Genomic DNA, 56562 nt, shown 5'->3' with positions numbered 1-56562 from the left:
GCGCACCAACACCGAGCCCTCGCCGAGTACCGTCGAATCCAGAAAGCGCACGCCCGGTAGCCGCGGCACGATCTCGGCATGGCGGATCTTCAGCAGCTGGCGGTACAGCGCCAGCCACTGCGCATGGTCGGGTTCCTGTCGGGCAGTGAAGTCCGGTCGCGAATCTTCGAACGTGGAGAGGGCGTTGGGGTCGGGGATTCGCTCGCGGGTCGCTTCGTCGGCGAACTCGGCAAACTCGGCAAACTCGTTACGGCGGCCTTCGCGCACGGCATCGGCCAGTTCGCCGTGGTGGCTGGTAAAGAACAGGAAGGGTTGGCGTGCGCCCCATTCCTCGCCCATGAACAGCAGCGGCACCATGGGCGACAGCAGCAGGACCGCAGTCGCCGCCCTGAGCGCATCGGTATCGGCCAGGCTGACCAGGCGTTCGCCAAAGGCGCGGTTGCCGGTCTGGTCGTGGTTCTGCAGAAACAGCACGAAGGAGGTCGGCGACAGGTGGCCGCTGGGTTCGCCGCGCGCCTCGCCGCGGCGGTTGTTCTGGCCCTGGTAGATGAATCCCTCACCAAGAAAGCGCGCGAGTTTCGCCGTCGCGTTCTGGCAGTAGTCGGCGTAATAGCCCTGCTGCTCGGCGGTTAGCAGGGTGTGCAGCACGTTATGGCCGTCATCGTTCCACTGCGCGGTGAAGCCCTGATCAAGCAGGCTGGCGCGGTTGTCCTCATTCTCCAGCACCAGGTGGACATGGCGACCAGGCTCGACGGTCGTGTGCACACGCTCGGCCAGTTCCAGCAGGAAGCTGCGGTCGGTGATCGCATGCACGGCGTCGAAACGCAGCCCGTCGAAGCGATAGTCCATCAGCCACATCAAGGCGTTGTCGATGAAGAAGTCGCGCACCTCGCGGCGGCGGAAATCGATGGCGTCACCCCAGGGCGTCTGCTGATCGTGGCGAAAGAAATGCTTGGCGTAGTGACCAAGGTAGTTGCCGTCCGGGCCGAAGTGGTTGTAGACCACATCGAGAAACACCATCAGCCCCAGGCCGTGAGCGGTATCTATCAGATGCTTGAGCTCTTCCGGACTGCCGTAGGCAGCTTCCGGCGCGTAGGGCAGCACGCCGTCGTAGCCCCAGTTGCGGTCACCGGGAAACTCGGCGATCGGCATCAGTTCGATGGCCGTGACACCCAGCTCGGCAAGATCGGACAGGTGCTTTTCCATGGCCGCGAAGCCGCCGTAGAGGCCGACATGCATCTCATAGAGCACCGTTTCGTGCCAGGGCCGCCCCTGCCATTCGCCGTTGCGCCACAGATAGCCATTGCCGGTGTCGACCACCAAACTCGGTGACTGAATGTCACCGGCCTGTCCGCGCGAGGCCGGGTCCGGCACCTGGAGTTCATCGTCGATGAGAAAGCGGTAAAGGGTTCCGACGCCGTAAGGCGCATCGATGCTGTACCAGCCATCTTCGGAGGCGGTCATCGGCAGCGTTTGTGCGCCTACGACAATCAGGCTGACGCTTCGCGCGTCGGGCGCCCAGAGGCGGAAGCGGGTGGTCCCGCTATCCAGCAACTCCGGACCGTGATGCGCGATATAGGCACACTGCTTCTGCATTGATCACTCTCTTCAGATGGTTAGACGAACCTCGCGGCGCTCCGTGAGCAGCTGCCGGTAGAGCAGGTCATATGGCTCGATCGCATGACGCCAGAAGAAGCCGGCGGACATCGCCCGGCAGCGCATCGCGCCGAGCAGTTGCGGACGCTGATGGCAGGCCAGCGCCCGCTGGACCGCTTGGCGATAGCTCTCGGCGCTTGGTTCGTCGAACAGGAAGCCGGTGATGCCATCCTCGATGGAATCGGCCAGGCCGCCGGTGCGGCGAGCGATCGGCAGCGACGCATAACGTTGTGCGTACATCTGGCTCAGGCCGCACGGCTCGTAGCGCGACGGCATCAACAGGAAATCGCTGCCGGCGAACAGCCGACGGGCGTCGGTCTCGTTGAAGCCGACGTGCGCTGCGACCTGTCCGGGATACTGCTCGGCCAGCTGACGGACCTGCGCTTCGATCTGGCTCTCGCCCTGGCCGAGAATGGCCAGCTGACCGCCGCCTTCGACGATGGCATGGGCCACATCGAGGGTCAGGTCCACGCCTTTCTGATGCACCAGGCGCGAGACCACGGCGAACAGCGGAGCGTCGCGCATCTCCAGCCCGAACGCGTCCCGCACATAGGCGGCATTGGCCTGCTTGCCGGCCCAGTCACGGGCACTGAAGCCGCTGACGAGGTAAGGGTCGCTCTCCGGCTCCCAGCTTTCGTCGATGCCGTTGAGCAAGCCGCTGAGCAGGCCCTGGCGGGCCTTCATGCTGAGGAACCCTTCCATACCGCAGCCGAACTCCGGCGTGGTGATCTCCCTGGCGTAGGTCGAGCTCACGGTGGTGACGCGATTGGCATAGGCGATGCCGGCCTTAAGCAGCGACAGCTTGCCGTAGAACTCCATGCGCTCCGGGTCGCAGGCCTCGCCGGGAATGCCCAGCAGACGCCGCTGGGACATGTCGATATTGCCCTGATAGGCGAGGTTGTGGATGGTGAACACGCTGGGCGTCGACAGTCCGCGCCAGTGCATGTACGCCGGTGCCAGACCTGCCGGCCAGTCATGGGCGTGGACCAGCTCTGGCGCCCAGCTGATGCAGGCGGTGCCGGCGGCGATCTCGGCAGCGGCCAGGCCGAGGCGGGCGAAGCGGACCGGGTTGTCCAGCCAGTCGTTGCCGTGTCCGTCGACGTAGGGTGAACCATCGCGCTCGTAGAGTTCAGGGCTGATCAGCACGTAGATGATCAGGCCATCCGGCATGTCGATGCGGCCGATGCGGCAGCCGGGTACCTCGGCGTATCCGCTCAGCGAGCCGACAATGCGGATAGGGTGGCCGCTGTTGATCACTTGCGAATAACCGGGAATCAGCACACGCACATCGTGGCGTGCGCCAAGTGCTCGGGGCAGGGCGGCGGACACGTCGGCGAGCCCGCCGGTCTTGACCAGGTCGGTCAGCTCGGAGGTCACGAACAGGATTTTGCGTTTGTCATCGTGGCTACTGCGAATCTGCAGAGCAGGGCGAGTAACCGGGGGCACAGCGGGTTGGGCCTTCGGTAGTCCGAGAGGCCGGGCGTTCACAGCGGCAATACTCATCACGATCTCCCCAGAGCCCCGGCGTTCCAGGTGCCGGTGCCAGCTACGAGCATATTTCTCCCATGCAACGATCTGATGACCGCCACATACCATGAACACGACCAGGCAAAAACGATTGTTAGGAGCTGCCGCGAGGGCAGGTAGAGCTGCGCCGGCCCTACCAAAATCCAGACCCGATGTCGCGGTAGAAGTTCTTAAAAAACTAGAACAGACGACCGCGGTCGGAACTCGCGCCAGGCCAACCCGCTCCGAATTCAGAACACGAACCTGAAGGCCCATTTGTGGCGGAGCAAAAAACATGCAAGAGATCGAACGAGTCGTGGCATTCCTGCAGCGCGAGGAACTCAAGCTGACCACCGCGGAATCCTGTACCTGCGGTTTGATGGCCTCGCTGCTGGGAGACATCCCGGGTTGCGGCCAGGTGCTCGACAGCGGCTTCGTGGTCTATTCGCCGAAGGCGAAGAACCGTCTGCTGCGGGTTGAGTTCGAGACCATGGAGAGCTTTGGCCTCACCAGCGAAGAGGTCGCGCGGGAGATGGCGGTCGGCGCCCTGAACGCGAGCGGCGCAACCCTGGCGGTCGCCAATACCGGCGTTGCCGACGACGATCAGGAAGACGCCGGAGGCACCCAGTGCTATGCGTATGCACTGATGCGGGGCGAACGGCAGGTGGTAGTGAGCGAAACGGTGCAGTTCGACGGTGACCGGGTGGAGATCCGCAAGCAGGCTGCACGACACGGGCTCACCCAGCTGCCGGGCATGTACGCGCGCCTGCTGAAGAAGCTCGATGGGGAAAGCGGAGCGTAGCGCTATACCGGCGGCTGGCGTTCCGGCTCGACGTGCTCCGGCTGCGACATATCGACGCGCTGTTTGTGGCCTACGCTGAGGTCAGCGCGAAGCTGCGGCAGCGAGTGGGGATATTGGCGCTGGATGAACCCCAGCAGATTTTCACGGATATGGCAGCGCAGGTCCCAGTTGCGTGACGAGTCCGCCGAGCTGACCAATGCACGCAACTGGATGGATTTCTCGCTGGTGTCGGTCACCTGCAGTACGCAGACACGTCCATCCCAGAGCTCGGGAACGTCCTTGCACAGGCGGCGCAGCTCTTCGCGCAAGGGTTCGAGCGGCAACGAATAGTCGGTCCAGAGGAAGACCGTGCCGATCAGGCTGGAACCGCGGCGGGTCCAGTTCTGGAAAGGCTTTTCGATGAAGTACTGCAACGGAACCACCAGTCGCCGATCATCCCAGATCCGTACAACGACGTAGGTCCCGGTGATTTCCTCAATACGCCCCCATTCGTTCTCGACGATGACCACGTCATCCAGCCGGATCGGCTGGGTCATGGCGATCTGTACGCCGGCGATGAGGTTGGCCAGTACCGGCCGGGCAGCAAAGCCCACCGCCAGACCGGCAAGCCCGGCCGAAGCCAGCAGGCTGGCGCCGAACTGCCGCGCGCCGGGAAAGGTCATCAGCATTGCCGCAGCCCCGACCAGCAGCACGAAGAAGGCAAGGGTACGCAGCAGCACTCGCGACTGGGTCTGAATCTGGCGGGCTCGCAGGTTGTCGACCACATCTACCGGATTGCGCAGCTCGATGAAGTGCTGCAGGCCGCGCAGCGAGCGCATCACCAGCCAGGTCAGGGTGGCGATGATCAGGAGTGTGGTGACGTGGCGTGCGGCGTCGATCAACAGCAGATCGTTCGGGGCCGACGTCCATACGCCCTGCACGCCGATCAGCGGCAGCAACACCCGAATGGGCTTCTCCAGCTGTTCGGACAGCTCTCGGGTGAACAGAAAAGCCCGGGCCAGACGCAGCATCAATGCGGTCAGTAGCCGTCCAAACAGGCTCAGGACCAGCGCGACGAACAACGCTGCAACGATGGTACGCAACGCCGGCTGGCTGATGTGCTGGTCCCATTGCAGGAGGAAAGCTGGAAATTCGATGGTGGTGATCCCGTTGGCTATGTTCTGGCCCAGTGACAGACGCTGACCCGCGAAAGTTCAGGGCAGAGCAGACGGACCACCCCGGACGGATGGGCGGAACTCCTGTGCGCGTGGTGCCTCACAAATTTCAAGCGGGCTGCGAAGAAAGGCCCAGTATTCCCTGACCAGATTGGAGTGAGCCATGCAAAGTGCACAGACCGGCAACGACGTCCGTACAGAACGCCTCATCGAATGGCTGCGTGATGCGCATGCCATGGAAGCGCAGGCCGAGACCATGCTCAACAAGCAGGCCAGCCGTATCGAGCACTACCCAGAACTCAAGGCGCGAATCGAGCAGCACATCACCGAGACGCAAAACCAGGCCAAGCTGATCGAAGGCTGCCTGCAGCGTTACGACAAGTCCTATTCGGGGCTCAAGGACCTCGGCGGCAAGATGATGGCGATGGGGCAGGCCATGGGCGGGATGATGGTCAACGACGAAGTCGTCAAGGGCGCGCAGATGGGCTACGTCTTCGAAAACCTGGAGATCGCCTCGTACAAGATTCTGATTGCCGCGGCCGAGGCGGTAGGCGACGTGCAGACCAAGGAAGTCTGCGAACGCATCCTGGTCGAGGAGATTGCCATGGCTGACTGGCTGCGCGATCACCTCGCCGAACTGACCCAAGCCTATCTCACTCGCGCGGCAGAGCCGAAGGTCGAAGCCAAGCGCTGAGTTCCCACCCCGCAGGTCCGGCCGCCACAGGCCGGACCGACTCCCAACTCATTCACGGCATGCACAGCAGTCCATGCTGACGGTGGAAGCTGCCCATGAAACCACGCCCCCTGATCAAAACCCTGACCTTCGCCGTGCTGCACTTCGCCACGGCCTTCACCGTGGTCTATGCGCTGACCGGCAGCCTGGTGATAGGCGGGGCCGTCGCGCTGATCGAGCCGTTGTGCAATACCCTGGTGTTCTATCTGCACGAGCGGGCCTGGCAGCGCTTCGGTCGGCAGAAAGCGTCCCACTCCTACAGCTACGGCCATGATGTCTTCCTCCGGTACATGAGCCGTGGGCAGCGTGGCGCCAATCGTGCGGCGCGCTCATCGCGCTGATTGCCAACCGCTCACTTCACCGTCTCGAAGCGGCCGCCTTCGCTCGGTAGCGTGCTGCGGGTCGCGTGCATCTCTATGCGCAGCTCCTGAGCCAGGCGCACCAGATTGGCTGCGTCACGGCACTGGTCATAGGAAATACCGAGCACGGTCAGCTCTTCGTTCGGCGGTTCGTGAAAAAGGCGCACGCTGAGCGAGCTGTCGGTTTCATCGCGTACCTCGCAATGAAACGGGCGCAGGTAGGTGTGCAGAATGACTTCGATCTTGAACAGAGGAAGACGCGTATCCATAAATCCTCCCTAGCTAAGGAGGGTGACTGAAGCGCAGTACGGCGTTCGCTGCGCACCCCTGGTTTTGCGACGTCTCTCAACCGTAGCAGCCTGATCCCGGTTGTAAATGCGGCGATCTGTCCATCGATGGGATTAGCTCGCGCAGAGGCTCTAGCGCGCCGAATCTCACCACCACCGCTCATCGGAACTTCCCTCGTCGCGGCGCTTGTCGCTGGCTGAACTCATACCGGCAGAGGATGACCAAATTAAGTACGCAGCCTCGCCGGAGACCGAAATGAACAAACTACTGCTTGCGACATTACTCAGCGCATTGGTCGTGACACCAGCCGTCGCACAGTTTCCTGCCGGTACCCCGCGGGACGATACCGGGTCGCGTCCGAGCCCGATGGGCAACCCCACGCCGCAAGAAAAAGTCGAAACCCGCAAGGACCAGCAGGGAAGGACGGTCACCGAGGATGGTCGCCTGGTGGTGCCGCAGCCCGGCGAGGAGAAATCCACCGATCCCGCGCGTCATTCGGCCCCTGGTGGCCCCAATGACACGTCGACGGATGCCGGCAAGCTGGAATGACCCCTGCTTTCGACGCGGAGCTCAGCCATGGCGCTCGACGACTACCAACGCATGCGCGACTTCGCCGCCACGCCGGAACCCGCTGGCAAGGCGCGGCCGAAATCGCGCAAGAGCCAGACTCTGCAGTACTGCATCCAAAAGCATGACGCGACGCGCCTGCACTACGACTTTCGCCTGGAACTGGATGGCACGCTGAAGAGTTGGGCGATTCCCAAAGGGCCGAGCCTGGATCCGAGCGTGCGCAGGCTGGCGGTGCACGTGGAAGACCATCCGCTGGAGTACGCCACCTTCGAGGGGCATATCCCCGAAGGGCATTACGGCGCCGGCGATGTGATCGTCTGGGATCGGGGCGTGTGGAAACCGCAGGGCGATCCGCAGGAGGGTTACCGCAAGGGCAAGCTGAAGTTCAGTCTCGAGGGCGAAAAGCTCGCTGGCAGCTGGAACCTGGTCCGCACGCGGATGGACGGAAAAAAAGAACAGTGGTTCCTGATCAAGTCGCGTGACGAGGCGGCGCGCGAGGAGGGCGACTACGACATCGTCGCCGCCGAACCCGATAGCGTGCTCAGCGACCGAACCCTGGTGCCGCGCAAGCGTGGCGCAGCCAAGGCGCGGATCGCCGAAGCGCCGGCCAAGCCGGTCAAGGCACCGGCGAAGAAGCGTCGAACGGGGCAGCAGAAGGCGGCAGTCACTCTGGAAGGCGCGGTCCCGGCTGAGCTGCCGGAGAGTTTCAAGCCACAGCTGGCTACCCTGGTCGATTCGGTGCCCGCCGGCGACTGGCGCTACGAGATCAAGTTCGACGGCTACCGCATGCTCGCGCGCATCGATTCCGGTGAAGTCAGGCTGTTCACCCGCAACGGCCACGACTGGACGGCGAAAATGCCCCAGCAGGCCGCAGCACTGGCCGGACTGGGCCTGGAGTCGGGTTGGCTGGACGGTGAGGTGGTGGTGCCGAACGAGGAGGGCACCCCGGATTTTCAGGCGCTGCAGAACGCATTCGAAGCCGGCCGCAGCGGCAACATTCTCTACTATCTGTTCGACATGCCCTACCTGAACGGCATGGACCTGCGTCAGGTACCGCTGGAGCAGCGCCGGTCGGCACTGCATGAGGTTCTGCAAGGTAGTGACAGTGAGTTGCTGCGTTTTTCCGAGGACTTCACCGAGCAGCCCGACAGCATTCTGGAAAGCGCCTGCCAGATGAAGCTCGAAGGCCTGATCGGCAAGCGCGTCGGCAGCAGCTACACCTCCCGGCGCAGCAGCAGCTGGGTGAAGATCAAATGCAGCAACCGGCAGGAATTCATCATCGTCGGCTACACCCAGCCCAAGGGCACCCGCACCGGTTTCGGCGCGCTGCTGCTCGGTCTGCACGATGACAAGGGCGAGCTGCGTTACGCCGGCAAGGTCGGCACCGGCTTCACCCATGCAACCCTGCAGAGTCTGCACAAAAAGCTGCGGAAGCTGGAAAGCGATGAAAGCCCGCTGGCCAAGGCGCCGCCGGCCGCCGATGCGCGTGGCGCGCAGTGGCTGGAGCCGAAGCTGATGTGCGAGGTGGCGTTCGCCGAGATGACCCGCCAGGGCGTGGTGCGTCATTCGGTGTTTCATGGCTTGCGCTCTGACAAGCCGGCGAAAGCGATTACCCATGAGCGACCCAAGGCGGCCGCCAAGCCTGGAGCGGCCGGCACGCGCGGCAGGACTGATCCCATCGCCCGCGGGCGCATCAAGATCTCCAATCCCGACCGCGTCATCGACCCCAGCAGTGGGACCACCAAGATCGAGTTGGCCCGCTTCTACGCGCAGATCGCACCTTGGGCCCTGCCGCAACTCAAGGCCCGCCCGCTGGCTTTGGTGCGCGCACCGGAAGGGATCAGCGGTGAGCTGTTCTTCCAGAAACATGCCGACAAGCTGGCCATCCCGCATATCACGCAGCTCGACCCTGCACTCGACCCGAAGCATGGCGCGCTGCTGGTGATCGACAACGCCGAAGCACTGGTCGGTGCGGCGCAGATGGGCACCGTCGAACTGCACAGTTGGAATGCCGTGGCGCCAGACCTTGAGCACCCGGACCGTTTCGTCCTCGACCTCGACCCGGATCCCGCGCTGCCTTGGAAACGCATGATCGAAGCGACACAGCTGACGCAGACCCTGCTGGACGAGATCGGCCTGGTTTCGTTTCTAAAGACCAGCGGAGGGAAGGGCATGCACATCATCGTGCCCCTCGACCCCGTGCACGAGTGGAGTGAGGCCAAGCGCTTCAGCCAGGCCATCGCCCAGCACATGGCCAAACTGCTACCTGGGCACTTCTCGGCTGTCAGCGGACCGAAGAACCGGGTCGGCCGCATCTTCATCGATTACCTGCGCAACAGCCGCGGCGCCAGTACCGTCGCCCCATATTCGGTGCGTGCACGAGAAGACCTGCCGGTTTCCGTGCCCATCCATCGCGACGAGCTGGCGGACCTCAAGGGCGCCAACCTCTGGACCGTGCGCAATCTGCTGGAACGCCTGGAGCAACTGGGCGACGACGATCCCTGGGCAGAGATGCCGCGGACCAGGCAGACCATCACCGCGCAAATGCGCGAGCGTCTCGGCATGTCGACTTAAGCCGCCGTTGGTCTAAACGCCGGTTGCTCTACACCGACAGGGCGATACCCGGGTGACGCCACTGGGCGAACAATCTGCGCGTTCAGGGGAGCGGTAGCGGTGAGGGAGGCGCCAGACAAGGCCAGCATGATGTCGGCCAACACCAGTATTCGAAGGAGTGTCCTGCATGTTCGCGCATAAACCGCTTATCGCCTGCATTCTGCTCGGCTCGCTGCCGGGCCTGGCTTTGGCACAGGCTGAAACCATCCAGACCGGAAACGACAACGAAATCATCCTCGACCAGAGTGGCGTCTCGAATTCGGCTACCCAGTTACAGATGGGCACGCTGAACTGGTCCCGTGTCGTCCAGGACGGCGACAACAACCTCGCGTTAACCGACCAGCGCGGCTACGCGCTGCAGGCGCAGATCGTCCAGACCGGCAGCCAAAACCAGGCCAGCGTCTACCAGGCCAACCTGGATTACAGCAGCGTTGCGCAGATCGATCAGCTGGGCACGGCCAACCTCGTCGAACTGGTGCAGCAGGATGGCAATGGCAACTATGCCACGCTCCACCAGCGGGGCGCGGGCAACGTGCAGCAGGTTGACCAGACCTTCTATGTCAACTCCCTGGATGCCCGTTCAGAGGGCAACGACAATCTGATCGAGGTGGTGCAGAACGGTGGCGGAAGTGCGCAGCTGAGCCAGCTGGGAAATGGCAACCGTCTGGATATCCTCCAGGAATCGCCGGCCTACGGCTCTTCGGCCCGGGTAACCCAGGACGGCGATTTCAACCAGGCGGCGGTGACGCAGATCGGCGGGCGCTACTACACCGGCGAGGTGCGGTTGGTGCAGCGCGGCGACTCCAACAGTGCCGACGTGACGCAATGGGCGGGCTTCAGCACCGTGGAGTACACCCAGGAGGGTGCCGGCAACGAGCTTAACGCATGGCAGGGTACGCGCAGCGGCCTCATCAGCGGCAGCTCTGTGGGCAACGACAACCGCGTCAACATCAGCCAGGGTTACGATGGCCCAGTGCTCGAGATTGCGCAGACCGGTTCGGCCAACGAAATCGATGTGGTGCAGGATGCCGCCTATGGCACGGCTTCAATCAGCCAGACCGGCGATGCCAATGTCGCCGTGCTCAATCAGCTGACGGAATTCGCCGCGCCACCGAGCGCCGCCATCATCCAGAACGGCACTGGCAACAGCACGTCGATCACTCAGCGCTAGCAGGTAGTTTTGCAACGGCCTGATAGAGCGACGGCAAGCGCGACTATCAGATGGTCGCGCTGCGTTCATGGAACGCCGCGTACGGCTTGTGCTGCACAGCGACAGCAGGCGTCAGCGGCGAAGAGTTCGCCCGGGTGCACATTCAGAGCGACCTTGCTGCCAGCGGTTCGATGGCCGGGCCGTGTATGACCTCGCCGTCAGCCTGGAAGATCGAGCCATGGCACGGACAATCCCAGGTACGGTCGGCGTTGTTCCAGGTCACGTTGCAGCCCATGTGTGTGCATGCGGCGGATACGGCGTGCAGGATGCCAGCGTCGTCGCGCCATACCGCGAGCTTTTCGTCGCCGCGTGTGACCACACCGCCTTCGCCCGGCGCAATGGAATCCAGGTCGTCGACCAGTGAGTGACTGTCGCTGCTCTGGTTGAAGTCATCCGGGGAAGGCCGATTAGGATCGTAAAGATGCTTCCACGGACGGCGTCCGGTGATGATCTGCCGCGCGATGCCAAGCCCTGCGGCGGTGCCGTTGCTGATACCCCAGCCGTTGAAGCCGGTAGCGACGAACAGGCCGGGCGACTGCTCGCGATCCGGCTCACCGACATAGGCCATCCGGTCAGCGGTGTCGTAATCCTCATTGCACCAGCTCCACACCGCTTCGCCCACTGGCAGGTTGCGCTGTGCCCAGTGTTCAAGATCGACGAAGCGTTGGGCGACGTTGCCATCCTGGCCGGTCCTGAAGCGCGGGCCGAGGACAATGAAGAGCAGGCCTTCGTCATCTCGCGCCATGCGAACCGAGTGAGTCGGCTCGTCGACTCCGATGAACATGCCCTCCAGCCGCGCGCCGGCCTGCGGGCGAAAAGCCATGGCCACATGGCAGCGCGGCTGGGTCGGACTGACGAGGTCGACCGGTGTTTCGACCGGCATGTGCGTAGCGAGAATCACCTGGTCGGCTTCCACGCTCCCATTGTCGAAACCGACGCGCCAGCGTTCCTGGCGTTCGAAACTCTTCGCGCGGGTGTGCTGGTGGATTCGCCCACCGCGCGCCTGCAGCGTATTGGCAAGGCCGATCAGGTAGCGGGTCGGGTTGAACTGCGCCTGGTCGGGGAATTCCAGTGCGCCAGCGGTGGCGAAGGGCAGCGGCGGCTGGTCGACCACGCGCGCGGCAAAGCCCAGGCGGCGCGCCGCTTCGGCTTCCTCTTCGATGGCTGACCGCCAATCGGCGGAGCAGGCGTAAGCGAAGGCGGACTGCCTTTGGTAGTCGCAGTCGATGGAGTGGCTCGTGATCCAGTGGCGAATCCGCTCCACCGCCTCACGGTTGGCGTCCGCGTAGCACTGTGCCAACTCCTGGCCGAAGGTATCGATCAGGTAGCGGTAGATCAGCGCATGCTGGGTGGTGACCTTCGCGGTGGAGCGTCCGGTGACCTGGCCACCCACTTCACGCGCCTCGAGCACAACCACGGACTTGCCGGCTTCGCACAACGTCATGGCAGCGCTCAACCCGACAATGCCGGCGCCAATCACCACCACATCGCACTGACTGTCGCCGGTCAGAGGCGGAAAATTGCCTGGCGGCGCGCTGGCGCTCCAACAGCATTCAGGGATGGCGGATAGGGCAGGCATGGCAAGCTCCTTGTCGGCTGGGTCGATGGCTGTCCAGGTTCGCTACCGTTGCAGCAACGGTGGCGCGGCGCCCGGCACGGTGGCTGCCGGGCAGAGCGTGTGCGAAACATCAAGACCTAGGCAGTAGAACGACTCGCTCCGGTCAGGTTCCTGACCATCGGGCAGGGCATCAATGCGCAGCGGTTGGCTGCCGCGGATAGACCCGTGTTTCGTCAGCCGTTGTTCACGGGATGAGGGGGTCGCGACGCCGCGGTAGTATCGAAACAGACGTCTCAGCGGGTCATGGGTGTCGTCGTGCACCGCTGGTCAGCGAGTGCGCACACTAGCTGCGGGCGCGCTTCATGCACGCGAGATGCCGGTCATTGACCCGGTTGGCGAACCAGGCGGTGGTCAGATTGCGGGTGATCTTCGGGCTTTCCAGCCGGATTCCCGGCAGCACCGCCCGAGGCAAAGGCTTGCCGGCGCGCTTTTCGGCCAGTGCGAAAACCTTTTCATACAGGTCGGTTTCCTCGAAACCATGGCTGTCGCCGCGCTCCAGCGCGTTGCGAATCGCCGTCTCGCTCATGTCCAGCTTGCCGGCGAGCGCGCGAACCGCACGCTCGGTCTGACCGGCCTTGCTGCTGCCATGAATGATCAGATCGCCGTCGAGGGCCAGTTTGATGCCACTGGCACGGCTGACTGCGGCCTGAAACGCGGCGTTGCGGCTGGCGTACCAGCCGGCATTGAAGTCGGCGAAGCGGTACAGCGGTTCGCGATAGCTGGTCGGGTAGTCGAGCAGGTGGGCGATGCCGAAATACATGCCACCGCGGCGCGTGAAGACTTCGTCGCGAATCGAGCCTTGCCGTTCATAGGGGTAGGTCCATCGGCGGTCTTCGGCAAAGGCGATGCTGACCTGCATCGGGCCGCCGGTCTTGACCGGGTTGAGCGTGCCGAACAACTGCTTGCCGAGCGGCATGATGCCGAGGAAATCATCGAAGATTGCACTCAACTGCTCTTCGGTGCGCACCGCCGCAATACGCTGGCTATAGGTCTTGCCGTTGGGCGACTTCACGTCCAGCGCCGCATCCACCACGAACCGCGGGACGTGCAGGCGGCCGGCACGTCGGTAGATCTCCTCTCGCGCGATCTTCGCCAGGCCGGGCACCGGCGGGGTCGCCTGGAACGTCGATTCCTGCACCGTCACGGCCAATACCGAGCAGATGTTTTCATCGTTCGGCGGAATATCCAGCGCATCGAAGGCTGAGTAGATGTCCCGAGCCCAACCCTGACGATCGGGAATGTCGGCGGGGATCAGGCGAACGATCTTGGCGCGGACTTCTTCCGGCTTGGGCGCCGGCGTCTCCGGCTGCTGGGAGCCACAACCGGTAAGCCCGAGCAACGCCGCTGCGGCGATTGCCGACAGGAACGAGCGGGTGTTGCGAGGTACTGCTCGGGTAGCGGCAGGGCGGTACGCCGTGCGGCAGGTGGAGATCGGAATGGTCATGCGGTCCTGAATGTAATGAGCCCTGGGGCTCGGACAGTAAAACAGCCGAAACCGTTCTGCCTCATTCAGAAACCGCTTGCCGGACACGGGCGTGCACCTGGCCCGTCCATGAGCCAGCGCTACGACGCGCGGTTATTGGCGGATCGGATACGCCACAAGGACCTAGAAATCGTGGCAGTCCGGGCCCTGGCGCAGGTAGGTGGTTTCGTGGGTTTCACCCTTGGAATCCACATAGGTCATCCGGGCCGTCACGACCTCGCAGCCGCCGGCAGGCACGTCTATCGAAATCACCTCGGCGATGTCCAGTGTGTCGCCATATTTATAAGGCTTGGCTTCATCGGCGGCATACGCCAGCTGGGCACTGAGTGCCAGGCCGGCAATCCAGATCAGTTTGTTCACAGGTAACCTCCAGAGCGCTGCGAGCCCAGGTCGCTGTGACAGAGGCGAAGGCAGCTTCTTGCGTGCAGCACCTGCCGGATGGCAGACGCCGGGAAATAAACGAGGCTGCCACGAGGGAAGGCAGCCAAAGGTGGCAGGACGATCGATCGAAGGAGCGCTCGACCGACGAAGGAGCGGTCTGGCTTCTAACGTCCGTTGCCACCCGACAATGTTAGTGACCGACCAGCAGCGGAAAAACCGCACCAGCGGTGAAGCACCTTTATCCGCTGCGCAACAATCGATCAGGCCCAATGCGACGGGTCCTGCAGGATGCGGTGGTAGCCGGCTAATGCGCGCGGCAGCTCCAGCGCGAGAAAGTCGACCCAGGTCTTGATCTTCGCGTCGAGAAAACGCCGGGACGGGTAGAGCGCGTGGATCTGCTTTTCCTGCAGACGATAGCGGGGCAACAGGCGCAGCAGTGCGCCACGCTGCAGGGCCGGCGCCGCGACATAGTCGGGCAGCAGGCAGATGCCCATGCCGGCTTCTGCTGCGCTGGCCATGGCTTCAGCCACGTTGACCTTGAACGCTTCGCCTGGGCGAATCACATCTTCGGCACCGTCTGCGATGAAGCGCCATTCATCCGCGAAGACCGGGTCCGCCAGACGCAGACAGCGGTGCTGTTGCAGGTCGCGCGGTCGCTGCGGCACGCCATGCTGCTGGAGATAGCCGGGCGCCGCGCAGACAACATTGCCAACCTCGCCCAGTCTCTGGGCGATCAACTCGGAATCCGGCAGCTCGCGGGACAGCGTAATGATGACGTCGAGTCCGGCTTCCAGCAGATCGGGCTGGTGTTGCGAAAGTGTCAGGTCGAGGCTGACTTCGGGGTAGCGCTCAGCGTATCTCCCAGCCAGTCCGGCCAGTAGCTGGATGCCCAGCCCCGTTGTCGAGTGCACGCGCAGGCGCCCGCGCGGGGTCAGATGGGCCCCGCAGGCTTCCTCCTGTGCCTGGTCCAGCTGCGCCAGGATCTCGCGCGATCGTTCGAGAAAACGTGCGCCGACCTCGGTCAGCGCCAACCGCCGCGTGGTGCGGTTGAGCAGGCGCGCGTGGAGGTGGTTCTCCAGCTCCGCCACCAGGCGGGAAACCTGCGCGGTGGACGTGTCGGCCAGCTTCGCCGCGGCGGTGAAGCTGCCGGCGTCGACTACCCGGACGAATACCCGCATCGCTTGCAGCATGTCCATCGAGTAAGGCCTCTCTGTGGGTTATTGGCCAGGCACGCCCGGCGATGGATTTTCAGCGTGCGCCGATGCGGTTTGCGTGCCTTGCCAGCCGCCGCCCAGCGCGAGGAACAGGTTCACCTGATCCTGCGAAAGCTGGGCCTGGGATGCCGCCAGGGCGGCCTCGGCCGTTGCCAGGGTGCGCTCGGCGTCGAGGCTGTCGAGATAGGCCAGTCGGCCTTCCTGGTACAACCGGCGTGTGTGGTCCGCGGCGGCTCGCGCGGCATCGCGTGCTTCGCCCAGCGCCTGGTCACGATGCAGGTCGTGAGCGTAGTGCGTGAGCAGGGTCTGGGTTTCGCGCAACGCGTCGAGCACGACGCCATCGAAGCGGGCGAGGGCGGCAGCGGCTCCGGCCTCGGTGGCGCGAATGCGCGCGCGATCAACCCGGGTCGGAAAATGCCAGCTGATCGACGGGCCGAATTCCCAGCGACGGGTTACCGGATTACCGAGGTGTTCGAGCATTCCGGTGTAACCGGCCGCAGCGCCGAGACTGACCTGCGGATACATCATCGCCGTGGCGACGCCGATCTGTGCCGTAGCGGAGGCGAGTGCGCGCTCGGCCGCCCGGATGTCCGGGCGGCGCTTGAGCAGGGCTGTGCCATCACCCAACGGAATCGCCTGGCGCAGCTGAGGTGCGTGACTGCAGGCGGTAACCGTCTCGGGAAGGGCTCCGGGCGTGCGGCCGAGCAGGGCGGCGAGCTGATACAACGCGGCTGCCTTCTTCGCTTCGAATGGCGGCAACTCGGCACGCAGGGCCTCCAGCTGGGCGCGGGCGCGGGCCACATCGACTTCGTTGCCACGACCGCCCACGAACAGGCGCTCTGCGACATCCAGCTGTCGCTGCTGAATCGCCAGTGAATGCTCCGCTATCGTCAGCTCCTCACTGGCATGACAGGCCGTCATGTAGCTGCGTACCACCCCGGCCACGGCAGTTATGCGGGCCGTGTCGAGCAGCGCGGCACTGGCGTCGGCATCGGCTCCCGCTGCTTCCGCGGCGCGATGCAGCTGACCGAACAGATCGAGCTGGTAACCCACGCTGAGGCCGGCGTCGGCGAGGTTCATCACTGGAAGTTTTTCCTCCAGGGCCAGGGCTTCGCTGGACAGCTGGCCGCGTGCAACCGAGCCGTTGCCGCCGACCACGACCTCCTGCGCGTGGTGCGCCATCTGGAAGCCTTCATAGGCGCGACGCAGGTTGTGATACGCCTGGCGCACGTCGGCATTGCCAATCAGGGCTTCACTCACCAGCCGATCGAGCGTCGGGTCGTCATAGAGCTGCCACCAGTCGTCCGGCAGCGGCGCCTGTTCGACCCGCTCGTTGCCGGCCAGATCGAAGGGTTTCTGCGCAGCAGCCTGCAAGGCCACGGCTTGGTCTGGCACGCGGTAGTCCGGGCCCACCGCGCTGCATGCGGCGAGCAGCGCAGTAAGAGCGAACGGCAGTGCGTATGCCGCGCGGCTCATTGGCTGACCGTCGCCGATGTGTCGCGCGACCACGGCAGCACGGACAGCGTCGCCGTACGGCCAACCACCAAGCGGATGTCGCTCTGCTGGCCGTCGTCCAGCACAACGCGAACCGGAATTCGCTGCGCCAGGCGCACCCAGTTGAAGCTCGGGTCGATATTGGGCAGCAGCGAGTTGCCGCGCACACGGTCGCGATCCTCGATGCCTGCGGCGATGCTCTGCACATGGCCACGCAGATGCTGCGCTTCGCCCATGATGTGGATGTCCACCGGCTGCCCGATCTCGATGGCGTGCAGCTTGGTTTCTTCGAAGTAGCCTTCGACGCGCAGTGAATTCGTATCGACGATCGACAGTACCGGCGTACCGGTTTTCACGTAATCGCCCACGCGCATCGTCTGGTCGCCGAGATAGCCATCCACCGGGCTGAGCACGGTGGTGCGTTCGAGATCCAGACGCGCCACGCCGAGGGCGGCCTCAGCCGTGGCCAGGGCGGCAGCGGCGCGCTTGACCTGGGTGTCGCCGATTTCCACGGTTTCCGCAGCGATCAGGTCTTTCAGCACCCGATTGCGCTTGGCTTCGCGTTGCGCCTGGTCCAGCTGCGCGCGGCGCTCGAGCACTGTGGCGCGGGCTTCGTCGACCGCCAGTTCGAAGCGTGCCCGGTCGATCACGAACAGTACCTGGCCGCGGCTGACCTTCTGGTTGTCGCGCACGTGCAGTTCGGTCACCAGCCCGGAAACATCCGGTGCGACCTGAATGATGTCGGCGTGCACGTGGCCGTCGCGGGTCCAGGGTGCCTCCATGTAGTAGTCCCACAGGTGCAGGCTGACGACGACGGCGATGACGACCGCCAGCAGGGTCAGCAGCACCGAGCCGGCGGCGGGTATCCATTTCTTCACGATTCACATCCGGGGAAGGAGATTGAACAGAGCCCCGAGCACGATGATGTACAGGGCGAGGTTGAACAGCGGCGGATGCCAGACCCAGCGGTAGAAGCCTGTACGCTGCAGCACGGTGGCGAGCAGGCTCTTGATGCCATAGGCGGCCAGCATGGCAACCAGCAGGACCGGCACATAGACGCCGTACACATCGAGGTGACCGGTCATGCGTGCGCTCCAGCGGGGGAGAGGCCGGCTGCGGGTGGCGGGCCTCCCGGTGCGGCACGCACGCTGGCCGATGCGTCGGCGAAAAGCGCCAGCCGCAAGCCGTGCACCACCTGCGCCGCCTGGTGTGCGATAGGCGAAGCATCGCGCTGCAGATCCAGCAATGCGGCCTCAAGGGCGTCGTGTAAGGGCTCCGGTGCCGGCAGTTGGCTACGCGCGGTGGCGCAGGCAAGGAAATGCGCGCGGATCATGCCCAGCACCGGCTCCAGCTTCTGCTCGATGGCGGGCGCCGGCCGCAGTTCACGCAGTTCCAGCAGGCGAAAACCGACACGCAGCTCGCGCGTGGCGTCATTCAGCGCCAGGCGATCGTCATCCAGCTGAGCCAGGCGTGGCAGCAGCTGGGCGATACGGTCGATGAAACTCGAGGCATCATCGGCTTCGTTGCGCCAACGTCGCAGGTCTGCCAGCGCCGCCAGGCTCAGCCAGCCGTGGCGTACCAATCGCCGCGCAGCCCAGAGCGTACCGAACGGCCGGGTCAGGCGGGCCCAGACGAAGGCGAAGAGCACGCCCAGCGCAGTGGACAGCGCGATGTCGGCAAACAGCTGGAAATCGGCGCGGTAGCTGTCCTGAAGGGTGATGTTGGAGATCGTCTGCACCGCAATCACGATCACTGTCCCGGCGTGTTGCGGTCGACCGGCGAGGGTGCCGAGCAACAGCAGCGGCAAGGCGAGCAGGATGGCCAGGCTGCCGAAATCGTGCACGTTGGGCATCAACGCGAAGAGGTAGACGCCGGCAGCCGTGGAGGAAATGAGCGTGGCGACCAGAAACGACTTGATGAACGGCGCCGGATTGTCCTGACTGGCGAAGAAACAGCCTGCCACCGCGGCGATGAACACGCCGCTATAGCCGTGCTCCCAACCGGAAACGAACCACAGCATACTCAGGCAGAAAACCGACAGCGCTACCGAAGCCGCGGTGAATGCCAGTAGGCCGTAGTCATAGTGGCGTGGCCAGCCGACCAGCTGCTGTACGTGATAGCGCAGCGCCGGTGCCGCCTCGGGATGGCCCTCATGGAACTGCTGGTAGAGGTCGAGGCAGTCCTGCCACAGGTCGATCAACGCGCCTAGCTGGCGCAGGCCGCTGTCGATCGCCAGGGCATGCGCCGGATGGCTGTCGCCCAGCCAGGCTGCTAGCTGCAGGCTGCGCTCGCGCAGATGCTCGCCGTGCCCAGCCTCGGCATCGGACTGAATCCAGCGATCCACCTCCTGCAGGTAATCCACCAGTTCCGGCAGCAAGCCCTGTAGCTCAGCCTGAAGCCGGTGCAGCGAGTCCGCGGTGGAGATCAGCTGCGGCATCAACATCGCCATGCGCGCGCGAAATTCGCGAGCATGGACGGTGGAGAGATGACTGCTGCTGTCGTGGCTCAGATGGCTGATCATTGCGTCCAACCCCATCACATCCACCAGCAGCGCATTCAGCGCACGCTGGTCGGCTTCGCCCAGGTGCTGGGTGTTGAGCATCCGGCTGACGGCACCACGCCCATCGCGCAACAGCAGGTGCATCTTCGCCGCGAGGGTCGGCGCGATGCGGCTGGGAAACAGCACGGCGTTCACCACGCTGGCGCAGACGATACCGAGCAGAATCTCCTCGGAACGCGCCAGGGCGACATCGAAGATGGTCGCTGGGTGATTGACCTCGGCGAGGCTGATCAGCGGCACCGTATAGGCGGCGAGTAGAAAAATGTAGCTGCGTGGCGAGCGGTCCAGCAATGAGAGAAAGAGCAGGGCGCCGATCCACAGCGAGATCGCCAGGCTCAGCATCACCGGTTGCTGAGCGAACGTCGGCAGAAGCACGACCGATGCGGCTGCCCCGAGCAATGTGCCCAGCGCGCGATAGATCGCTTTCGAACGTGTCGCCCCGGACAGCGGATGCGACACGACGTAAACCGAGGCCATGGCCCAGTAAGGGTTTTCCAGCGGCATCGCCAGTGCGATGTACAGCGCAAGCAAGGCGGCAATCAGCGCCTTGGCCGAAAACAGCCATTCGCGCCAGTTCGGCATATTCATAGAGTTCGTTTTTTGGGGCGTGAGCCAGAGGCGGGAGAGGGCGCGGCCGTCACGCTGCAACACAGATGGTTACATTTAACGTCAAAGGCGTATGACAGACTGAACAAGCACTAGGACGATTAGTGCATTTTTCCGCGCCGGATACCGGCACCACGGCAGGAATTCATGAGTAAACGCATTCCCAACTATGCCTTGTACGGTCAGGCTGCATTGCCCGCATGGCAGGACCTGCTGCACCTGGAGTGGATCAACGAACGCGGCGACATGCATCAGCGCGAAATCAAGCCGCATCAGCATGACTCGCTGCTGCAGATCGTCTATGTGCGAAGTGGCGAGGGCGAAGTTTCGCTGGAGAACAGCCGCATGGGCTTCCGTGCGCCGTGTCTGATCCTGCTGCCGCAGCGCACCGTGCATGCCTTTCGCTACAGTCCCGAAACCGACGGGCCGGTCATCACGGCAGCACAACGCCCGCTGGAGTCGATGGCGCGGATTTTGTCCAGTGACCTGCTGGCCCTGATGCAACGTCCGGCCGTGGTGCCGCTGCCGTGGGATGCAGACGGCGAAGAGCCGATATGGCCGCTGATCCAGCTGATCCAGACTGAAGCGCAGAGCCAGGAACGCGGCAATGTCGCCGCCGGACACGCATTGTTGCTCGCGCTACTCGTACATGTCGTTCGACTGGAACAGCCGGTGCCGAACCATCGACCAGCCAATGGCAGGCGTTCCCAGCTGCTGAGCCAATTTCGCGAGTTGGTCGACACGCATTTCAAACAGCATTGGCCGCTTGGCCTGTACGCCGAAGCGCTGGGAATCACTCCAGTCACGCTGGGCCGAGCCACTCGCGAAAGTCTGGGTGAATCACCGACCGCGATCATCAGCGAGCGAGTCGTTCGCGAAGCACAACGTCAGCTGGCGTATACCGCGCTCTACATTCAGCAGATTGCCCGCGATCTGGGGTTCGACGACGCCGCATACTTCAGCCGTTTCTTTCGCAAGCAGACCGGCCTCAAACCCAGCGAATTCCGCTCGGCGTTTCGAAATGCGGAAACTGGTCAGCCGAACAGGCAGCATACTCAGGCAAAGGATTCACCTGAGAGCTGAAGCGCTTTGGACATATTGAGGCGAAAGCTGGAGATGATCAGGTGGTGGGTAACGCCTAAGGCGCAAGGTCGTATTTCGCATAATCTATATTATGTTAAATTGCGTTTGTGGTAATGGCCGTGCGTTGCCATCGCCACCTTCTGGTCCTTTCCCTCTCTGGTATTCGTTTAGCCACGATCAGCACGCGCTCTCTGCCGCGGGATGCTTATACTCGCCACAATTCTGCCAGGAAGTTGAACATGAGCAGCATCGAAGAACTCAATGCGCAATCGCTCAAGGGGCACTCAGGTCTCAAGCGAATCCTGAGAGCGCTGGGATACTCCATTGCAGGTATCCGTGCTGCGATTGCCGGCGAAGCTGCCTTCAGACAGCTGCTGCTGCTCAACGCTGTCCTGATACCACTGGCGTTCACGCTCGACGTCAGCCGAATCGAACGCTTGTTATTGGTGATCGTGCCGTTGTTGACACTGGTGGTCGAACTCGTCAATTCGGCGATAGAGGCAGCAATCGACCGAATCTCGCTCGAACTGCACCCGCTTTCCAAGAACGCCAAGGACATGGGCAGCGCGGCGCAACTGCTGTCGCTGGTGATGGTGGCGGTCACCTGGCTGATGATTCTCTATTGAGCCTGACGCTGTAACCTCACGCTCACGTTCGCCCGATCTGCCCATCCGCTCGCTGTGTCAGACAGCTCGCGGATAGGCAGTCACCGCCCTGGAACTCAGTCCTTCCTGACGTTCTGATAGAGCATCAGGCGCGATGCCTCGTGCAGTCCCCGTGTCAGGGCGACAAGTCGCTGGAATTCCTCGGGATACCGGTCGGCTACGTCGACCAGAGGCTCCGGTGATGCAATTTCGTGCAGGGTCGGCTGGCTGCCGTCGTGCTGCATCTGCAGAAGAAAGTCCTTGGTCACGCCACCAATCAGCGGGAACGTGCCTTCGCGGAGCACGAGTGGAACCACGCGCTCTCCCTCAGGAGCCGGCTGCTGGATGTCGCGTCCCATTGCACCGTTGCGAAACTCCATGCCGGCCATGCCCAGTACGGTCGGTAGCAGATCGGCCAGACCCACGGCCTCCTCGATCACTCGTGGCTTCAGCAGCTTGGGCGCATGGATCAACAACGGAACGTTATTGCTCTCGAGCCCCAGCTTTTCGTATGCCGGCAGCATGTGCGGAATCTGGGCGATGCGCGTGTTGTGGTCGCCAAACATGACGAAGATGGTGTTGTCGTACCAGCCGCCTTCCTTCGCAATCTCCATCAGGCGGCCGATGTTGAAATCCAGGAGGCGGACCGCGTTGTACTGCGCCACGCTGCGGGAACCGGCGCCCTGCACCTTTTCCAAAGGCAGATCGAGGGCTTCGAAGCCGTCGTTCTGCTTGGGTATGGTGAACGGACGATGGTTGCCTGCCGTCTGGATATAGGCAAAGAAGGGCTTGCCCTCCCCCTGCTCTCGCAGCAGCCGGTCACTTTCCTTGAACAGGTCCAGATCGGAGATTCCCCACACATCCACCATCGGAGAGTTCCAGTGGCGCTCTTCATATAGCTGGATGTCGTCGATGCTCTGGCGGATCAGGGCATTCATATTGGCCCAACCGGAATTGCCGCCAATCATGTAGTACTTGTCGTAGCCCTGCAGCGCGTTGACGAGGCTGTGTTGCCGAGTGATCAGCGGATTGCGCGTCGCGGTTTCCTGACGGGAAACGTCTGGTACGCCGGATATGCTCGCCCACACGGTCTTCGCGGTGCCGGTCACGGGAACGTAGAAGTTCTTGAAGAGCCAGCTCTGCTTGGCCAGCCGGTCGATATTGGGAGTCGGATTGAGCGGATTGCCATAGGCGCCCACTGCGGTGGTGCCCAGGGATTCGAGCATGACGAAGACGACATTCGGCCGCTTTCCATCAATCGCATAGGGTTGAACGCCCTGCTCCCGACTGAAATTCAGCGTTTTCGCATCAGGCTGGTCGACGCCCAGGTAATGGCTAACGACATCGTAATGGGCTTCGACCTGTTCTCGGTCGTAAGGCTGATTGGGGACCTTCAGCGTGTCATAAAGGAAGATCACCGGATTCAGACCAAGGGCTGCGATCTGGTTGTCGCCCGAGAAGAACGCATCGCTCCAGCGCAGCGGCACCGGGTTTTCCAGATTGATATTGTCGACGCGCCCGAGGATGGCGACGAAGACAGCCACCACCATCAGCGCACTACCCCAGATCAGCGAAAGCCGGCTGATTCGCTTTGCCGGACGATCCAGCGTGACCCGCTCGAAGCGCAGCAGCAGCCACCACATCAGAGCGGTTGCCGCCGCCCAGCCAAGGGTGATCCAGACCACGGGGTAGGTTTGCCAGACCATATCGGTGGAAATCTGCGCGTCCTCCAGAAAGCGCAACACGGTGGCATTGATGCGCACCCCGAGATAGGCGTAGTGGCCAAAATCGATGATGTAGACCAGCAGCACTGCACCAAGCGCCAGTGCCAGATAGAGCCGCGCTACCCAGCGAAGGACGCGGGAGCGGGTCAGGTTCCAGACCGGCAGCCACGCCAACAGCGCGATCGGCAACATCAACAGGATCGCCAGGCGAAGGTCGAAGCGCAGGCCGATCCCGAGCGTTTCGGGTACGGCATCGACCGTGCCGAGCGCGCTGGGCTCCAGCCCGGAGAAACCGACGAAGAAAATCCCGCGCAATGCTGCGAGCGCAATGAACAGAATCCCGACTGCACCGAACCAGTAATGCAGGCGCCGCGACTGAAGCCAACCCATTGTCCCAACCTCGAATCTATCGAATCGTCAAATAGCGCAGCCGGGCCATCACAGGTCGACTGGAGTAATTTTCGTCACGCGGGCATTGGCTTGCGCACGAGTGCCTTGCAGGCATAGACGAGCAACGCCCCGCAGCTGAACAAGGCGATGAAGGGGTCTAGCAAATAGTCCCAGTAATTGGGCGACGGCTTGATCCCCAGGCTGAACGCCAAGGTGGCAAGGCCGAGCATGGAAGCCCCCAACCAGTTCCTGAGCAGCAGCAATCCCAGGGCAAGCACGCCCACCACCGCGATCAGCGGGCGGGGGGCGTAACCGAGTTGATAGGGGTCCAGATAGGACAGGCCCATCGTTGCCGGGTAGAGAAAAAGCGCCAGTCCCGCCATCACGATCAACAATTGCACGCGCGCGTTCTGCGGCGGCATCGCCATCAGTCCCAAGCGCACTGCCGCGAGAAATGCCAGCGCCACCAGCGTCGTGATGGCCACGTCATCAGTGAAGCTGCGCATGTAGGCGGCCAGTGACAGACCGTCCACGGAAATGAAGCTGATCCCTAGCAGGAGGAGAAGGCGAAGCCCTTGAAACCCTCGGCCGAGGCCAAATCCAGGCGTGACGATGAAAGCGAGTAACCCGAAGGTCAGATGCGCTTGCCAGAGTTCAGGCATCAGAGCTGCTCCAGTAGCCAGGCATCATTGAAGCTGACGTGTTTGATGAATGTATTGTTCCAGGAATAGACCAGGTGGTAGAGACCGTCGGCGCTCCTGATGAAGTAGGGATACTCGTACTCGAAATCGCAGCCATGGGCCTTGCAGACGCGCTTATCCAGGTTTGTCAGAAACTCGTCCACCAGCGATAGCCGCCGCGGCCCGCTGGAAAGGCGAAACTTGTCGCCGATGATTTCCCGATATACCTCCGGAGTGAACGGGTTGCCCTCCGGGTCAGGCGATTCGTCCAGGTCAATCACCGGCTTCCAGAGGTCGAGGCTGGAGTCGGTCTCCATCAGGCGAAGACGGAAACGTCCGTCCTCCAGATCATTCAGGGCAACCAGCAGGCCATGATTGGGCGTGGCCACCGCCGCGAGCGCGGAATTGGGGTTGGCCGGGTCGATCGGATAAGGCTTGCTCCAGGTTCTGCCGGCATCCGCGGTGCGGCTTGCAAGCACGCGATGATGGCTGGCACCTGCATAGCGCAGCATGGCAACGGCATGTTGCTCGTCCATCGGCACCACTGTTGGTTGCAGTGAATCGTTGCCTTTGCTGATTCGACTTTTACCGGTCACCTCGCCGTTCGGGCTGATGTACAAATACTCGGCGAACTTGCCGAGGAACTCGTGGTAGACGGGCAGCCCTATGGTGCCGTCCTGATGGAATACCGGGGCATTACGCACCAGTGTGCTGATGTTCAAGAAAGGGGTGGTGATCAGCTGTCTGGGAGTCGACCAGGTTTCTCCCAGATCATCCGAATACATGGCGTTGATGGCGCTGCCAGCCCAGCCACCGATCGATACCGACACATAGAACAGCCACAGCCTGTTGTCGGGAGCCAGCGCAATGACCGGATTGCCGAGCTTGCGTATGTGCTTCTGGGTCGCCTTCTGGGTCGACTCGCGAGTCGCCAGGACCAGTTCCTCGCCCCACTCCGCCGCAATCGCGTCGAATCGCGCGCCGCGCACCTGAACGTCCGCAGCCCCTTCGCGCGAACCGGCAAACCATACGGCCATCAGGCCACCATCCGGTAAGGAGGTCACCGACGAGGCATGGACAAATTCGTCGAGATCGGAGGATGCGAAGCGGGTGCTGTAAAACGGCCCCTTGCTGGCGAGCGGCAGAGCATGAGAATTGGCTACAGCGAAACCGGCAACCGCTCGCTCAGGATGAAGCCACCAGGCGGTAGTGAAAATAGCTGCAAAGGCGATGACAGACAGGCAGGTGGGAAGAAATCCGAACTTTCCAGAACTCATATAAATCATGTCCGTATAAACACATGACGCGTCCTGCGCTTTGCAAGAAACGGCAAGCTCGTATGCCCCAAAAACCGTCGGGGCGTGAAAAAGAAAGTGTATTGGTCGGTTTGCCCCGACTTCTGATGGCCGGGAGTACCGAGCTTGTCTGAGCGGCCGCCGATCATGGCCGAGCACCAGGGTCGGAGCAATCACTTGGTGCAGGAAGCCGATCAGCCGCGCTTGATAAACGCTTCGTTCAGAAAAACCAGGTGCTACAGAAATCCTCGACGGCTGCAAGTGCAGGCGTCGCAATATAGTGTCACAAACATGCCTGTGGCAAATTGCTGCACCCTCCTCTCCATCGCGCGGCACGCAGGCCATGGCCGACCGATAAGTCGACTACCCAGAAGTACCGATGCAGGGCCAGCGGCGTAATATGGCGCATCTCAACAGAACGGGAGTTCTCTCATGCTGCTTCGCTTACTGGCCGCTGGTACTTTTGCGGCACTCTGCTTGCCTGCCCTTGCGCAGGAGCACCACAACGACCATCAGGTTTCGACTCAAGCGGCCACGGGTGAGCTGGCTGTCAGCCAGGCGTGGTCGCGGGCGATGCCGCCCAGCGCTCCGACTGGCGCGGTGTACTTCATACTGGAAAATCGTGGTCAGCAGCCACAGCGCCTGATCGGGGCGCAGACCTCACGGGCCGAAAAGACCGAGCTGCATACCCATGTCCATCAGGGCGACATGATGAAGATGCAGCAGATTCCGTCGGTCGAGGTGCAGGCCGCGGGCAAGGTGGAATTCAAGCCCGGTGGCAACCATGTGATGCTGTTTGGGCTCAAGCAACCGCTGGTGGCCGGCGAGAGCTTCCCGATCACACTGCAGTTCGAAAACGGCAGCGAGCTCACCGCCGAGGTCAGCATCGAGGAAGACGCCCCGGTCAGTGGCGGCTCGGCATCAGGTCATCACCACTGAGCGTCGGCCAAGGGCATGCGACTGACATGCCCTTGGCCCGCTTCAGACAGCGGCAGGCGTACGCATGGTGACGAATTCTTCCGCTGCGGTCGGGTGGATGCCCATTGTGTCATCGAACACCTGCTTGGTGGCGCCGGCCTTCAGCGCCACGGCCAACCCCTGCATGATCTCCCCAGCCTCCGGCCCGGCCATGTGGCAGCCAAGCACGCGGTCGGTTTCGGCGTCCACCACCAGCTTCATCAGGCTTCTTTCCAGGCTGTCGGTCATGGTCAGCTTCATCGGTCTGAAGCGGCTTTCGAAGATGGTGACCTTGTAGCCCTGCTCACGAGCTTCTTCCTCGGTCAGCCCTACGGTTGCCATGTTCGGCAGGCTGAACACGGCCGTCGGGATGGTGGAGTAATCGACCTTGCGGTACTGCTCGGGCTTGAATAGTCGACGGGCGACCGCCATGCCTTCGGCAAGCGCAACCGGGGTCAGCTGTACGCGACCGATCACGTCGCCGATCGCCAGGATCGAAGACACCGAGGTGCGGTACTCGTCATCCACTGCGATGAAGCCGCGCGCATCCAGCGCCACGCCGGCTGCTTCGAGGCCCAGGCCTTCGGTCATCGGGCGGCGGCCGGTGGCGTAGAAGATGCAGTCCGCTTCCAGGGTACGGCCGTCTTCCAGGGTGGCACGCACGCTGCCATCGGCCAGCTTGTCGATATGGACGATGTCGGCGTTGAACTGCAGGTCCACGCCCTTCTTGATCATCTCGTCTTTCAGATGGTCGCGTAGCGAGCCATCGAAGCCGCGCAGGAACAGCTCCCCACGGTAGAGCAGCTTGGTGTCGGCGCCACAGCCGTGGAAGATCGAGGCGAACTCGACCGCGATATAGCCGCCGCCCACCACCAGTACACGACGCGGCAAGGCATCCAGATAGAAGGCCTCGTTGGAGGTGATGGCGTGCTCACGACCCGGGATCTCCGGTACATGCGGCCAGCCGCCGGTGGCGATCAGGATGTGCTCGGCGCTGTAGCGCTTGCCGTCGACTTCGACGGTATGCGCATCGACCAGCCGCGCATGCGCCTGCAGCAGGGTCACGCCGCTGTCCACCAGGATGCTGCGATAGATGCCGTTCAGGCGCTGAATCTCGCGATCCTTGTTGGCGATCAGGGTTTTCCAGTCGAAGGTTGCGCCGTCGATGGTCCAGCCATAGCCCTGTGCCTGGCCGAAGTCCTCGGCATAATGCGCGCCGTAGACCAGCAGTTTCTTCGGCACGCAGCCGACATTGACACAGGTACCGCCCAGATAACGGCTCTCGGCAACCGCTACTCTTGCACCGAAACCAGCCGCGAAGCGCGCCGCCCGAACGCCACCGGAACCTGCGCCGATGACGAATAGATCGAAGTCGTAAGCCATGTAGAGTTGTCTCCTTGTCTAGCGAACAGCATAACCCAGGCTTCTGACCCGAATCACCGAAGGAGTGCCGCATGCGCCCTACCCTGACTCACCTGGCTCTGCATGTGCCCGATCTGGACGCTTGCATTGCGTTCTACGCACGCTTTTGTGGCATGCGGGTGTTCCACGAGCGGCCCGGCAAAGGGTCGCGCATCGTCTGGATGGCGGAGCCCGGCAAGGAGCGCGAGTTCATCTTCGTGATCATGCCTGGCGGCGCGGATCGCGCGTTGGCTGCGAACGACTACAGCCATTTCGGCTTCGCGATGGCCAGTCGAGAGGAGGTCGATGCGGTCGCCGAGCTGGCGCGCGAGGACGGTTGCCTGATCTGGGAACCGCGCGACGAGCCGTACCCGGTGGGTTACTACTGCGGCGTGCGCGACCCCGCGGGCAACTATGTCGAATTCAGCTATGGGCAGCCGCTCGGGCTGGGTGCCGAAGCGTTGCCGGCACCCTGAAACGAACGGGCCACCCTGAGGTGGCCCGATGGGTTCAGAACGCCTTACCGGTCAGGTAGAAGTTCTGGTAGCAGAAGTTGGTCGCCTCGATGTATCCCTCGGCGCTACCGCAGTCGAAACGCTGACCCTTGAATTTGTAGGCCAACACGCAACCATCCTGCGCCTGCTTCATCAGCGCATCGGTGATCTGGATCTCGCCGCCCTTGCCCGGTTCGGTCTGTTCGATCAGGTCGAAGATGTCCGGCGTCAGGATGTAGCGACCAATGATCGCCAGGTTCGACGGAGCGTCCTCCGGCTTGGGCTTCTCCACCATGTGGCTGACGCGGAAGATATCGTCGCGGATCATTTCACCGGCGATCACGCCGTACTTGCTGGTTTCCTCCGGCGGCACTTCCTGGATCGCGACGATGGAACAGCGGAACTGGTTGTACAGCTTGACCATCTGTGCCAGTACCGGATCGCCGTCCAGGTTGATGCACAGGTCGTCCGCCAGCACCACGGCGAACGGCTCGTCACCGATCAGCGGGCGGCCGCTGAGGATGGCATGGCCCAGGCCTTTCATTTCCACCTGACGGGTATAGGAAAAGCTGCATTCGTCGATCAGGCGCCGAATGCCGACCAGGTATTTTTCCTTGTCGGTGTTGCGGATCTGATGTTCGAGCTCATAGCTGATATCGAAGTGGTCTTCCAGCGAGCGCTTGCCGCGTCCGGTAACCATGGCGATCTGCGTGAGCCCTGCAGCAAGCGCTTCCTCGACCCCGTACTGGATCAGAGGCTTGTTCACCACCGGCAGCATTTCCTTGGGCATGGCTTTGGTTGCAGGAAGAAAACGTGTGCCATATCCGGCAGCAGGAAAAAGGCATTTCTTGATCATGTGAGTCCTTGAACTAAAGGTTCCAGTCGATGCACTGCCATCGAGAACAGCAGCTGCCTTGCGGTGTCATCCGGCCATGCCGGCGTAGAGCCTACGACCATCGTTTTCTATCGGGGTTCGCAGCGAACTCGGCTGCTGATGCAGATAGTATGCCTGCGCTACGCGCGTTCACTTCGCCGTCTCGGCGGCGGCCACGCTAATGGCGGTCTGACATTCTGTAAAGTCACCGGATAGTGTTTTTTTCACGCCTCCTTCGCGCCCGTCGTCGCCTTCATACAACTCCTATATGCATAGCTGTCGCTCATTACACTTTTGTAGCAGTCATCAGCGTAACCAGGCCGTTCGACTCATGACCTGAGTCAGGGAAATGCGCAATTGCACGGTTGTCGGTCGGCCGTGTCGCTCGCTCGTACTGGAAAAGCAATACCATAGTCGCGCCCCGTAATGGCGCATAGCTATCACCCGTCTCGGGTCTTCAAGAATCCCGGTAAGTCGCCGATAGGAGTTCAGATTGCTCAGTTCGTTGCTGCGTCGTCGTGGGAAACCAATAAAACAATAGTGCAGTGGCAGTTACCTTCCGCGTGGCAAGTACTAAGGAAAACCATGAACAACTCCGCCCCTCGACAAATGTCCGTGCAGACAAAGATCAACCTGGCGCTGGTGCTGGTGCTGGTGGCAATCATGTCTGCCTCGCTGTTCTTCTCTGCCAGTACCGAAAAGCGCCTGGTGCTCCAGGTTGTCGAGCAGCAGACCAAGGATGCTGCCGACTCCTATTTCGATAGCATCAACACCATGATGCTCACCGGCACCATGGCGCAGCGTGAAGTGCTGCGGAACAAGATCCTCGCGCGTCCGGGTGTTATCGATGCGCGCATCATCCGCGGCGATGAGGTCACCAAGGTGTTCGGGCCGGGATATGACCACCAGGCGCCTGTCGATGCCCTGGACCGCCGCGCCTTGGGCGGCGAGGAGATCATCGAGGTCAACGAGCAGAACGGGAGCCGGGTACTGACGGTGATCAACCCGATCCTGGCGCACGCCGACTACCGGGGCACCAACTGCCTGACCTGCCACCAGGTCGCGGAGAATGCCGTCATGGGCGCTGTGCGCATCAGCTACGACCTCAAGGCACTCGACCAGGAAGTGGATCGCAACATCATGATCAGCGCCGGCATTCAGCTGTTGCTGCTGGTGATAGGTGTTGTGGTGATGTGCATGACCGTGCGTCACGTGATCATTCGCCGCATCAACGCCATGCGTCACACCATGGACGCCATGGCCGAGGATGAGGACCTGAGCCGCAGCGTGGATGTAGGCGCAAAGGACGAGATCGGGGCGATGGGCCTGGCGTTCAATCGCATGATCGGCAAGTTCCGCCACAGCCTGGAAGCCGTGGCTGGCGTCACTCACAAGCTCTCCGACGTCTCCGGGCGGGTCTCCCATGTGGCAGAGAAAACCCTGGCCGCCGTCAACGAGCAGCGCAACGAAACCGACATGGTCGCCTCGGCGATGAATGAAATGAGCGCAACGGTTCAGGAGGTCGCGCGCAACGCCAGTCAGACCGCAAGCGCGTCCACCGGAGCGGATACCGAGTCCAAGGCCGGCGTGAAGGTGGCGACCGAAGCGCTCGACGGTATCGAAGTGCTGATCGCCGAGATCGAAAAGGCTGCTCAGGTGATCCAGCGCGTCGAGAGCGACAGCGCCAGCATCGACATGGTGCTCGGCGTGATCAACGGCATCGCCGAGCAGACCAACTTGCTGGCACTGAACGCCGCGATCGAAGCTGCCCGCGCCGGCGAGCAGGGCCGTGGTTTCGCGGTGGTGGCTGACGAGGTGCGCACCCTCGCCTCGCGCACACAGAAGTCCACCGAGGAAATCCAGGCGATGATCGAACAGCTGCAAGGCGGCGTGCGCAATGCCGTACAGGCAATGAAGGAAGCGCAGCTGCGCGCGCGCTCCGGCTCGGAATGCGTCGAGAAGGCTGCACAGAGCCTGGGCGTGATCGCCGACGAAGTGGGCACCATCAACGAGATGAATACCCAGATCGCCACAGCCGCCGAACAGCAGAGCGCTGTCGCCGAAGAGATCAATCGCAACATCACCACCATCAGCCGCATCGCCGACACCACGTCGGCCGACGCGACGCAGACCTCCGAGATCAGCGAAGAGCTGGTGCGCCTGGCCACCGAACTGAATCGTCTGGTCGGCCAGTTCAAGCTCTGAACACGAGCGCGAGGCCGGCCATGGCCTCGCTCCCTTGGCGTCTGTTATTCCGGCCCCGCCCAACGGCGCGGTCCGGGACGCTATTCTTGATCTGAGACAGTCGGCGCGCAGGCGCGAATCGTCCATAATCCGCGCCCATGATCTGCCTGAGCCGGACACACCCGAGGGTGACACCGCGTTCCGCACCGACTCCGAATTCAACCCTTAGGTGAAACGAACAATGGACCAACTGCCGAGCTTCAACCGGGCCCTGGTCGAGAAATACGACCGCCCCGGTCCGCGCTACACGTCCTACCCCACTGCCCCGCAGTTCCATCAGGCCTTCGCCGAGGACGACTACCGCGCTGCCGCCGCGCGTAGCAACCAGGCGCAGCCGCCCAAGCCGCTGTCGGTGTACATCCACATCCCGTTCTGCAAGAGCCTGTGCTACTACTGCGCCTGCAACAAGATCATCACCCACAAGACCGAGCGCGCCGTCGAATACCTCGAGTACCTCAAGCGCGAGATCGCCATGCAGGGTGCGCTGTTCGACCGCTCGCGCAAGCTGACCCAGCTGCACTTGGGCGGTGGCACACCGACCTATTTCACCAGCGAACAGCTGGCCGACCTGATGGCGAGCCTGCATCAGGCGTTCAACATGGATGACAGCGACAGCCACGAGTTCTCCCTTGAGGTGGACCCGCGCACCGTCACCCCGGAGCAGATCCACGGCTTGCGCAAGCTCGGCTTCAACCGTCTGAGCTTCGGCGTGCAGGACTTCGACGAGCAGGTGCAGATCGCCGTCAACCGCATCCAGACCGAGGAGCAGACCCGCGAACTGGTCCAGGCCGCCCGTGATGCGCGCTTCAAGTCGGTCAGCGTCGACCTGATCTACGGCCTGCCCCTGCAGACCGTCGCCAGCTTCGATGCCACGCTGAGCAAGATCATCGACATCCGCCCGGACCGCATCGCCGCGTACAGCTACGCGCACCTGCCGGATCTGGTGCGCGCGCAGAAGCTGATTCGCCCCGAGGACATGCCGCCGCCCGAGCGCAAACTGGAACTGCTGGAGCTGACCATTCAGCGCCTGACCGCGGCTGGCTACGTCTACATCGGCATGGACCACTTCTCGCTGCCCGAGGACGAGCTGACCCTGGCCCGCGCCAACGGCACTCTGCAGCGCAACTTCCAGGGCTACTCCACCCATGCCGACTGCGACCTGATCGGGCTGGGCATTTCCTCCATCGGCAAGGTCGCCGACAGCTACAGCCAGAACGTCAAGGAGCTCTCGCAGTACTACGCGCGACTGAACGACGGCATGCTGCCGGTGCACCGTGGTTACAAGCTGAGCGACGACGATCGGCTGCGCCGCGATGTGATCGTCTCGTTGATGTGTCATGGGCGTATCGATTACCGGCAGATCGAACAGAAGCACGGCATCGACTTCCGCAGCTATTTTGCCGACTCGCTGGCCAAACTGGCCGAGCCGGTCGCCGATGGTCTGGTGGAGCTGCGCGACGATGCGCTGATTCTGCTGCCGCAGGGCCAGCTGATGATGCGCAACGTCGCCATGGCTTTCGATGCCTATCTCGGTGGCGAGCAGCGCGGGCGCTTCTCGCGCACCGTCTGATCCTTCCATCGCGTCCGGGGCGGCACCCACGCCGCCCCTTCCGCTGATCACCGGCCATTGCCAAATACCGCTCGAACTGTATAAATAGCCAGCTTTCGAGCGGGCCGCCCGCGCCCCAGTTTTACCGGATGTGCGATGCGTCAGGCCCTGGAAAACCCCTTCTACTATCTCGACAACTTTCAGCAGGTCCTGGCCTGGGTGGACCAGCATCATGGCGACCTGCTGGACGACGCCGAACGCGCCTTCATCGTGCGTTTCGCTCTGTTGCCGCAGGCGTCCCAGGCATTGCTGGTGCGCATGGTGATGCGCAAGGGCGCGCTGTTCCGGGCCAGCAAACTGCACTACGGGGAGATCGGCTGTCCACGTCGGGCGGCAGCGCCATTGATCGAGCAGGGCTGGATCGATGCCGAGCGTGAGCTGACGCTGGAACAGCTGTTCGGCCTGCTGACCAAGGGCGAACTGCTGCAGCTGTTCGGCGTCACGAACTCGGCCGGCCTGCGCAAGGCCGAGCTGTTCGAAAGGCTGCGCGCCGACCATGGCCTGGCCAAGCCCTTCGGGCAATGGTGGGCGGGCTCCGAGGACGCGGTGTACAGCCTGTGCATCGACGAACTCTGCGAGCGGCTGCGCCTGCTGTTCTTCGGCAATATCCATCAGGACTGGTCGGAGTTCGTGCTGGCTGATCTGGGCGTTTATCGCTACGAGCAGGTGTCCTTTTCCCCCGCCTCACGAGCGTTCAGTTCGCGTGCCGAGCTGGACGCCTACCTGCATCTGCATCGCTGTCGCGAGCGCTTCGATGCCGGCGAGCCGCTGGCGGAGATCCTGGCGGCTGTACCGGCCGCGCCGTTCGGCAATGCCTGGCTGGAAAGCCGCCGCGGCAAACTGCTGCTGCGCATCGGCCAGCAGTTCGAACGGCTCGGCGAGCTCGACGAGGCCTTGCGCGTGCACGCGTCCAACGGCTATCCCGGTGCGCGTGAGCGGGCTATTCGTGTATTGGAGCGCGGCGGCCAGCCAGCGGCCGCGCTGGATCTGTTGCTTCAGGCCCGGGCCGCGCCGGAAAGCGAACATGAAGTGCAGCAGCTGCAGCGCATCCTGCCACGTCTGCAACGCAGCCTGGGCATCCCGACCGAGCGTGCACGCAGCCGCAAGCCGGAACAGCTCAACCTGATCCTGCCGAGGCCTACCTGCAGCGTCGAGCAGGCGGTGCGCGAGCATCTGACGAGGCCGGATGCGCCCGTGTATTACGTGGAGAACGCCCTGGTCGGCTCGCTGTTCGGCCTGCTCTGCTGGGACGCGATCTTCGCGCCGTTGCCGGGCGCGTTCTTTCACCCGTTCCACTGGGCGCCGGCCGACCTGAACCGCGCGGACTTCCATCAGCGCCGCGCCGATCTGTTCGCCGCCTGCCTGGCCTGCCTCGACAGCGACGACTACCGTGACTGCATCTGGCGCACCTTCCAGGCGAAACTCGGCATCCATAACGCGTTCGTCGCCTGGGGGCTGCTCGACGAACAACTGTTGGCGCAAGCGCTGGACTGCATTCCCGCCGCGCACCTGAAGCTGCTGTTCCAGCGCATCCTGGCGGACGTCACTGGCAATCGCACCGGTTTGCCGGACCTGATCCAGCTGTGGCCGGAAGCGCGCCGCTATCGCATGATCGAAGTGAAGGGCCCGGGCGATCGCCTGCAGGACAACCAAAAGCGCTGGATCGACTACGCCCATCAGCACGGTCTGCCCATTGCGGTCTGCCATGTCCAGTGGGCCGAGGCCATGGCGTGAGCTATCGGGTCGCGGTGCGCGCGCTCTGCGAATTCACGGCCAAGGTCGGCGATCTGGATCTGCGCTTCACGCCCTCGCCCACCGCGCTGGAAGGCATCGCCGGGCACGCCCAGGTCACCGCCAGGCGTGGCGATGGCTACGAGCGCGAGATCGCCCTGGAGGGGCAATACGGGCAACTGAGCGTGCGCGGCCGTGCCGATGGCTACGACCCGGCGCGCAATCGCCTGGAAGAGATCAAGACCTTTCGCGGCGACCTGGAACGCCAGCCCGCCAATCATCGCCAGTTGCACTGGGCGCAGGCGAAGATCTATGGCTGGCTGCTGTGTCAGACACGCGGGCTCGATGAACTCGAACTGGCACTGGTCTATTTCGACGTCACCAGCCACAAGGAAACGCTGTTCGTCGAGCGTCACACCGCAGCACAGCTGCGCGTGTTCTTCGAGACCCAGTGTCAGGCGTTCATCGACTGGGCCGCACAGGAAATGGCCCACCGCGCTGCGCGCGACCAGGCACTTTCCGCCCTGCGCTTTCCCCACGACGACTTTCGCACCGGCCAGCGGCAACTGGCCGAGGCGGTGTACAAGGCTGCCTGCACGAGCACCACGCTCATGGCGCAGGCGCCTACCGGCATCGGTAAGACGCTTGGCACCCTGTTCCCGCAGCTCAAGGCATTCCCGGGGCAGCGGCTGGACAAGCTGTTCTTTCTCGCCGCCAAGACGTCCGGTCGACGCCTGGCACTGGATGCGCTGCAGACGCTGCAACGCAACGCCAACCATGGACTGCGGGTACTGGAGCTGGTGGCGCGCGAAAAGACCTGCGAACACCCGGACAAGGCCTGTCATGGCGAATCCTGCCCGCTCGCCCGCGGCTTCTACGACCGCCTGCCCGCGGCGCGGGCCGCCGCGCTGGGGCAGGTCCAGCTCGACCAGGCTGCCCTGCGCGAAGTGGCGCTTGCCCATCAGGTCTGTCCCTATTACCTCAGTCAGGAGCTGGCACGCTGGGCGGACGTGGTGGTCGGTGACTACAACTATTACTTCGATAGCAGCGCCCTCCTCCACGGCCTGACGCTGGCCAACGACTGGCGCATCTGCCTGCTGGTGGACGAGGCGCACAACCTGCTCGACCGGGCACGTGGCATGTACAGCGCCGAGCTCGATCAGCGGGCCTTCGCCGGTCTCGGCAGCAAGGCACCGGCGCTCTTGAAACGCCCACTTGGTCGAGTACAGCGCTGCTGGAACGACCTGCATCGCGAACAGCTGGCGGACTACCAGGTGCAACCGGAGTTGCCGCTCAAGTTGCTCGGCGCGCTGCAGCAGGCGGTCAGCGTCATCACCGACTATCTGGGCGAGCAACCTGCAGGGCTGGATGCGGAGCTGCAACGGGCCTATTTCGACGCCATGCATTTCTGCCGTGTCGCCGAGCTGTTCGGTGAACACTCGCTGTTCGACATCAGCCTGTTGCCGGCGACTGCTCGCAGCAAGGCCCGTCGTTCGATCCTTTGCCTGCGCAATGTGGTTCCCGCCCCCTTTCTGGCTCCCCGCCTGGCGCAGGCGCGTTCCAGTGTGCTGTTCTCCGCCACGTTGAGCCCGCGCAGATTCCATGCCGACATGCTGGGCCTGCCCGCCGCCACCGCCTGGATCGACGTCGAATCGCCGTTCCAGAGCCGGCAGCTGCGCGTCTGCCTGGCCGAGCATGTTTCGACCCGTTATCAGCACCGGCAGGCCTCGCTGGGCGCTGTGGTCGAACTGATTGCCCGTCAGTACCGCGAGCGTCCCGGCAACTACCTGGCCTTCTTCAGCAGCTTCGATTACCTGCAACAGGTCACCGTGCTGCTGCGCGAGCAATGCCCGGACGTACCCTTCTGGGAGCAGACCCGCGGCATGCAGGAAGCGGCGCGCAATGCCTTTCTCGATCGCTTTACCGAACGCAGCAAAGGAATCGGTTTCGCCGTGCTTGGCGGCGCATTCGCCGAAGGCATCGACCTCCCCGGCCAGCGCCTGATCGGTGCCTTCATCGCGACCCTTGGCCTGCCGCAGGTCAACCCGGTCAACGAACAGTTCAAGATACGGCTCGACGAGATGTTCGGGCGCGGCCACGGTTACGACTACACCTATCTCTACCCAGGGTTGCAAAAGGTCGTGCAGGCCGCCGGCCGAGTGATCCGCACACAGCAGGACGAGGGCGTCGTGCATCTGATCGACGACCGTTTTGGCCGTCCGCAGGTGCGTCGCCTGTTGCCCGGGTGGTGGGCCTTGTCTGGCAGTTCTGGTGGATGAACGCCGGTCGTTCGGGTTGCGTGGGCGTCGGAGGCTGGTTATAGTCCTGCGCCGCCGATTCCCCATCGGCGCGCTGCGACGCAGCCTCCGCCCGGATGGCGAAATTGGTATACGCAAGAGACTTAAAATCTCTCATCCGAAAGGGTATGCGGGTTCGACCCCCGCTCCGGGCACCAAACTTCCGTTGGTTCCAGCAACTGGCGCCGGCGCAGCCCATTCGAATATCCCTCCTATATATCCCATCAGCCGCTCAAAGATCGGATGCGCTCGATTGTGCGTACTTCAAGCCCTTCACGTTTGTTGGGCGTTAAGTTGCGGGCAATATCGGCGCCTCTATAAATCTTTAGAATGAATTTGTGCTAATCTGTATCTATAGACACAAACTGTCGGAACCATTGCCATGTCAGCCACCCTTCAAGTAACCGCTTTTTCCAAGGATCAATGCACAACTGGATTGCGCGCTGCGGTGAATATTCTGGACAAATGGCAGGCCACGACTGAACAGGCCTGTCGAATTCTGCGTATCTCCCGCAGCACTCATGCGCGCGCCAAGTTGCGTAATGCCGACTGGTCGGTGAGCCTGGATCCGGATCAGATGCAGCGCATCAGTTTCATCCTCAATATCCACGCCGCGCTGCGACTGATCTTCGATAATCCGGAGAACACCTACGGTTTCCCTGGAATGCCCAATCACAACGAGTTCTTCAACGGCCGTTCACCGCTGGAGGTCATGGCGCAGGGCGACATGATTTCGCTGTACGAGACATTTCGGCGGATCGACAGTCTGCGGGGCGCGCAGTGGTAGTGCCGAAGCGGCTGCCGGTTCGGCCGCCGGCGAAGCTGCAGGCGTATCGATTGGTGAACTCCAAGTTTCCGCCCATCGAGCTGTTCGATGACGTGGCCGACGCCGATGAGTTCGACATGCTTTATCAGCTCCAAGCCCTGACGAACCCGCGCCTGCACAACGAGACCGGCCGACTCGAGCTGATTCCCCGCGGCGAGATCCCGTTCGGCATTCCCGGCTGCTCCTATGCCACCGCTCCGTTCACCCATGTGAATCCCTCCGGCTCGCGTTTCAGCGATGGCAGCTACGGCGTGCTCTACCTGGCCGACAGTATGGAAACGGCCCTTGCCGAAGTGCGCCATCACCAGGAGCTGTACTGGTCCGGCGTGGTGGGTCTGAACTTCGAGCGCTTCGTCTTTCGCGGATTGTCGTGCCAGTTCGACGAGGCAGGCCTGCTGGATGCCACGACCGTCGCGCTGACCGACCCGATCTATGATCCGAACGATTATTCCGCGGCGCGCCAGTTCGGTCGTCAGCTCCGGCAGGACGGCTTTGCAGGTCTGCGCTACCGCTCGGTGCGCAAGCCTGGCCAGCATTGCTGGGCGCTCATGACGCCGCGCAATGTGCTCTCCATTGTCCAGACCGCCCATTACGAGATGATCTGGAACGCCGGCATTACCAGTGTGAGCGCCATCGGCGAGGTTTCGCCGTAGGCCCACCCCGGCGCCGCTCGTCCGCACGCCCGTCACTGCCAACCAGCTGTAACAAACTCCGCGCATCCTTTGCTCAAGGACTCCCCATGGCGCACGGACGCTCCCCCGAACAGACGATGTGAGGACGCGACGATGAGCAAGCGATCACTCGAAGAACTGGTAACCCGTTCGGATATCAGCGCACTGCAGCCGATGGCGCACTGGCGTCGTGGTCGTCGCAGCGGGCAGGAAAAAGCAGGGCCGAACGCTGCAGCGCTGATGCAGAGAGCCTCGGCAGACATTGGCATGCTAAGGACAGCCCCGTCTCACTGATCCGTTCAGGCAACGCCAATGGCGAGCGGAGCGAATCCTGCCGGTCTAGCGGGCAGGGCCGACCTCGCGAGCGCCCTGCCCTTCACCCGTGGTGTCGCGGCAACCACAGAGAGATAAGCGCGGCGAGCAGCAGGAACAGCGACGACACCCACAGGCAAGCCTGCAGGCCGTAGGCCTGGAACACCCAACCCGAGAGCAGCGTGCCGACCAATCGACCCAGCGCGTTGGACATGTAATAGAAGCCTACATCCAGCGAGACGCCATCTTCCTTGGCGTAGCTGACGATCAGATAGCTGTGCAGCGACGAATTCACCGCGAACAGCACGCCAAATAGCAGCAGCCCGCCGATCAGCACCCACTGCGGCGACGCAGCGCCCGCCAGCCCGACCGCAATGGCCGCAGGCAACGCGGCCAGCGACGCTGCCCATAGGAAAGCCGCGCGCCCATCCGGGACCTTGCCACTGCGTTTGCCGGTGATCGCCGGTGCGACCGACTGGACAATGCCGTAACCGATGATCCAGCACGCAAGGAAGCCACCGACCATCCAGAAGTCCCAGCCGAAAACCGCGCTCAGATACACCGGCAAAGCCACCACGAACCAGACGTCTCGCGCGCCGAACAGGAACAGGCGCGCCGCGGACAACACGTTGATCGCGCGACTCTTGGACAGGATGTCGCGGAACTTGGGCTTGGCCTTGGCCTTGCCGAGATCCTTTTTCAGCAGCACCAGGCTGGCCAGCCAGATCAGCGCCAGCACGGCAGCCATCGCCAGCACCGCGCCGGCGAATCCCAGCAGACTGAGCAGCGCGCCGCCGAGAAAGAAGCCCACGCCCTTGAGCGCGTTCTTCGAGCCAGTGAGGATGGCGACCCACTTGTAGAGCGTGCCCTGCTGGCTGTCCGGCACTAGAAGCTTGATCGAGCTCTTGGCGGACATCTTGTTCAGATCCTTGGCGATGCCGGAAAGCGCCTGCGCGCCCATTACCCAGGGCACGGTCAGCCATGTGGCCGGTACGGTGAGCATTAGCAGGGCCGCGACCTGCAGCGCCAAGCCGAGGTTCATCGTACGGTTCAGACCAAGCCGCGCACCGAGGTACCCGCCAATCAGGTTGGTGACGACGCCGAATATTTCGTAGAACAGGAACAGCGCGGCGATCTGCAAGGGCGAGTAGCCCAGCGCATGGAAGTGCAGCACCACCAGCATGCGCAGCGCGCCGTCGGTGAGGGTGAAGGCCCAGTAGTTACCGGTTACCACCAGGTACTGGCGGATTTCCGGCGCGAGACGTTGCAGAGCATGCATGGCGGCGGCTCATAAATATGTACGGATCACTGATAAGGCGCGAACCCGCTCGGCCCACCTCAGACGCCGGGCTGAATGGTGGGCTGAAGCCCACCCTACGGGATGTACGCCCTAGCAAATGTCGGCTAGCCCAACCTTGCGCGCCAGTTCAACGGTGCGGTTGGCGTAGCCCCACTCGTTGTCGTACCACGCGTAGATCTTCACCTGCGTGCCGTTGACCACCATGGTCGACAGCGCATCGATGATCGACGAGCGCGGGTCGGTGCGGTAATCAATGGAAACCAGCGGCCGCTCCTCGTAGCCGAGAATGCCCTTGAGCTCGCCCTCCGCTGCAGCCTGCAGCAACCGGTTCACCTCTGCGACATCGGTGCTGCGCTCCACCTCGAACACGCAGTCGGTGAGCGAGGCATTGGCCAGCGGCACGCGCACGGCATGGCCGTTCAGCTTGCCGCGCAGCTCGGGAAATATCTCGGCGATCGCCGTGGCCGAGCCGGTGGTGGTGGGAATCAGGCTCATGCCCGAGGCGCGGGCGCGGCGCAGATCCTTGTACGGCTGATCAAGAATGCTCTGCGTATTGGTCAGGTCATGGATGGTGGTGATCGAACCGTGGCGGATGCCGAGCTGCTCGTGGATCACCTTGACCACCGGTGCCAGGCAGTTGGTGGTGCAGGACGCCGCGGTGACGATGCGGTGCTGCGCCGGATCGTACAGGCCGTCATTGACGCCCATGACGACGTTCAGCGCGCCCGCCTCCTTCACCGGCGCGCTGACTACCACGCGCTTGACCCCCTGCTCCAGATACTGCTGCAGCACCGCAACGGTCTTCATCTTGCCGCTCGCCTCGATGACAAGATCGCAGCCCGACCAATCGGTGTCGGCGATCGCCTTGTTGGCGCTGACCTTCACCCGCCGGCCGTTGATGGCCAGGCGGTCGCCGTCGGCGCTGGCCTCGTGCTGCCAGCGGCCATGCACAGAGTCGAAATTGAGCAGGTGCGCATGGGTCGCCGCATCGCCGGCCGGATCGTTGATCTGCACGAAGTCCAGCTCCGGCCAATCCCAGGCCGCCCGCAGGGCCAGGCGGCCGATGCGGCCGAAACCGTTGATGCCTACTTTTATGCTCATGGATGACTCGCTCCTGAAATGATGGATCAGAGATTGCGCGGCGCGAACATGATGATCGCCATGCCCAGCAACGCCACGGCGCAGCCGAGCAGGTCCCACCCGGTGGGGCGAACACCGTCGACCAGCCACAGCCAGACCAGTGCGACAGCGACGTAAACGCCACCGTAGGCGGCGTAGACCCGTCCGGCGGCGGTGGGGTGCAGTGACAGCAGCCAGGCGAACAGCGCCAGGGAAAGCGCCGCCGGAACCAGCAACCAGATACTCTTGCCTTGTTTCAGCCAGAGGTACGGCAGATAACAGCCGACGATCTCCGCTATCGCGGTAATGACGAACAAGCCGAGCGTATTCAGCACGAGAGGCCCGTCATGCGCCGAAGCGTTCGATCCAGCCGACATGCGCCGGATGCTGGATAGCCTTGGGGCGAAGCGCCTGGACGCAGGCGATGGCTGTCGCGCGCGGCACGTCGCGGTCGATCAGGATGCGCGCTGCGATCAGCCCGGTACGACCAGAGCCGCCCTTGCAGTGAATAGCGACGCGCTTGCCGGCATCCAGCAACTCATGGATCCGAGCTGCCGCCCCTTCCCAGGCCAGATCGAAGTCCGCCAGCGGCACCTGTTCGTCGGCCACCGGCAGGTGAAACCACTCGAGGTCGCGTTCGGCACAGAGTTGCGGCAGCTGGCTCGCGTCGTTACGGGCCAGCTCTTCGGCGGGCATCAAGGTGATCACTGCTTCGGCACCAGCCGCCTGCAGCGTGGTCAGCGCCTCGTCGAGGCTGCTGCCCTTGCTACCGGGACACGGCGTGAAGATCAGCTGACCGGCACAGCCGGGCACATCGAGGATGTCGTAGGGATGGGACACGCGGGCGATTCCTGGAAGTCAGATTGAGCGTTGATTGACGCGACGGGACAGCGCTTCGGCCGACTCCTTGCGTTCCGAATAACGGTCGACCAGGTAATCGGCGCGACCGCGTACCAGCAGGGTGAACTTGATCAGCTCCTCCATCACATCCACCACGCGGTCGTAATAGGCCGAGGGCTTCATCCGCCCCGCCTCGTCGAACTCGAGATAGGCCTTGGCCACTGAGGACTGGTTGGGGATGGTGAGCATGCGCATCCAGCGACCCAGCACGCGCATCTGATTGAGCGCATTGAATGACTGCGAACCGCCGCTGACTTGCATGATCGCCAGCGTCTTGCCCTGAGTCGGGCGCAGCGCGCCCATGGCCAGCGGCACCCAGTCGATTTGCGCCTTGAACACCGCGCTCATCGAGCCATGCCGTTCCGGCGAGCACCACACCTGCCCCTCCGACCACTGCATCAGCTCGCGCAGTTCCTGCACCTTCGGATGGCTGTCAGGTGCATCGTCCGGCAGTGGTAGTCCTGCCGGATGAAAGATGCGCGTCTCGGCACCGAAACGCTCCAGCAGCCGCGCAGCTTCCTGTACCAGCAAGCGACTGTAGGAGCGCTCCCGGTTGGAGCCATAGAGCAGCAGAATGCGCGGCTTGTGCGCAGGCCCGTCTGGGAGGCCCAGCTTGGCGAGATCCGGCAGATCGAGCAGCGCTGGATCGATATTGGGTAGGTCGTCGTGCATGGGGTAATCCTGAAAGTTGAGGCGAGTGAACGATGCGATTCAGCCACACACCGTCGCCCGCTCGGGACGATTGCGCATGCGCTCCAGACGCTGCACGTTGTCGCTCAGCCAGTTCTTGTTGGCAGCCAGAATCGGTTGCAGCATGTCCGTGACCCAGTCAGGCAGATGCGGATGGAAACGGTAATAGACCCACTGTCCCTGGCGGCGATCTTCCAGCATGCCGCAGCTGCGCAGCATCGCCAGGTGACGGGAAATTTTCGGCTGACTTTCATCCAGCGCGCAGGTCAGCTCGCACACGCACAACTCGCCTTCGCGGGCGATGAGCAAGGCGATGCGCACGCGAGTCTCGTCAGCCAGGCATTTGAATACGGTGGTAGGTGTCAGGTGCTCGATCACGAAAATACCCTTCTGACGCTTGCCGATCGGTTGATGATCGCGAAACGTATGCGTCGGCGAATATATTGCTTAACGCATATACGAGTAAAGCGCAGGTTAGCCGCTCAGGTGCTTCAGGCAACCTTGGCGTGGCGAATTTGCTCGGCGTAATGCAACCCGCGTATATTCCGCAGAGCGTATATAAGGCGAACCGAATGTCTTGGATGAGAGTCTGCTGATGTCAGCCCCCCATGTGCTCGATGTGATCATCATCGGCGCCGGGCAGTCGGCCCTGGCGAGCGCGTACTTCGTGCGGCGTACGGCGCTTTCCTACCTGCTGCTGGACGATCAACCCGCCCCGGGTGGCGCCTGGCTCCACGCCTGGAATTCGTTGAGGCTGTTCTCACCGGCGGCCTGGAGTTCGATCGCCGGCTGGCCGATGCCCACCCCCGTCGAACCGGGCAATCCGTCGCGCGACGATGTGATCGACTACCTGCAACGCTACGAGACCCGCTACAGCTTTCCCATTCAGCGCCCGGTTCATGTCGATGCGATCAGGCGCGTAGATGATCTATGGCAGGTTCAGGCCGGCGATTGGCGCTGGCTGGCCCGGGCAGTAATCAGTGCGACCGGCACCTGGAGCAAGCCTTTCATTCCGGACTATCCGGGGCGCGAGGCGTTCCAGGGGCTGCAATTGCATTCAGCGTACTACCGGGACCCTGCGCCCTTCTCCGGCAAGCGCGTGATGGTGGTCGGCGGCGGCAATTCAGCCGCGCAGATCCTGGCGGAACTCTCGAAGGTCGGCGAAACCATATGGGTCACTCAGGACCCGCCGGCATTCCTTCCCGATGAGGTCGATGGTCGCGTGCTGTTCGAGCGTGCAACCGCGCGCTGGAAGGCTCAGCAGGAGGGCCGCAGCATCGATGACCTGCCCGGCGGCTTCGGCGATATCGTCATGGTGCCCTCGGTGCTCGACGCGCGGGAACGTGGCGTGCTGGTAGCGCAACCGCCGTTTGTGCGCTTGCACGAAACTGCCGTCGAATGGGCGGACGGCCGTCAGACTCGCCTCGATGCGGTGGTCTGGTGCACCGGCTTTCGCCCGGCGCTCGATCATCTTCACCCGTGCGGGCTGGTGGAGGCCGACGGCAAGGTGCAGGTAGCAGGGACCCAAGCCGTGAAACAGCCCAATCTCTGGCTGGTCGGCTACGGCGAGTGGACCGGCACGGCATCTGCCACGCTGATCGGCGTCATGCGCAGCGCCCGAAGTACGGTCGACGAAGTGGTCGAAGCGCTGTCCGCACAATCCCGCTAGCGCGGCGACACAACCCACCACCTACAGAAAGAAAAGGTACGGTTCCAGATGTCCACTCAATGCGAAGTGACCAGCAAGCAGGCCGGGGCGCCACTGGGCTTCTTCGAGCGTTACCTCACCCTCTGGGTATTCCTCTGCATCATTGCCGGCACGCTGCTCGGGCTTGGCATGCCCGCGGCGGCACAGGCCGTGGGCGCCCTGGAAGTGGCCCATGTAAACATCCCGGTCGGCCTGCTGATCTGGGTGATGATCATCCCCATGCTGATGAAAATCGACTTCTCCGCCCTGCGGGAGGTCTACGCGCAGCGGGCGAGCATGGGCATCACGCTCTTCGTCAACTGGGCCATCAAGCCGTTCACCATGGCGCTGCTGGGCTGGCTGTTCATCAAACAGGTCTTCGCGCCCTGGCTGCCGGCCGCCGAACTGGACAGTTACATGGCCGGCTTGATCCTACTGGGCGCGGCGCCCTGCACCGCAATGGTCTTCGTATGGAGCAACCTCTGTAACGGCAACGCCAACTTCACCCTGACCCAGGTCGCACTGAACGATGTGGTGATGGTGTTCGCCTTCGCCCCGATCGTCGCACTGCTGCTCGGTGTGTCTTCGATTCCAGTGCCTTGGGACACGCTGCTGCTCTCGGTAGTGATGTACATCGTCATCCCGCTGGCGATCGCCCAGATAATTCGCGCACGCCTGCTCAAGCGCGGCGAAGAAGCATTCCACGCCGCCCTGGCAAGAGTGCAGCCATTCTCCATCGTTGCGCTGCTGGCCACCCTGGTGCTGTTGTTCTCCTTCCAGGGCGAGGCCATCGTCGACCAGCCGCTGATCATCGCCATGCTGGCTGTGCCCATCCTGCTGCAGACCCTGCTGATCGCCGGGCTGGGCTATTGGCTCAATCGCCGCTTCCAAGTGCGCCACGATGTGGCAGGGCCGTCGGCCATGATCGGCGCCTCGAATTTCTTCGAGCTGGCGGTGGCCGTCGCCATCGTGCTCTACGGTTTCAATTCCGGTGCCGCACTGGCCACGGTGGTCGGCGTGCTGATCGAGGTGCCGGTGATGCTCTGGCTGGTGCGCAGCGTCAATCGCAGCCGCGACTGGTACAACCGCGCGTTGACGGCTAACCGAACATAGCCCTGCGCTTGACGCGGATCAGCCTCGCCGCACGCCAGCCAACTACCATGGTCGTGACTACCCAGCAGGACCATGGTCATGGACAGCTCCGCGCCCGAGCGATCGGCTCCTTCGGCTGACGCCTCCCCTTCGCTGTGTAAACACCTGGCGCGTTTCTGGCGCGACCGCCCTGGCGAAGCCAAGGTGCTGCTTGGCATGTCTGCCGCATTTCTGCTGATCTTCTTCCTGCCGCTGGGGCAGCCTCGCTTCGAGAATGCCGTACTCGAAGGCCTTCGCCTGACCCAGTGGTACGCCCGCGAGCACGTCATCCTTTGCCTGTTGCCGGCCTTCATCATCGCAGGCGCGATGGCCGTCTATATCAGCCAGGGCGCGGTGATGAAGCACCTCGGCCCGGCCTCGCCCAAGCCGATTGCCTTCGGCGTGGCCTCGGTCGCCGGCACGCTGCTGGCGGTGTGCTCCTGTACCGTCCTGCCGCTGTTCGGCGGCATCTACAAGCGCGGGGCCGGGCTCGGCGCAGCCATCGCCTTTCTCTACTCGGGGCCAGCGATCAACGTCATGGCCATCGTGGTGACGGCCAAGGTGCTTGGCGCCGAGCTCGGTATCGCCCGGGCTGTCGGCGCATCCTCTTTGCCCTGGTAATCGGCGCGATCATGCACCTGCTCTACCGTCACGAAGAAGCCGCCCGCGCCGCCAAGGGCGCCCGCGGGTTCACCGCCGACGACAGCGGGCGTCCGCTGGGCGACATCGTCGCCCTGTTCAGCCTGATGATCGGCATCCTGGTGTTCGCCAACTGGGCCAGGGCGGAAAGCCCGGCATGGATGCTCGTTTACGCCTGGAAGTGGCCGATCACCGCTGCGCTCGCCATCCTGCTGGCGGCGCTGTTGGTACGCCGTTGGCGCTGGTCACTACAACCGTTGCTGGTCGTGGCCGGGTTGGTCGCTGCAAGCGCCCTGCTCCGGCCCGAATGGCCAGAACTGGCGATGGTCATCGGTATCGGCGGGCTGATGTTGCAGGCCAGCCGTGAGAACGCTGCCGGACAGGTGGGTCGGGCAGAGCTGGGACTTCACCAAACAGATCATGCCGCTGCTGCTGGGTGGTGTGATGGTCGCCGGCATGCTGCTCGGCCGTCCTGGTCATGAAGGATTGTTTCCCAGTCAATGGGTGGTCTGGGTAGTGGGTGACAACAGCTTCGCCTCCACCCTGCTCGCTTCACTACTGGGCGCCTTCATGTACTTTTCCACGCTGACGGAAGTGCCTATCGTCGAAGGCCTTCTTGGCGCTGGCATGGGCAAGGGCCCGGCACTGGCGATATTGCTCGCCGGCCCTGCGCTGTCCCTGCCGAACATGCTGGTGACTCGCACGGTGCTGGGCACCCAGAAGACGCTGGTGTACTGCACGCTGGTCGTGGTCATGGCCACGCTTAGCGGTTATCTCTATGGCCAACTGATGTGAGGACGGCCATGAAACTGACCGTCTACGGTTCCGGCTGCGCCAAGTGCCAGCAACTCACTGCCAATGCCGAAGCGGCGGCACGTCGTCTCGGTCTGGAATATCAGCTCGAGAAAATCACCGACGTCAACGCGATCATCGATGCCGGGGTCATGCGCACGCCAGCGCTGGCGGTCGATGACGATGTCCTCGTCGAGGGGAAGGTGCCCAGCAGCGACGAACTCCAGCAGCTGCTGGGCTGAACCTAGAACCGGGCCGGGCTCGTCGCATCATTTGATGCCCTTAACGGTACGGAACCCTCCTGCGCGGTTCGCGGCCTCATAACCTGAGCCGTCAGGAGAAATGTGAAGTGTCCGATTCGATGACTTACCTGGCCATCGCAGCCGCGGTGGCGCTCATCGCGCTGAACTTGCTGGCGATCATCAGCGTATTCAAAAGCGAGCGAAGCGTGGGCGCAAAGGCGCTCTGGGCGATCGGTATCGCCCTCTTCCCAGTGCTGGGCCTGCTGTTCTGGCTGCTGGTTGGCGTTCGCAGAGTCCGCTGATCAGGGCTTCTGACCTAGCAGGTACAGGGCTCGTCCCAGCACCCGTATCGAATCGGCGTGCTTGCCTGCCTGATGCAACTGCTCACCCTCGGCACGCAGTTCGCGCACCTGCTGCAGGGTGGCTGCGTCCTTCGGTGGATTGGTCTTGAGCAGTTCGTCGATCTTGGCCATGTCCATGGGGCAATGCATCGCCAGCAGTGGCGAGCTGAACAGAATCGCGAAGGCAAAGGCTGAGAGGCGTCGCATGGCTATTCTCCTGAGCGAGAGGCGCCCATGCAGTATAGATAGCAGCGGCAGAATCGCTTGGTGCCCACTCACTGGCAGTACCGGTGGCCGCGAGCTCTGGGACGCAAAAGAAAAAGCCCCAAGCAACGAATTGCTTAGGGCTCTTCAATATGGAGGCCGATGTCGGAATCGAACCGGCGTACACGGATTTGCAATCCGCTGCATAACCACTCTGCCAACCGGCCTCAAAACGAAGGCGCCGCATGATTTCTGCGGCGCGATCTTACAAACTGGAGCGGGAAACGAGACTCGAACTCGCGACCCCGACCTTGGCAAGGTCGTGCTCTACCAACTGAGCTATTCCCGCGTTGTCTTGGTGACGGGCGCCATTCTATACGATCGAAGGCTGCCGTCAACCCTTTGATTAAAAAAGTTTTTATTTCTTTTCCGTAGTGCTCAGGTGCGGCCAGGCAGCCATCAGGTAATTGATCATCGACCACAGCGTCAACCCTGCCGCGACGATGAGCAATGCGTACCCCATACCGACCCATATTGTCGGCTGCGGCGGATTGGCCAGCAGGATCACCAGCGCCACCATCTGCGCCGCGGTCTTCCATTTGCCGAGATTCGACACCGCGACCTGCGCGCGGGCACCGAGCTCGGCCATCCACTCGCGCAATGCCGAGACGACGATCTCGCGGCCGATGATGATCGCAGCCGGCAGCGTCAGCCAGAGATTGGCGTGCTCCTCAACCAGCAGCACAAGCGCGACCGCCACCATCAGCTTGTCGGCTACGGGATCAAGAAAGGCGCCGAATGGCGTGCTCTGTTCCAACCGGCGCGCCAGATAGCCATCGAGCCAATCGGTAAGCGCCGCGATGGTGAACACGGCACTGGCGGCCAGGTAGCTCCAGTAGAACGGGAGATAGAAAAGCAGGATGAAGATGGGTATCAGCAGCACGCGCAGAACGGTGAGCAGGTTCGGGATATTCATCGGTACCACTGATCGGCGGAATTCGGGGGACAGTTTACTCACTGTGCAGAGCGGCATAAATCGACTCGGCAAGCTTTTTACTGATACCAGGCGCCTTGGCGATCTCGTCGAGGCTGGCCCTGCACAGTTCCTGAAGACCGCCAAAATGCGTGAGCAGTTCGCGACGACGTTTAGGCCCAATGCCCGGAACGTCCTCCAGCGTCGAAGTGCGCCGAGCCTTCCCACGCCGTGCGCGGTGGCCGGTGATGGCGAAGCGATGCGCTTCGTCTCGCACCTGCTGGATCAGGTGCAGCGCAGGCGAGTCGGCCGGCAGCGTGAACTCATGCGCGGCGTCGTTCAGATAGAGAGTCTCCAGGCCCGGCTTGCGGGTGACCCCCTTGGCCACGCCAAGCAGGATGAGTTCCGGCACGGCCAGTTCCTCCAGCACCTCGCGGGCCATATTGAGCTGGCCCTTGCCACCGTCGACGAGCAGGATGTCCGGCAGCTTGCCCTCGCCCTCCGCCGCCTTGCGAAAACGCCGCGACAGTGCCTGATGCATTGCCGCATAGTCGTCTCCGGCGGTGACGCCCTCGATGTTGTAGCGTCGATAGTCGGATTTCAGCGGGCCTTCCGGGCCGAACACCACGCAGGAGGCGACGGTAGCCTCGCCGCTGGAGTGGCTGATGTCGAAGCATTCCAGCCGCATCGGCGGCTCATCGAGTTCCAGCGCTTCGGCCAGCGCCTCGAAGCGCGCCGACAAATGCTGACGATTGGCCAGCCGCGCGCCCAGGGCCTGCTCGGCGTTAGTCAGCGCCAGTTGCTGCCAGCGCGCCCGCGTCGCGCGTACGCGATGGGTGATGGCGAGCTCCACGCCGCGCAGCTCGGAAATGGCGTCGATCAGCGTGGCGAAATCCTCGTGCACGGCATTGACGATCAGCTCGCTCGGCAGGTCGCGTTCCGTAGCACCCAGGTAGTACTGCTCCAGAAAGGCCTGCAGCACCTCGCTGACACTTTCCTCGATGGCCACCTGCGGAAAGAAGTTCTTGCTGCCCAGCACGCGGCCGCCACGTACGGTGATCAGGTGCACGCAAGCGCCGCCTGGGCTGACCACTGCGGCGACGATATCCACGTTGCCCGAACCACCTTCCATGCTCTGCTGGTCCTGCACACGGCGCAGGATGCCGATCTGGTCGCGAATCTCGGCGGCGCGCTCGAAGTCCAGGTTCATCGCCGCCTTTTCCATGTTGCGCGACAGTTCCTCGGCCAGGGCGTTGCTGCGGCCCTCGAGGAACATCACCGAGTGACGCACGTCTTCGGCGTACTCTTCGGGGTCGACCAGCTTCACGCATGGCGCCTTGCAGCGCTTGATCTGGTATTGCAGGCAGGGCCGGGTGCGGTTGCGGAAATAGCTGTCCTCGCATTGCCGCACGAAGAAGGCCTTTTGCAGCAGGCTCAGGCTTTCGCGGATCGCGCCGGCGCTAGGATAGGGGCCGAAGTAGCGTCCGGGCTCCTTCTTGGCGCCACGATGAATACTCAGTCTTGGAAATTCCCCGGCCGAGAGGAACACATAGGGGTAGGACTTATCGTCCCGTAGCAGGATGTTGTACGGCGGCCGCCACTGTTTGATGAGCGTCTGCTCGAGCAGCAGCGCCTCGGTCTCGTTGGCGGTGATGGTGGTTTCGACCTGCGCAATCTTGGCCACCAGCGCTGCGGTCTTCGGCGCCTGCCCGGTCTTGCGGAAGTAGCTTGCCAGGCGCTTCTTCAGGTTCTTCGCTTTGCCCACATAGAGCAGCTTGGCCTGCGCATCGAACATGCGATAGACGCCCGGCCGGCCGCTGCAGGCGGCCAGGAACGCCGAGGAATCGAAGGCTTCTGTCATCAGTTGACGGTATCGACCATCCCGTGGCGAACCGCCAGCAGGGCCAGCTCGACATCACTGGTGATCGACAGTTTTTCGAAGATGCGATAGCGGTAGGTGTTCACCGTTTTCGGCGACAGGCAGAGCTTGTCGGAAATGTGCTGTACCTTCTGACAGTTGGCGATCATCAGCGCGATCTGTATTTCTCGCTCGGAAAGCAGGTCGAACGGTGACTCACTGAGCTGCGGCTGGAAGGATTTGAGCGCCAGCTGCTGGGCGATCTGCGGGCTGATGTAGCGCTGGCCGCCGAACACCATGCGGATGGCCTGCACCATTTCCTCCAGCGCCGCGCCCTTCGTCAGATAGCCCGCCGCCCCGGCCTGCAGCAGGCGAGTCGGAAAGGGATCTTCTTCACAGATGGTCACGGCAATGACCTTCAGGTCCGGGTAGCTGCGCAGCAGCTTGCGGGTCGCCTCCAGACCGCCGATGCCCGGCATCTTGACGTCCATCAGCACCACATCGGGCTTGAGCTCTCGAGCCTTGCGGATCGCATCCTCGCCGGAGTCCGCCTGACCGATAACCTGCAGCCCAGAGATGTCCGCCAGCATGCGACTGATGCCTGTGCGAACCAGATCGTGGTCATCGACCACCAGCACCCTAATCAAGCAGACACCTCATTGACCGAATTGAAAGCTGGCTGGCTGCTCGCTTTTTCAGGAGCGCACTCTATCAAAAAAAACATCGACCTGGCCGATCACGACGCAGGTAACTGATCGAGATCATAAGTCCGCGGCGCCAACCGACGAACTGCATGCTGAACGCCGATGGACGGCCAAAGTCACAAAGCTGATGGCCATTTCCGCGGATATCTCATGCTCACCCTGATCGCCGCACTGGTGCTGACAGCCACCCATATGCTGGCCGGAAGGCTGAGCAAACTACATCAATTGCCGCGCAGCCGCTGGCTGTCCGCAGCCGGTGGCGTCGCCGTCGCCTATGTCTTCGTGCACCTGCTCCCCGAACTGGCCGACGGGCAGAGGGTGATGGAGGATAGCGGGTTTCACCCGTTGCGCTACCTTGAGCACCACGCCTATCTGCTGGCGCTAGGCGGCCTGGTCTGCTTCTACGGACTCGAGCGGCTGATCAAGCAGCACCGCGACGAGCGGCCTGACGGCGCACCTTCCCACGCGGGCGTGTTCTGGCTGCACATAGGTGCCTTCGCCGGCTACAACGCACTGATCGGGAATATCCTCGCCAACCGTGATCCTGACCAGATGCTGGAACTGGTCTGGTACACCGTGGCCATGGCGCTGCACTTCATGGTCAACGATGTGGCCCTTCAGCATGACCACCAGGATCTGTTCGCTCGACGCGGCCGCTGGATCCTGGCGGGGTCAACGCTGATCGGCTGGGCGGTCGGCTCGGTCATCGAACTCTCGGAGCTAGGGGTATCGGCGGTAACCGCCTTCATTGCCGGCGCGATCATCCTTAACGTTCTGAAGGAGGAACTGCCGACGGAAAGGAACAGCCGATTCGGTGCTTTTCTGCTCGGGTCGCTCGGCTACTCCTTCCTTTTGTTGCTGATGCAGCCGAGCCAGTAAGTCATTACCTCGCTCTGCGCATCAAACGGTAGGCGGCCGGGATCACGAACAGCGACAGCAGCGGCGCACTCAGCATGCCGCCAACCATCGGCGCCGCGATGCGGCTCATGACTTCGCTGCCGGTGCCCGCCCCCAGCAGGATCGGCAACAGGCCGGCGACAATCACTGCCACGGTCATCGCCTTCGGGCGTACCCGCTGCACTGCGCCTTCGCGGATTGCATCGCACAGCGCGGCCTCGCCGCTCAGCCCGTCGCGCTGCTGTTCGGCCCAGGCGTTTTTCAGATACAGCAGCATGATCACGCCGAACTCCGCAGCGACCCCCGCCAGCGCGATGAAACCGACACCGGTGGCCACCGACAGGTTGTAGTCCATCAGATAGAGGAACCAGACGCCGCCGGTCAGCGCGAACGGCAGGGTCAGCATGATCAGCACGGCCTCGTCCAGCCGGCCGAAGGTCAGGTAGAGGAGGAAGAAAATGATTAGCAACGTCGCGGGCACCACCAGCTTGAGGCGCTCGTTAGCGCGCTCGAGAAACTCGAACTGACCCGAGTAAGCCAGGCTCATGCCGGGCAGCAGGATGACTTCGGTACTGACCGCATCGCGCAGATCGGCGACGACCGACGCGATATCACGCCCGCGCACGTCGACGTAAACCCAACCCGCGAGCCGCGCATTCTCGCTGCGCAGCATCGGCGGACCGTCGCTTATGCGCACTCGCGCCACGCTGCCCAGGGTGATCTGGCTGCCCTGCGGCGTGAGAATAGGTAGCTGCTCCAACGCCTGGGGGGTGTCGCGCCACTCGCGTGGATAGCGAACGCTGATCGGGTAGCGCGCCAGGCCCTCGATGGTCTCACCTACGGTTTCGCCCCCGATGGCGCTGGAGACGATTGAGTGCACGTCGGCGATGTTCAGCCCGTAGCGGGCGGCGTCCTGACGATCGATATCGATATCGATGTAACGCCCGCCGACCAGGCGCTCGGCCAGCGCCGAACTGACACCCGGCACCTTTCTGGCAACGGCCTCCACCTGCTGGCTGACACGGTCGATCTCCTCCAGGTTGGCGCCGGCGATTTTCACCCCGATCGGGCTCTTGATGCCGGTAGCGAGCATGTCGATGCGATTGCGGATCGGCGGAATCCAGATATTGGTCAGGCCTGGCACCTGCACAGCCCGATCCAGCTCGTCGATCAGCTTTTCCGGCGTCATGCCGGCGCGCCACTGCTCTCGCGGCTTGAAACGGATGGTGGTCTCGAACATCTCCAGCGGCGCCGGATCGGTCGCCGACTCGGCGCGACCGGCCTTGCCGAACACGGTTTCGACTTCCGGAACCGTGCGGATCATGCGATCGGTCTGTTGCAACAGCTGCGCGGCTTTCTGTGCTGACAGACCCGGCAGGGCCGAAGGCATGTAGAGCAGATCACCCTCGTCCATCGGCGGCAGGAACTCCCCGCCCAGTCGCGACATCGGCCACAGCGTGGTAGCCAGGATCAACACGGCTACGGCAATGGTGGTTTTCGGGTGATCCAGCACTGCATTCAGCGCCGGACGATAGACCCGTATCAGCCCACGGTTGAGCGGATTGCGCGCCTCGTCCGGCAGCTTGCCGCGAATCCAATAGCCCATCAGCACCGGCACTAGGGTCACCGAAAGCCCCGCCGCTGCGGCCATGGCATAGGTCTTGGTAAAGGCCAGCGGACCGAACAGGCGGCCTTCCTGGGCTTCGAGGGTGAACACCGGAATGAACGACAGGGTGATGATCAACAGACAGAAGAACAGCGCCGGCCCGACTTCCTGCGCCGCGCTTGTCATCACCTGCCAGTGCTCTTCACCCTCCAGTGTCTTGCCGGGATTGGCGTGGCGCCAGGCCTCGGCCTTCTTGTGGGCGTTTTCGATCATCACCACCGCCGCATCGACCATCGCACCGATGGCGATGGCGATACCGCCGAGCGACATGATGTTGGCATTGATGCCCTGGTAACGCATCACAACGAAGGCAATCAGTATGCCGATGGGCAGCGAGACGATCGCCACCAGCGAAGAGCGCAGGTGCCAGAGAAAGACTCCGCACACCAGCGCGACGACGACGAACTCCTCCAGCAGCTTGAAGCTGAGATTCTCCACCGCGCGGTCGATCAGCTCGCTGCGATCGTAGGTGGTGACGATCTCGACACCCTCGGGCAGGCTGCTTTTCAGCTCCTTGAGCTTGGCGTGAACAGCGGCCAGGGTTTCCCGCGCGTTCTTGCCGCTGCGCAGGATGACCACCCCGCCGACCGTTTCCCCCTCCCCGTCGAGTTCAGCAATACCTCGACGCATTTCCGGGCCGGACTGAATATGCGCCACATCGCCCAGCGTGACCGGCACGCCCCTGGCGCTCAACTGCAGTGGAATCTGGCGAAAATCCTCGAGCGTCTGCAGGTAGCCAGAGGCGCGGACCATGTATTCGGTTTCGGCCAGTTCGAGTACGGCGCCGCCGGTCTCCTGATTGGCCTTGCCGATGGCCTCGATGACCTGCGCCTGAGTGACGGCAAGGCTGGCCATCTTCAGTGGGTCGAGGACGATCTGGTACTGCTTGACCATGCCACCGATGGTCGCCACCTCGGCGACGTTCGGCAGCGTGATGAGTTCGTACTTCAGGAACCAGTCCTGCAGGCTGCGCAGTTGCGCGAGGTCGTGCGTGCCGCTGCGGTCGACCAGCGCGTACTGATAGATCCAGCCGACGCCGGTGGCGTCCGGCCCGAGAGATGGCTTGGCACCGGCCGGCAGCCGGCTCTGCACCTGGCTCAGGTACTCCAGCACCCGTGAACGCGCCCAGTACAGATCGGTGCCGTCCTCGAACAGCACATAGACGAAGCTATCGCCGAAGAACGAATAGCCGCGCACCGTTTTTGCCCCGGGCACCGAGAGCATGGTGGTGGTTAGTGGATAGGTCACCTGGTTTTCGACGATCTGTGGCGCCTGCCCCGGATAGGGCGTGCGGATGATCACCTGCACGTCGGACAGGTCAGGCAGCGCGTCGATCGGCGTGGTACGCACCGCCCAGATGCCCACGGCAGTCATCAGCAACGTCGCCATCAGCACCAGGAACCGATTGAGGACGGACCAGCGAATCAGCGCGGCAATCATGGCTGCTTCTCCAGCGACTGAATCTGCTCGATCAGCAGGCCTTCATCGGTTTCCCGGACAGCGAAACGCACCCGGTCCCCGACCTCGATGTCCTGCAGCAATGCCGCATCGGCGACCGCGAATGCCATGGTCATGCCGGGCATGCCAAGCGTATGGAACGGACCGTGAGCGATCTTCACGCGGGCATCAGCGAGCGCCATGACACGACCCTCGGATTCATGCAGCGCCGGTGCCGGCTGAGCATGGCCATGATCATGGTCGTGCTGCGCATCACTGGCCGCGGGCGGCGCGACGATGCCGCGCAAGCTGGCTTCGGAGTCCAGCAGGAACTGGCCGGATGCGACCACCTGCTGGCCCTCTTCCAGGCCGCGGAGGATGACGGTCTGGCTGCCGCTCTCCCGCCCGGTCTCGACTTCCACCGGACGATAGCGGCCGCCAGCCTCGGCCAGCATTACCAGGCTGCGGCGCCCGGTGCGAATGACAGCCTCGCCCGGAATCAG

General features: G+C 63.0%; 55 protein-coding genes and 3 tRNA genes (2 of these 58 cut by a window edge). 27 read left to right on the top strand and 31 right to left on the bottom strand.

What is annotated here, in order from left to right; genetic code table 11:
• Positions 1-1596, bottom strand: partial view of a malto-oligosyltrehalose trehalohydrolase gene (gene treZ / locus NAO55_RS06075; RefSeq protein WP_102841082.1) — the 5' portion only. The gene continues 180 nt to the left of window position 1, outside the view; 1596 of the gene's 1776 nt are visible here — the first part of the coding sequence; it begins with the start codon at positions 1594-1596; its stop codon lies beyond the left edge, outside the window.
• A gap of 12 nt (positions 1597-1608) precedes the next feature.
• A complete protein-coding gene (gene glgA, locus NAO55_RS06070) occupies positions 1609-3159 on the bottom strand; it encodes a glycogen synthase GlgA (protein ID WP_102841083.1) in 1551 nt (516 codons plus the stop codon).
• Between the two features lie 298 nt (positions 3160-3457).
• Here glgA and NAO55_RS06065 point away from each other — a divergent pair, with 298 nt between their 5' ends.
• The gene (locus NAO55_RS06065) at positions 3458-3964 is read left to right on the top strand and encodes a CinA family protein (RefSeq protein WP_102841084.1); all 507 of its coding nucleotides are present in this window, start codon (positions 3458-3460) and stop codon (positions 3962-3964) included.
• A 2-nt stretch (positions 3965-3966) separates the two neighbouring features.
• Here NAO55_RS06065 and NAO55_RS06060 read toward each other — a convergent pair whose 3' ends face one another.
• A complete protein-coding gene (locus tag NAO55_RS06060; protein ID WP_102841085.1) occupies positions 3967-5079 on the bottom strand; it encodes a mechanosensitive ion channel family protein in 1113 nt (370 codons plus the stop codon).
• Between the two features lie 202 nt (positions 5080-5281).
• Between NAO55_RS06060 and NAO55_RS06055 the strand changes: the two genes are divergently transcribed.
• A complete protein-coding gene (locus NAO55_RS06055; RefSeq protein ID WP_102841086.1) occupies positions 5282-5812 on the top strand; it encodes a ferritin-like domain-containing protein in 531 nt (176 codons plus the stop codon).
• 95 nt (positions 5813-5907) lie between these two features.
• Positions 5908-6192 (top strand): DUF2061 domain-containing protein, encoded by a 285-nt coding sequence (locus NAO55_RS06050; RefSeq protein ID WP_063542291.1) that lies wholly within the window; start codon positions 5908-5910, stop codon positions 6190-6192.
• An 11-nt stretch (positions 6193-6203) separates the two neighbouring features.
• Here the strand turns inward: NAO55_RS06050 and NAO55_RS06045 are convergent, their stop codons facing one another.
• Positions 6204-6479: a DUF1652 domain-containing protein gene (locus tag NAO55_RS06045; RefSeq protein ID WP_102841087.1), complete on the bottom strand. Its 276-nt coding sequence runs from the start codon at positions 6477-6479 to the stop codon at positions 6204-6206.
• A 274-nt stretch (positions 6480-6753) separates the two neighbouring features.
• Here NAO55_RS06045 and NAO55_RS06040 point away from each other — a divergent pair, with 274 nt between their 5' ends.
• The 3 genes from NAO55_RS06040 to NAO55_RS06030 all read left to right on the top strand — a co-directional run bounded on the left by NAO55_RS06040 (position 6754) and on the right by NAO55_RS06030 (position 10852).
• On the top strand, positions 6754-7047 hold the full coding sequence (locus NAO55_RS06040; RefSeq protein ID WP_063542295.1) for a hypothetical protein: 294 nt from the start codon (positions 6754-6756) through the stop codon (positions 7045-7047).
• A gap of 27 nt (positions 7048-7074) precedes the next feature.
• A complete protein-coding gene (ligD, locus tag NAO55_RS06035; protein ID WP_102841088.1) occupies positions 7075-9642 on the top strand; it encodes a DNA ligase D in 2568 nt (855 codons plus the stop codon).
• Between the two features lie 166 nt (positions 9643-9808).
• Positions 9809-10852 (top strand): hypothetical protein, encoded by a 1044-nt coding sequence (locus NAO55_RS06030; RefSeq protein WP_102841089.1) that lies wholly within the window; start codon positions 9809-9811, stop codon positions 10850-10852.
• A 142-nt stretch (positions 10853-10994) separates the two neighbouring features.
• On the opposite strand, the gene NAO55_RS06025 is transcribed toward NAO55_RS06030, so the two are convergent.
• The 8 genes from NAO55_RS06025 to NAO55_RS05990 form a co-directional block, all read right to left on the bottom strand.
• Positions 10995-12470 carry an FAD-dependent oxidoreductase gene (locus tag NAO55_RS06025; protein WP_102841090.1) on the bottom strand — a complete coding sequence of 492 codons (1476 nt, stop codon included), beginning with the start codon at positions 12468-12470 and terminating at the stop codon, positions 10995-10997.
• A gap of 322 nt (positions 12471-12792) precedes the next feature.
• A complete protein-coding gene (locus NAO55_RS06020) occupies positions 12793-13953 on the bottom strand; it encodes a DUF1615 domain-containing protein (protein ID WP_102841091.1) in 1161 nt (386 codons plus the stop codon).
• 162 nt (positions 13954-14115) lie between these two features.
• Positions 14116-14352 carry a DUF2790 domain-containing protein gene (locus NAO55_RS06015; protein WP_063542305.1) on the bottom strand — a complete coding sequence of 79 codons (237 nt, stop codon included), beginning with the start codon at positions 14350-14352 and terminating at the stop codon, positions 14116-14118.
• A 281-nt stretch (positions 14353-14633) separates the two neighbouring features.
• Positions 14634-15569, bottom strand: coding sequence for a LysR family transcriptional regulator (locus tag NAO55_RS06010; RefSeq protein ID WP_102841092.1), 936 nt, complete (start codon positions 15567-15569; stop codon positions 14634-14636).
• 21 nt (positions 15570-15590) lie between these two features.
• Positions 15591-17063: an efflux transporter outer membrane subunit gene (locus NAO55_RS06005; protein WP_102841093.1), complete on the bottom strand. Its 1473-nt coding sequence runs from the start codon at positions 17061-17063 to the stop codon at positions 15591-15593.
• Positions 17060-17959, bottom strand: a complete 900-nt coding sequence (locus NAO55_RS06000) for an efflux RND transporter periplasmic adaptor subunit (RefSeq protein WP_102841094.1) — start codon at positions 17957-17959, stop codon at positions 17060-17062. The genes NAO55_RS06005 and NAO55_RS06000 overlap by 4 nt, the downstream gene beginning before the upstream one ends.
• A 3-nt stretch (positions 17960-17962) precedes the next feature.
• Positions 17963-18166, bottom strand: a complete 204-nt coding sequence (locus NAO55_RS05995; protein ID WP_014820227.1) for a DUF1656 domain-containing protein — start codon at positions 18164-18166, stop codon at positions 17963-17965.
• Entirely contained in the window at positions 18163-20229 is a 2067-nt protein-coding gene (locus NAO55_RS05990; RefSeq protein WP_102841095.1) for an FUSC family protein, read from the bottom strand. Before NAO55_RS05990 ends, NAO55_RS05995 begins: the two co-directional genes overlap by 4 nt.
• Before the next feature lie 165 nt (positions 20230-20394).
• Between NAO55_RS05990 and NAO55_RS05985 the strand changes: the two genes are divergently transcribed.
• Together NAO55_RS05985 and NAO55_RS05980 are read left to right on the top strand one after the other, a co-directional pair.
• Complete coding sequence (locus NAO55_RS05985) at positions 20395-21330, top strand: helix-turn-helix domain-containing protein (protein WP_102841096.1); 936 nt, start codon at positions 20395-20397, stop codon at positions 21328-21330.
• 239 nt (positions 21331-21569) lie between these two features.
• A complete protein-coding gene (locus tag NAO55_RS05980) occupies positions 21570-21956 on the top strand; it encodes a diacylglycerol kinase (RefSeq protein WP_102841097.1) in 387 nt (128 codons plus the stop codon).
• A gap of 95 nt (positions 21957-22051) precedes the next feature.
• Here NAO55_RS05980 and NAO55_RS05975 read toward each other — a convergent pair whose 3' ends face one another.
• Entirely contained in the window at positions 22052-23785 is a 1734-nt protein-coding gene (locus NAO55_RS05975; RefSeq protein WP_256070096.1) for an LTA synthase family protein, read from the bottom strand.
• Here NAO55_RS05975 and NAO55_RS20960 point away from each other — a divergent pair.
• Complete coding sequence (locus NAO55_RS20960) at positions 23753-24205, top strand: hypothetical protein (protein ID WP_256070095.1); 453 nt, start codon at positions 23753-23755, stop codon at positions 24203-24205. The two genes, NAO55_RS05975 and NAO55_RS20960, sit on opposite strands and share 33 nt — an antisense overlap.
• Here NAO55_RS20960 and NAO55_RS05965 read toward each other — a convergent pair.
• Positions 24163-24750, bottom strand: a complete 588-nt coding sequence (locus tag NAO55_RS05965) for a hypothetical protein (RefSeq protein ID WP_102841099.1) — start codon at positions 24748-24750, stop codon at positions 24163-24165. The genes NAO55_RS20960 and NAO55_RS05965 overlap by 43 nt on opposite strands.
• Complete coding sequence (locus tag NAO55_RS05960) at positions 24750-25913, bottom strand: sialidase family protein (RefSeq protein ID WP_102841439.1); 1164 nt, start codon at positions 25911-25913, stop codon at positions 24750-24752. The genes NAO55_RS05965 and NAO55_RS05960 overlap by 1 nt, the downstream gene beginning before the upstream one ends.
• 582 nt (positions 25914-26495) lie before the next feature.
• On the opposite strand from NAO55_RS05960, the gene NAO55_RS05955 reads away from it, so the two are divergent.
• Entirely contained in the window at positions 26496-27002 is a 507-nt protein-coding gene (locus NAO55_RS05955; RefSeq protein WP_102841100.1) for a copper chaperone PCu(A)C, read from the top strand.
• 42 nt (positions 27003-27044) lie between these two features.
• On the opposite strand, the gene gorA is transcribed toward NAO55_RS05955, so the two are convergent.
• Positions 27045-28403, bottom strand: coding sequence for a glutathione-disulfide reductase (gorA, locus tag NAO55_RS05950; RefSeq protein ID WP_102841101.1), 1359 nt, complete (start codon positions 28401-28403; stop codon positions 27045-27047).
• A 71-nt stretch (positions 28404-28474) separates the two neighbouring features.
• On the opposite strand from gorA, the gene NAO55_RS05945 reads away from it, so the two are divergent.
• Entirely contained in the window at positions 28475-28897 is a 423-nt protein-coding gene (locus tag NAO55_RS05945) for a VOC family protein (RefSeq protein WP_102841102.1), read from the top strand.
• A gap of 34 nt (positions 28898-28931) precedes the next feature.
• Here NAO55_RS05945 and galU read toward each other — a convergent pair whose 3' ends face one another.
• On the bottom strand, positions 28932-29771 hold the full coding sequence (gene galU / locus NAO55_RS05940; RefSeq protein ID WP_011913243.1) for a UTP--glucose-1-phosphate uridylyltransferase GalU: 840 nt from the start codon (positions 29769-29771) through the stop codon (positions 28932-28934).
• 603 nt (positions 29772-30374) lie between these two features.
• On the opposite strand from galU, the gene NAO55_RS05935 reads away from it, so the two are divergent.
• From NAO55_RS05935 to NAO55_RS20955, 8 genes are all read left to right on the top strand, one after another.
• Entirely contained in the window at positions 30375-31994 is a 1620-nt protein-coding gene (locus NAO55_RS05935; RefSeq protein WP_102841103.1) for a methyl-accepting chemotaxis protein, read from the top strand.
• Positions 31995-32214: 220 nt separating this feature from the next.
• On the top strand, positions 32215-33603 hold the full coding sequence (gene hemN, locus NAO55_RS05930; RefSeq protein WP_011913241.1) for an oxygen-independent coproporphyrinogen III oxidase: 1389 nt from the start codon (positions 32215-32217) through the stop codon (positions 33601-33603).
• Between the two features lie 135 nt (positions 33604-33738).
• Positions 33739-35376 carry a VRR-NUC domain-containing protein gene (locus tag NAO55_RS05925; RefSeq protein ID WP_102841104.1) on the top strand — a complete coding sequence of 546 codons (1638 nt, stop codon included), beginning with the start codon at positions 33739-33741 and terminating at the stop codon, positions 35374-35376.
• The gene (locus tag NAO55_RS05920) at positions 35373-37652 is read left to right on the top strand and encodes an ATP-dependent DNA helicase (RefSeq protein ID WP_102841105.1); all 2280 of its coding nucleotides are present in this window, start codon (positions 35373-35375) and stop codon (positions 37650-37652) included. The genes NAO55_RS05925 and NAO55_RS05920 overlap by 4 nt, the downstream gene beginning before the upstream one ends.
• 89 nt (positions 37653-37741) lie before the next feature.
• Positions 37742-37828, top strand: a tRNA-Leu gene (locus tag NAO55_RS05915).
• Between the two features lie 224 nt (positions 37829-38052).
• Complete coding sequence (locus NAO55_RS05910; RefSeq protein ID WP_102841106.1) at positions 38053-38457, top strand: antitoxin Xre-like helix-turn-helix domain-containing protein; 405 nt, start codon at positions 38053-38055, stop codon at positions 38455-38457.
• Positions 38457-39149 carry an RES family NAD+ phosphorylase gene (locus tag NAO55_RS05905; RefSeq protein WP_102841107.1) on the top strand — a complete coding sequence of 231 codons (693 nt, stop codon included), beginning with the start codon at positions 38457-38459 and terminating at the stop codon, positions 39147-39149. The genes NAO55_RS05910 and NAO55_RS05905 overlap by 1 nt, the downstream gene beginning before the upstream one ends.
• A gap of 132 nt (positions 39150-39281) precedes the next feature.
• A complete protein-coding gene (locus tag NAO55_RS20955; protein ID WP_102841108.1) occupies positions 39282-39461 on the top strand; it encodes a hypothetical protein in 180 nt (59 codons plus the stop codon).
• Between the two features lie 82 nt (positions 39462-39543).
• Here NAO55_RS20955 and arsJ read toward each other — a convergent pair whose 3' ends face one another.
• The 6 genes from arsJ to NAO55_RS05875 form a co-directional block, all read right to left on the bottom strand.
• Positions 39544-40758 carry an organoarsenical effux MFS transporter ArsJ gene (gene arsJ / locus NAO55_RS05900; RefSeq protein ID WP_102841109.1) on the bottom strand — a complete coding sequence of 405 codons (1215 nt, stop codon included), beginning with the start codon at positions 40756-40758 and terminating at the stop codon, positions 39544-39546.
• A gap of 111 nt (positions 40759-40869) precedes the next feature.
• The gene (locus NAO55_RS05895) at positions 40870-41880 is read right to left on the bottom strand and encodes an ArsJ-associated glyceraldehyde-3-phosphate dehydrogenase (RefSeq protein WP_102841110.1); all 1011 of its coding nucleotides are present in this window, start codon (positions 41878-41880) and stop codon (positions 40870-40872) included.
• Positions 41881-41906: 26 nt separating this feature from the next.
• Entirely contained in the window at positions 41907-42275 is a 369-nt protein-coding gene (locus tag NAO55_RS05890; protein WP_197932472.1) for a YnfA family protein, read from the bottom strand.
• Positions 42244-42738, bottom strand: a complete 495-nt coding sequence (locus tag NAO55_RS05885) for a phosphatase domain-containing putative toxin (RefSeq protein WP_102841111.1) — start codon at positions 42736-42738, stop codon at positions 42244-42246. The genes NAO55_RS05890 and NAO55_RS05885 overlap by 32 nt, the downstream gene beginning before the upstream one ends.
• Positions 42739-42756: 18 nt before the next feature.
• Complete coding sequence (arsH, locus tag NAO55_RS05880) at positions 42757-43470, bottom strand: arsenical resistance protein ArsH (protein ID WP_102841112.1); 714 nt, start codon at positions 43468-43470, stop codon at positions 42757-42759.
• Between the two features lie 39 nt (positions 43471-43509).
• Positions 43510-43866: a metalloregulator ArsR/SmtB family transcription factor gene (locus tag NAO55_RS05875; RefSeq protein WP_102841113.1), complete on the bottom strand. Its 357-nt coding sequence runs from the start codon at positions 43864-43866 to the stop codon at positions 43510-43512.
• Positions 43867-44083: 217 nt separating this feature from the next.
• Here NAO55_RS05875 and NAO55_RS05870 point away from each other — a divergent pair, with 217 nt between their 5' ends.
• The 7 genes from NAO55_RS05870 to NAO55_RS05840 all read left to right on the top strand — a co-directional run bounded on the left by NAO55_RS05870 (position 44084) and on the right by NAO55_RS05840 (position 48281).
• Positions 44084-45157: an ArsO family NAD(P)H-dependent flavin-containing monooxygenase gene (locus tag NAO55_RS05870; protein ID WP_102841114.1), complete on the top strand. Its 1074-nt coding sequence runs from the start codon at positions 44084-44086 to the stop codon at positions 45155-45157.
• Between the two features lie 48 nt (positions 45158-45205).
• Positions 45206-46288 (top strand): ACR3 family arsenite efflux transporter, encoded by a 1083-nt coding sequence (gene arsB / locus NAO55_RS05865; RefSeq protein WP_102841115.1) that lies wholly within the window; start codon positions 45206-45208, stop codon positions 46286-46288.
• Positions 46289-46483: 195 nt separating this feature from the next.
• On the top strand, positions 46484-46927 hold the full coding sequence (locus NAO55_RS05860) for a permease (RefSeq protein WP_232244553.1): 444 nt from the start codon (positions 46484-46486) through the stop codon (positions 46925-46927).
• A gap of 11 nt (positions 46928-46938) precedes the next feature.
• A complete protein-coding gene (locus tag NAO55_RS05855) occupies positions 46939-47427 on the top strand; it encodes a hypothetical protein (protein WP_232244552.1) in 489 nt (162 codons plus the stop codon).
• Complete coding sequence (locus NAO55_RS05850) at positions 47366-47740, top strand: permease (protein WP_232244551.1); 375 nt, start codon at positions 47366-47368, stop codon at positions 47738-47740. Before NAO55_RS05855 ends, NAO55_RS05850 begins: the two co-directional genes overlap by 62 nt.
• A gap of 8 nt (positions 47741-47748) precedes the next feature.
• The gene (locus NAO55_RS05845; protein WP_102841116.1) at positions 47749-47979 is read left to right on the top strand and encodes a thioredoxin family protein; all 231 of its coding nucleotides are present in this window, start codon (positions 47749-47751) and stop codon (positions 47977-47979) included.
• 119 nt (positions 47980-48098) lie between these two features.
• The gene (locus tag NAO55_RS05840) at positions 48099-48281 is read left to right on the top strand and encodes a PLDc N-terminal domain-containing protein (RefSeq protein ID WP_017245094.1); all 183 of its coding nucleotides are present in this window, start codon (positions 48099-48101) and stop codon (positions 48279-48281) included.
• Here the strand turns inward: NAO55_RS05840 and NAO55_RS05835 are convergent, their stop codons facing one another.
• The 6 genes from NAO55_RS05835 to gacA form a co-directional block, all read right to left on the bottom strand.
• A complete protein-coding gene (locus NAO55_RS05835; RefSeq protein ID WP_102841117.1) occupies positions 48282-48527 on the bottom strand; it encodes a PA2433 domain-containing protein in 246 nt (81 codons plus the stop codon).
• Positions 48528-48677: 150 nt separating this feature from the next.
• Positions 48678-48751 (bottom strand) — tRNA-Cys (locus tag NAO55_RS05830).
• Between the two features lie 46 nt (positions 48752-48797).
• Positions 48798-48873 (bottom strand) — tRNA-Gly (locus tag NAO55_RS05825).
• Between the two features lie 69 nt (positions 48874-48942).
• The gene (pgsA, locus tag NAO55_RS05820) at positions 48943-49500 is read right to left on the bottom strand and encodes a CDP-diacylglycerol--glycerol-3-phosphate 3-phosphatidyltransferase (RefSeq protein WP_063542974.1); all 558 of its coding nucleotides are present in this window, start codon (positions 49498-49500) and stop codon (positions 48943-48945) included.
• Positions 49501-49534: 34 nt separating this feature from the next.
• Positions 49535-51358, bottom strand: coding sequence for an excinuclease ABC subunit UvrC (gene uvrC, locus NAO55_RS05815; RefSeq protein ID WP_102841118.1), 1824 nt, complete (start codon positions 51356-51358; stop codon positions 49535-49537).
• Positions 51358-52002 (bottom strand): response regulator transcription factor GacA, encoded by a 645-nt coding sequence (gene gacA, locus NAO55_RS05810; protein ID WP_003300232.1) that lies wholly within the window; start codon positions 52000-52002, stop codon positions 51358-51360. Before gacA ends, uvrC begins: the two co-directional genes overlap by 1 nt.
• 207 nt (positions 52003-52209) lie before the next feature.
• Here gacA and NAO55_RS05805 point away from each other — a divergent pair, with 207 nt between their 5' ends.
• Positions 52210-52938 (top strand): hypothetical protein, encoded by a 729-nt coding sequence (locus NAO55_RS05805; RefSeq protein WP_102841119.1) that lies wholly within the window; start codon positions 52210-52212, stop codon positions 52936-52938.
• Between the two features lie 4 nt (positions 52939-52942).
• Here the strand turns inward: NAO55_RS05805 and NAO55_RS05800 are convergent, their stop codons facing one another.
• Both NAO55_RS05800 and NAO55_RS05795 read right to left on the bottom strand, forming a co-directional pair.
• Positions 52943-56062: an efflux RND transporter permease subunit gene (locus tag NAO55_RS05800; RefSeq protein ID WP_102841120.1), complete on the bottom strand. Its 3120-nt coding sequence runs from the start codon at positions 56060-56062 to the stop codon at positions 52943-52945.
• Positions 56059-56562: the 3' portion of an efflux RND transporter periplasmic adaptor subunit gene (locus NAO55_RS05795; RefSeq protein ID WP_102841121.1), read on the bottom strand. 990 nt of this gene lie beyond the right edge of the window; the window shows 504 of its 1494 coding nt (coding positions 991-1494); its start codon lies off the right edge, out of view; it ends in the stop codon at positions 56059-56061. The genes NAO55_RS05800 and NAO55_RS05795 overlap by 4 nt, the downstream gene beginning before the upstream one ends.

The sequence above is a fragment of the Stutzerimonas frequens genome (assembly GCF_024448335.1).
Lineage (GTDB): Bacteria > Pseudomonadota > Gammaproteobacteria > Pseudomonadales > Pseudomonadaceae > Stutzerimonas > Stutzerimonas frequens.
Note: the sequence above shows the minus strand (reverse complement) of the source record. Positions and strands in the feature narration are given on the sequence as shown.

Bases quoted from the DNA above. Each gene is read 5' to 3' on its own strand.
- glgA (WP_102841083.1), bottom strand. From the start codon at position 3,159: ATGAGTATTGCCGCTGTGAACGCCCGGCCTCTCGGACTACCGAAGGCC.
- NAO55_RS06065 (WP_102841084.1), top strand. From the start codon at position 3,458: ATGCAAGAGATCGAACGAGTCGTGGCATTCCTGCAGCGCGAGGAACTC.
- NAO55_RS06055 (WP_102841086.1), top strand. From the start codon at position 5,282: ATGCAAAGTGCACAGACCGGCAACGACGTCCGTACAGAACGCCTCATC.
- NAO55_RS06050 (WP_063542291.1), top strand. From the start codon at position 5,908: ATGAAACCACGCCCCCTGATCAAAACCCTGACCTTCGCCGTGCTGCAC.
- NAO55_RS06045 (WP_102841087.1), bottom strand. From the start codon at position 6,479: ATGGATACGCGTCTTCCTCTGTTCAAGATCGAAGTCATTCTGCACACC.
- NAO55_RS06040 (WP_063542295.1), top strand. From the start codon at position 6,754: ATGAACAAACTACTGCTTGCGACATTACTCAGCGCATTGGTCGTGACA.
- ligD (WP_102841088.1), top strand. From the start codon at position 7,075: ATGGCGCTCGACGACTACCAACGCATGCGCGACTTCGCCGCCACGCCG.
- NAO55_RS06030 (WP_102841089.1), top strand. From the start codon at position 9,809: ATGTTCGCGCATAAACCGCTTATCGCCTGCATTCTGCTCGGCTCGCTG.
- NAO55_RS06025 (WP_102841090.1), bottom strand. From the start codon at position 12,470: ATGCCTGCCCTATCCGCCATCCCTGAATGCTGTTGGAGCGCCAGCGCG.
- NAO55_RS06020 (WP_102841091.1), bottom strand. From the start codon at position 13,953: ATGACCATTCCGATCTCCACCTGCCGCACGGCGTACCGCCCTGCCGCT.
- NAO55_RS06010 (WP_102841092.1), bottom strand. From the start codon at position 15,569: ATGGACATGCTGCAAGCGATGCGGGTATTCGTCCGGGTAGTCGACGCC.
- NAO55_RS06005 (WP_102841093.1), bottom strand. From the start codon at position 17,063: ATGAGCCGCGCGGCATACGCACTGCCGTTCGCTCTTACTGCGCTGCTC.
- NAO55_RS05995 (WP_014820227.1), bottom strand. From the start codon at position 18,166: ATGACCGGTCACCTCGATGTGTACGGCGTCTATGTGCCGGTCCTGCTG.
- NAO55_RS05990 (WP_102841095.1), bottom strand. From the start codon at position 20,229: ATGAATATGCCGAACTGGCGCGAATGGCTGTTTTCGGCCAAGGCGCTG.
- NAO55_RS05985 (WP_102841096.1), top strand. From the start codon at position 20,395: ATGAGTAAACGCATTCCCAACTATGCCTTGTACGGTCAGGCTGCATTG.
- NAO55_RS05980 (WP_102841097.1), top strand. From the start codon at position 21,570: ATGAGCAGCATCGAAGAACTCAATGCGCAATCGCTCAAGGGGCACTCA.
- NAO55_RS05965 (WP_102841099.1), bottom strand. From the start codon at position 24,750: ATGCCTGAACTCTGGCAAGCGCATCTGACCTTCGGGTTACTCGCTTTC.
- NAO55_RS05955 (WP_102841100.1), top strand. From the start codon at position 26,496: ATGCTGCTTCGCTTACTGGCCGCTGGTACTTTTGCGGCACTCTGCTTG.
- gorA (WP_102841101.1), bottom strand. From the start codon at position 28,403: ATGGCTTACGACTTCGATCTATTCGTCATCGGCGCAGGTTCCGGTGGC.
- NAO55_RS05945 (WP_102841102.1), top strand. From the start codon at position 28,475: ATGCGCCCTACCCTGACTCACCTGGCTCTGCATGTGCCCGATCTGGAC.
- galU (WP_011913243.1), bottom strand. From the start codon at position 29,771: ATGATCAAGAAATGCCTTTTTCCTGCTGCCGGATATGGCACACGTTTT.
- NAO55_RS05935 (WP_102841103.1), top strand. From the start codon at position 30,375: ATGAACAACTCCGCCCCTCGACAAATGTCCGTGCAGACAAAGATCAAC.
- hemN (WP_011913241.1), top strand. From the start codon at position 32,215: ATGGACCAACTGCCGAGCTTCAACCGGGCCCTGGTCGAGAAATACGAC.
- NAO55_RS05925 (WP_102841104.1), top strand. From the start codon at position 33,739: ATGCGTCAGGCCCTGGAAAACCCCTTCTACTATCTCGACAACTTTCAG.
- NAO55_RS05910 (WP_102841106.1), top strand. From the start codon at position 38,053: ATGTCAGCCACCCTTCAAGTAACCGCTTTTTCCAAGGATCAATGCACA.
- NAO55_RS20955 (WP_102841108.1), top strand. From the start codon at position 39,282: ATGAGCAAGCGATCACTCGAAGAACTGGTAACCCGTTCGGATATCAGC.
- arsJ (WP_102841109.1), bottom strand. From the start codon at position 40,758: ATGCATGCTCTGCAACGTCTCGCGCCGGAAATCCGCCAGTACCTGGTG.
- NAO55_RS05895 (WP_102841110.1), bottom strand. From the start codon at position 41,880: ATGAGCATAAAAGTAGGCATCAACGGTTTCGGCCGCATCGGCCGCCTG.
- NAO55_RS05890 (WP_197932472.1), bottom strand. From the start codon at position 42,275: ATGTCGGCTGGATCGAACGCTTCGGCGCATGACGGGCCTCTCGTGCTG.
- arsH (WP_102841112.1), bottom strand. From the start codon at position 43,470: ATGCACGACGACCTACCCAATATCGATCCAGCGCTGCTCGATCTGCCG.
- NAO55_RS05870 (WP_102841114.1), top strand. From the start codon at position 44,084: ATGTCAGCCCCCCATGTGCTCGATGTGATCATCATCGGCGCCGGGCAG.
- arsB (WP_102841115.1), top strand. From the start codon at position 45,206: ATGTCCACTCAATGCGAAGTGACCAGCAAGCAGGCCGGGGCGCCACTG.
- NAO55_RS05860 (WP_232244553.1), top strand. From the start codon at position 46,484: ATGTCTGCCGCATTTCTGCTGATCTTCTTCCTGCCGCTGGGGCAGCCT.
- NAO55_RS05855 (WP_232244552.1), top strand. From the start codon at position 46,939: ATGCACCTGCTCTACCGTCACGAAGAAGCCGCCCGCGCCGCCAAGGGC.
- NAO55_RS05850 (WP_232244551.1), top strand. From the start codon at position 47,366: ATGCCGCTGCTGCTGGGTGGTGTGATGGTCGCCGGCATGCTGCTCGGC.
- NAO55_RS05845 (WP_102841116.1), top strand. From the start codon at position 47,749: ATGAAACTGACCGTCTACGGTTCCGGCTGCGCCAAGTGCCAGCAACTC.
- NAO55_RS05840 (WP_017245094.1), top strand. From the start codon at position 48,099: ATGACTTACCTGGCCATCGCAGCCGCGGTGGCGCTCATCGCGCTGAAC.
- NAO55_RS05835 (WP_102841117.1), bottom strand. From the start codon at position 48,527: ATGCGACGCCTCTCAGCCTTTGCCTTCGCGATTCTGTTCAGCTCGCCA.
- pgsA (WP_063542974.1), bottom strand. From the start codon at position 49,500: ATGAATATCCCGAACCTGCTCACCGTTCTGCGCGTGCTGCTGATACCC.
- uvrC (WP_102841118.1), bottom strand. From the start codon at position 51,358: ATGACAGAAGCCTTCGATTCCTCGGCGTTCCTGGCCGCCTGCAGCGGC.
- NAO55_RS05805 (WP_102841119.1), top strand. From the start codon at position 52,210: ATGCTCACCCTGATCGCCGCACTGGTGCTGACAGCCACCCATATGCTG.
- NAO55_RS05800 (WP_102841120.1), bottom strand. From the start codon at position 56,062: ATGATTGCCGCGCTGATTCGCTGGTCCGTCCTCAATCGGTTCCTGGTG.